Here is a 57,671-nt window from a genome sequence, read left to right as displayed (position 1 = left end):
ACGACGCCCTTACCGCCAGCCAGTCCATCGTCCTTGACGACATAAGTGGGGCCGAATTTGTCGAGGGTGGCGTCAATAAAAGAATCGCTAGACCCGACGGGGACGGCGACGGCCTCAGCCGTACGGACCTGCGCCTTGGCCATGATGTCTTTCGCGAAGGCCTTCGAGCCCTCAATCTTTGCCGCAGCAGCCGACGGGCCGAACGCTGCGAATCCCGCGGCGCGTAGCTCATCGGCTACACCGGCTACTAGGGGAATCTCAGGGCCGATCACCACAAGGTCTGCCTCGATCTCCCGAGCCAGCTCTACCGGATCACCCTCTGCATGCACAGTGGCTACTGCTGTCATGCCGGCGTTACCCGGGCTCACGTGTACCTGCTCGACGGATGGATCCTGGGACAGGGAATAAGCCAGCGCGTGCTCGCGGGCACCGCTGCCGATTACAAGAATGCGCATGGTTCCCAGTCTAGCGAAGCTGACCCCCACCACCAGAAAGGTTTAACGCGCTAACATCGGCAGCATGGCTACGGTATTCACGAAAATCCTGAACGGTGAGATCCCCGGTCGCATCGTTTACCGCGACGAAACAGCAGCAGCGTTTTTGACCATCGAGCCCGCGGCCTATGGCCACACGCTGGTCGTACCGGTTAAGGAGGTCGACCGATGGACCGATTTGGACGCGGCTACCTGGGCGCACTGTAACGAAATTGCCCAGCTGGTGGGCAAGGCCGTGGTGGATGGTTTTGACGCCCCGCGGGCCGGCTACCTCATTGCCGGTTTCGAGGTGCCACATGCCCATATCCACATTTTCCCGGCCTCTGACATGTCCGGCTATAGCCTGCAAAATGTGATGCGGATGGATGAGACTGATCCGGAAAAGATGGATGAGTCCGCCGACAAGATCCGCAAGGGGCTGCTTGCCCAGGGAGTAGACGAGGCGAAGGTTCCTTCCGCTTAGACCCAATCCAGCTCTAGCTATACATCAGCTACACGCCCCAGCACCCTCGACGATTTATCGCGGTGGATAACCAGTGGAAAACGACAGCAAAGCCGACGACGCTCACGACATCGCAACCCCGAAGGTTGGCTCGGAAGTTGACCCGGAACTCGACCTTGAGGAATTAGCCGAGGTTGATCCCCCAGCGGGCGCAGCCGTGGAAGCTGAAATGAAAGAAACTGCGGATGGTGGTTCCGCCGCCAGCCCCGGCAGTTTCGACAGTTACGACGGTTACAACAACGGTGACGGTGACGCCGACTATGATCCTGTCAACGCCGGTGATGTCATTGGTGAGGGGCCGGACAATCGCAGCTGGTTGAGCCGTCTCGGTAGCGGGATGGCCAGCGGTATCTCCAGTACCGGCCGCTTCCTCTGGGATATTCCCGGACGGATGAGCCGCCCTCAACTACCGCAGCTACGCGGCGCCATCCCCGATCCGCCGCTTGGCGCCCGCCAGGTCTCCCCCGGCTATGCCGACGACCTTTGGCAAGCACGCCCCACCATTGATCGCCCTTATCCTGTGATCCTTATCCACGGAACCATCAGTTCGAAAAATGTCTGGCAGAACCTGGTTCTGCGCCTACGTGAGGACGACTTCGTGGTGTTCAGTCCGGACTACGGTGTGCATGGCACCCAGGACATTCCCACTTCCGCCCAGGACATTGGCGCCTATATTGAACAGGTTTTGGCCGCCACGGGGGCGGAGGCTGTGGACATTGTGGGGCATTCCCAAGGCGGATTGCTGGCACGCTATTGGATCAATGAGCTCGGTGGTGAGGACTATGTCCACCACCTCATCACTCTCGGCGCCCCACACCAGGGCACCACACTCATGGGCATGCTCGGCAATATGTTCACAACCGACATGAGCCAGCGCGTGGCAGCCGCCACTATTCGGCGGATCTTCGGCGCAGCGGGTATGCAACAGGTCATTGGTTCGCCATTGATGGAGACGCTTGCCGCGTCCCCTGAGACCCGCAATCACATTCGATACACCTGCTACGCCACGCGGAACGACGCGACCGTCGTACCCCACGAAAACGCTTTCCTGGGTGACCGCCAGCCCACGGTCCCCAGCGACCATGAAGATTTTCACCTCGAAGACGGCCATTCGAACGATACAGGCGAGGCCATCATCACGAATTACTTCTTACAGGATCTCGGCGTATCCAAATGTAAGCATGAGGAATTACCAACTAATCCGGATGTGCAGGACATCGTCCACCTGGCATTACTCGACGGCCTAGAAGAACACGATACGGAGGCTTAGCCCCCGTACTCTCCCCGAACGCTATTCCGCCTCGGGAGCCTCAGGCAGTTCGATGCGGAACCGTGTGCCCTCGCCTACTGTGCTATCCACGGAGACTGTTCCACCATGTGCAGCCACCAGCCCCTTAACGATCGACAGCCCCAGACCCGAACCACCCGAAGCACGGGAGCGTGACACGTCCGGGCGGTAGAACCGTTCAAATAGGTGCGGCAGATCCTCCTCCGGGATGCCTTGCCCGTTATCCTCCACGTCTACGATCACACGGCCATCGCGTTGATCCAGACGCAGAGTCACTTCCGCATCCTCTCCGGCATGCCGCAGAGCATTGGTAACCAAATTGCCGAATACCTGGTGCAACCGGTTCACGTCGCCAATAACCAGGGGTACCTCTCCCGTTTCATTGACCACATGTACCATGCGGTTCGAGAAACCTGCACGCGCTGACTCTGCTGTTTCCAGCACTAGTTCCAGCATGTCCACCCGTGCTTTGTCCAATGGGCGCCCCTCGTCCATGCGGACCAGTGCCAGGAGATCCTCGACCAGTAGACTCATGCGGCCAGCCTCTTCGGAAATGCGGTCGATGACCATGGGGGCGTCATCAGTAGCACCGGATTGGTACAGCTCCGCGTAGCCTCGCACCGACGTCAGCGGGGTGCGCAGTTCATGCGAGGCGTCGCCGATGAAACGGCGCATCGATGCCTCAGATTTGCGCGCCTGCTTCTCCGAAGCGCCGATGGCCACGAATGCCGCTTGAATCTGTGCGAGCATTTTATTGAGAGCCTGCGCAAGCCGTCCGACCTCCGTGTTGGGTCGCCAGTTCGGGACGCGCTGCCCGAGGTCGCCGTTCGAAATTTTTGACGCCGTCAGTTCCACCTCGTTCAACGGGCGTAACGCGCGACGAACCAGATACATCGACGCCAGAATGACGAATGCGATCACCGTCAAGCCGATAAGTACCTGAAGTAGGACGAGGCGGGAAATAATGTGCTCTTCTTCCTCCAGCGGCAATGCAACGATAGTGATCGTCCCATCATCGTTTCGGAAGCTAGTGGCCCGCCAACTGATACGAGAACCGGAATCCTCGCGGGAACCGACGGTGACAGGCATGGTCGGTTTGCCCAGCCCGCGAATTTCGGGGCGAGCTGTCACGGGAGAGTTGAAGTATTCGTAGGAAATATTGTCGTCAACTACCAAGACATAAAAGTCGCTCGGCGGTCGGGTTACTCCGGTGACGGGATTCGGAAGCTGCTGGTTAAGCACGCCGAAGCCTTCGAGGCCGAGGGAGTGTCCGCTTGAGGAACCAGCGATCCCGTCGGATTCTAGTTCATTCTGAGTATCGCTATTGTTTTGTTCGCTCTGCGTACCGCTGTTTCCGTCGACCAGGCCCGATCTGTGAGCCCAACCATTCGTGGCCTGATCCAGCTGCTCGTCGACTCTTTGGATCAGGAAGCGCTGCAGGGTGGTGGTCACAGATACGCCAGAAACCGTTAAGCCCATCGCAACCAAGACGGCGATGACCACGACCAATGAGATTCGTAGCGGGTAATGGGAAAGGAAATGCCCCGGATGCCCCGAACGCACCGGGACGGCTGATGCAGGGGAAGCGGGGTTGACTGCAGAATTTGCAGAGGAATTTGCAGGTGACGACATAGAAATGCGCAGAATCTAAAAACTAAGACCGCGGCTTGCGAAGCACATACCCCACGCCACGCACTGTCTGGATCAGGTGGGGCTCTTCCTTATCAATTTTGCGACGCAGGTAGGAGACATAGGATTCGACAACATTGCCGTCCCCACCGAAGTCGTAATTCCACACGTGATCCAGGATCTTGGACTTGCTCAGCACAACCTCGGCGTTGATCATCAGGTAGCGCAAGAGTTTGAATTCAGTCGGGGAAAGATCGACGACCTCACCAGCTTTGGTGACCTCATGCATGTCGTCATTGAGGGTGATGTCCTCGTAGGTAATGAGACTGGATTCCCGCTCATCGTCCGGAGAGACTCGGCGCAGGATCACCCGCAGCCGGGTAATCACTTCTTCGAGGCTAAAAGGCTTGGTCACATAATCATCTGCACCGATTGTGAGGCCGTGGATACGATCTTCCACTCCATCCTTGGCTGTAAGGAAGAGCACCGGAGCTTCGTGACCGGCGTCGCGGAGCTTGTTTAGCAGAGTAAATCCATCCATGCTGGGCATCATCACGTCCAGGATGAATGCATCCGGCTTGTAAGTATTCGCCAGTGCCAGTGCGTCCTGGCCGTTGTCGGCCGTTTCAACGTCGAAACCTTGAAACTTCAGGCTCACTTTGAGGAGATCAGAAATATTGGCCTCGTCATCGACAACGAGTACCTTCACCGGCTGATTGTTTGGCATGGTCATGCACCTCATTGTGCTGCAGAGAATTAGCGTCTGTCTGCATGATAGCTGGATGTCAGCTGTGAACAATGTAGAGGTTTAGCTACCTCTTGCAGTCCATAATTCCTAAAGAAATCCTCATTCAGTACGCCTTTTAAGAGTTAGACCCATTAAGCTGTGCCTATGACGAAATCTACCTCTCACTCTCTCCGCCGCCGCATCGCTGCTGTCGGTGCTGCAACCATGATGGCAGCAACCCTGGGCACCGGCGCTGCGTCCGCTGCTCCCCTCGGTTCCTCCCAGCAAGACATCAACAACATCGTTCTAGGTGCACGCGACAACGTCCACAACGGAACCCGTGGACTGCCGGCACCTGTCCGTGGCCAGATCAATCGCGCAGCTGACGACGCTGCAAACTTCCTCGCCCCTGGCGCCCTGGCTGCTCGCGAGCGCGCCAACAAGCCAGCGCCACGTCCGGCTCCTGCCCCGAAGCACCGCCCCGCCCCGGCTCCGCGCAAGAGCCCGTGCCCGGCTAACGCCCGTGGCTGCGTAAGCCTGCGCGATCAAACTGCATGGCTGCAGCGTGGCGGCAAGACCAGCTACGGCCCGGTGAAGGTTTCCACCGGCAAGCGTGGCTACGAGACCCCGAAGGGCTGGCACGTTATCACCCGCAAGGTGAAGAACGAGGTTTCCCGCACCTACGGCAACGCCCCGATGCCATACTCCGTGTACTTCACTAACAACGGCCACGCCTTCCACCAGGGCTCCCCGAACGTGATGTCTCACGGCTGCATCCACCTGGCCGCCCCTCACGCTCAGAACTTCTTCAACGCTCTGAACGTCGGCGACCGGATCTACATTTACTAAGATCCCCTGCCGGCTCCTGGCCGTCGCCGGCGCATACTCCCACCCCCAGCGCGAGCACCACGCTTCGCCCTGGGGGTTTGTTTCGCTACGCTGAGATATATGACTTCTCACGCTGATTCCCCCATTGAGTTCACGTTTCGTCGAGCGGTCGAAGCCGACCGTCCATTCATCCACAAAATGAACGAGGAAACGGATACCTGGGGTGACCCGGAGCGGGGATTTTCGGAGACGTTCGACGAGGACACTGTCTTTTATGTGGATGGCTGGACTGAGGGACAAGGTGGCGTCATCGTCGAAGAAAACGGCGAGGCCATCGGCGCTGCGTGGTTGCTTGACTCTTCAAAAGAGCATCATGGTTACGGGTTTGTCTCCGAGGAATATCCAGAGGTAGCAATCGCCATGGCGCCTGGCAACACAGGCAAGGGGTTGGGTACAAAGCTAATGCAAGCTGTACTTGACCAAGCAAAGGCAGACGGCAAGCCGGGAGTAAGCCTTTGCGTGGTGTTTGGCAACGACCGGGCGAAGCACGTGTACGAGAAGATCGGTTATGTCGACAAGGGCGTGGACGAGGCCGAGCACGCGCACGTCATGCTGTACACCTTCGACTAGAAAAGGTGCCGGGGTAGACTCCGAGCCCGGGTTGCACCGGTGCTACTAGGATTCGCTTGGTGGCACAGCAAGGCTGGCTAGGTATTCCTCCGGGGTTTCAAAGAGATCGTCCCATCCTTCCTCTAGGATGCTGTGCGGCTGCCAGACCATTCGAACAGAAATAGGCCCCGTAGTGAGCCCCTTTGCAGTGCTATCCCATACGGGATGCAAACCGTTGCACTTCAGCGAATCGATAATGACTTGCGCCGCCTCTTCCACCTGCTCCGTCATCGACCGGACATAGAAATCGATGCTTACTTCCTGAAAATCAATCCCGTCTGCCATTTCGAAGGGGATCAGCGCTTCGCCGAGCTCATCGCCATCACTTTCGCTCGATCCCCAGTCATCAAAAACCAAGACTTCTACCCTTTTGGCTCGCATTTCCAGGATGGAACAGTACAGTCGGTCAAAATCGGTAGTCGCGAGAGCCCATGCTTCCATTTCAGCATTCAACTGCTGAGCTATATCAGCCAGGTATTCATTGGCGAAGTCATAAAGTGTCGTCTTTTCTTTCCCATGAACACCTTCTTCCCGGACTGGCAGTTGCTTTAATCGCTGCTCCCAATCGTCAGGAAAGTACAGTTCTACTTGGGGATTAACAAGATCGTTTGCAAGCCGGGCGAGACTTGATGTTCCAGATATAAGCTCATTGCGAAGCCAAAGGTTTAGCTTTTGAGCTTCCTCTACAGACAGTAAATCTGCGATTCTTTGTGGTGAGTGTTGATTGTTAGTCACACCAAAAGAGTACCCCTGAATTTGGAGCCGGCGACGAGAATCGAACTCGCACTCTCAGCTTGGGAAGCTGATGTTCTACCACTAAACTACGCCGGCGTTTCTGGCAACGGAGTGGCGCTTTAGGCCACACCGGATCCAGATGAGCTGGAGACGAGACTTGAACTCGCAACCTACGGTTTACAAGACCGTTGCGCTACCGATTGCGCCACTCCAGCAACAATCCATCTTCGAAGTCCGCAAGAAACAACGCCCCTTGCAGATGATGGACTTTCCCAGCCTAGCAAGCGATCCGCGAGAACATTAAAACGGTCCCGGCATTTCACCGTTGAGCTGGGCAAATGTGCGCCTGTGAAAACTCTTTCGCCCCCATGTACGGTATGAGGGTGTCTAGTTTCATGTCGAGGGCGTTAAAGAAGAGCTCTGACCTGCTTTTTTCTGGCAACAGAGCGACCATCGATGCTATCCGCCTAGCTCCGCCACCGTCACCACTGGCGCCGGTGGATCTTTCCGACCCGGTAAAGACTCATGCGGTAATGGATCTCGCCGCCCGAATCGGCGATCAACTCCTCACCGCAGGCAGCAGCAACTCAGATGCGAAGGCGCAGATCCGAAGCATCATGAGCGCCTACGGCCTGAACAACACCCACGTCGACATCACGTTGAACACGATCTACATCTACTCGCGTTTCAACGAGAACACTCCCCCGACAAACATGTTTCGCGTTGTGCGGCAGCTGTCTACAGATTTCTCCCGTATCACGGAGGTCGATCGCCTAATCCGCTCGATCGTTGCGGGAGCCACCCCGTTGGAAATGGCACAGAAGATTCTCTTCGACATTGAGACTTCCCTGCTGCCGTATAGGAACCGTTATGCACTGGCGAGCTGGGGCGGGTTCGCGGCTGCCGTCGCGTTGCTGCTCGGCGGTGGTTGGGCCGTGGCGATCGTCGCAGGTATCACAACGATCTTCACGATGTTTGCGAATGCCTGGTTGGCTTCGAAGTCCTTGCCGTTGTTCTTCCAAAACGTGCTGGGTGGTTTCGCCGCCGTAATTCCCGCAGCCGTCACCTACTCGATTGCGGATCGAATCGATTTTTACTTGCCACCTTCATTGATCATCGGTTCCTCGATCGTCGCGCTACTCGCAGGTTTGACGCTGGTTCAGGCGCTACAGGATGGAATCACTGGTGCCCCGGTCACGTCGGCCGCACGCTTCTACGAAACTTTGCTTCAAACCGGCGGCATCATCACCGGCATTGCAGCTGGTATTCAGATGATGGCCGTTATGGGCATTACCCTGCCGCCGCTGGACACGACGCATACATCGGGCGTGCTGGGGTCTGTGACAATTCAGATCATCTCCGGTGCTGTCGCCACGGGATTCTTCTGCAGTGCGTGCTTCTGTGAGCGCCGCGCCACGGTAGTTGCAAGTCTGACAGCGTTGATCGCTTCACTCGCCCTGTTCAGCGTGACGACTTTATTGGATTGGCCTGGCACCTTCGGCATTGCCTTGGCCGCGCTGGTTGTCGGCCTGGCCGGTGGTCTGCTCTCCCGTCGCTATATGATTCCTCCGCAGATCACCGCGGCCGCTGGCATCACGCCTTTCCTTCCCGGTTTGGCGTTGTACCGTGGAATGAGTTCGGTGCTCAACGACCAATTCGTAGTCGGTATGTCTAACCTCGGTTTCGCGCTGACTACCGCCACTGCACTGGCTGCTGGTGTGGTGCTCGGCGAGTGGATCGCCCGCCGTATTCGCCGCCCGCGGATCCTACATCGCTACCAGCAGTTCCGACGCCCCAACGTGGGTTCGCGCCGAGCACCCCAGCAGAAGCCACGGATGGGCACAGATGGACGCGTCCGCCAGCCGCTGCACTGGCGCCGGCGCCGAAGGAGCACGTCAAAGAGTATGTGGCAGTTGGATAGTGAAATGCGGGCGTCAGAAGGCGAACTCGAGAAACAACAAGACCACCCGACAGGAACGAGCGATCAGTAAATCGCGTAAAATATTTAAAGTTGAGACTTAAGTTCCGTACGTCGACTGTGTAGAAATGGGGTCAGGCTCGTGCCTCCGAAGGTCACCGACAACCGTTCCGCTAACAATGAATCCCTGCATGCGGTGGAAGCAGAAACGGCTCAGGCTGCGCAGCGCATCGTCGCGACCTACTCCGAGGACTTCCTCGATGCAGCGACCTTGATGTGCATGCTGGGCGTGGAGCCGGAGGGGCTAATCCACCGCCGCGTGGTGGCTGAACTGGAAGAAGCGGAGCAGGAGGCCAAGAAGTCCACCCGCAAGACCACCAAGAAGTCGGCGAAGAAGACCGCCAAGAAGTCCACCAAGAAAACGGCGAAGAAGGCAACCAAGGCCAGCGAGTAGGTCGCCGTTTGTTAACGCCCCCCTTGCTGATACGGAGTGACCGCCATGCAATCCGATTTTTTGGTTGTTGCTAATCGCCTTCCCGTCGATCGCAACGTCAACGACTCCACCGGTGAGGTCACATGGGTGCCCTCACCGGGCGGGCTGGTCACCGCTCTCAAGCCGGTTCTGGAATCCAACCGTGGGGCGTGGATCGGCTGGCCAGGAGCAACCGATGAGGTTCGCTTAGAGGACATGCCGTCGCCAGAGGAAGCTGGGATCCATATGATTCCCGTGAACCTCGACGCGGATGATTTTTCCCAGTTTTACGAGGGCTTTTCCAACGCCACCCTGTGGCCCCTTTATCACGACCTGATCGTGCACCCCACCTACGATAAAGACTGGTGGGAGCGCTATCAGCAGGTGAATCAAAGATTTTCCCAGGCTGCGGCGGATAAGGCCGCAAAGAATGCAACGGTGTGGGTGCAGGACTACCAACTGCACCTAGTTCCCGGCCAGCTGCGCGAGATGCGCGACGATGTCTGCATCGGCTTTTTCCTGCATATCCCCTTCCCCGCCCCAGAGTTGTTCCGCCAGCTGCCATGGCGCCGCCAGGTGCTAGAGGGCACCCTGGGCGCGGACGTGGTGGGGTTCCACACGCAGGATTCTGCCCGGAACTTTATGGTGGCGCTGCGGGCGATGAATTACTCGGTGCAGATCGTGGATGATTCTGAGTCTGCTAATTTCCTGCGCGGGGCTCGCTTACCCGAAGAGGCACAGGTGGTGGGCAGTGTGACTCTGGACACAGGGCGTGTGGTGAAGGTGGGAGTTTTCCCGATTTCCATCGACACCGCCAAGGTAAATGCCCAAGCCAACCAGCCTGATGTGTTGGCACAAGCCAGTGATCTACGTGCCCGCCTGGGTAACCCGAAGGTGCTGATCGCGGGCGTGGATCGATTGGACTACACCAAAGGCATCCAGCACCGACTGGAGGCCATAGAGTTCCTACTGGATTCTGGGCGTTTGGCGCCGGAGGATATAGCGATGGTGCAGGTCGCCACCCCGTCTCGCGAGCGACTAGACGATTATCAGCGCACTCGCCAGCAGGTCGAGGCCATTGTCTCCCGCATCAATGGCAACCACGGCAGCCTGGGGCGTTCCCTGATCCACTACATGCACTCCGGTTTGCCCTTCGAACAGATCGTCGCGTTGTACTCCGCCGCGGATGTCATGCTCATTACTCCGCTAAAGGATGGCATGAATCTGGTGGCCAAGGAATACGTAGCCTGCCACTCGGATGGTTCGGGGGCGCTGGTGCTCTCGGAGTTCGCAGGCGCGGCCACGCAGTTGGTGCAGGCCTACCTGTGTAATCCGCATGACGTTGAGTCCATCGCAGACGCACTACAACGGGCCATCGAGGATGAGCCGAAGGATAAAATCCGCCGGATGCGCGAAATGTGGTCTCACCTACAGGAGCACGATGTCAACCGCTGGGCCGATGCATTCCTGCAGCAACTGCGGGAGGTGGAGTGATGCGCAGGAGTCGCACCACCGCCCTCTTGGTTTTAGGGCTCAGCGCAACCGGACTGACCGGCCTTGCCGCCTGCTCCGATTCGGGGGCACCGCTGGGCAACTCCCAATGGCAGGTCTCGGCTATCTACGATACGGATGCGCGTGGGGGCCTGCTGCCGGATGCCCAGCAAGGCCGCAGCTTCCTGGTTTTCGGTGAGGATTCGCTGACCGGTGCGAGCGGCTGCGTGCACCTTTCCGGTCACGTGGAGTGGAAGGAAGGTGGCATGCGGATTAGCGAGTTCTCCTCTTCCCCCATCGACGGAGCCCAGTGTCTCCCCGGCGATGAGGATACGGCCGACCGTCTGAAGGCAGTCCTCAACGACCAGGATCTCACCTACACCCGCCCCTCCGAGAACTCCCTGAAACTCAAGCAGCCCGCCCCAGAGGACAAGCAGGATTGGGAGTCTATTCCTGCGGTCGAGTTCCTCAGCGGCCCGAAGGACGGCTAGTGCCATGGATGGATCGTTTCTACCTTTACTTTCTGACGCCGACATCTCCGAGCTCGCCGCCACCCCAGACCTACTGGTAGCGATGGATTTCGACGGCACCCTGGCTCACTTCTCGGACGAGCCCGAGGGAGTGCACGCTGTCCCCGGCGCGATGGAGGCACTAGTGGGGCTGGCACAGCTTCCGCATACCGAGGCAATGGTGATTTCTGGGCGCAATCTGGAGTTGCTGACGGCCGCAACGATGCTGCCAGTGGAAGGTCCGGTACACCTTGTGGGCAGCCATGGCGCGGAGCCTGCCGACGGCGGGGCTGCGCCTTTGAGCGCGGAGCAGGCGACTTGGCTGGGAGAGCTGCGCGACCACGCAGAAGCGATCGCGACCGAGCATGAGGGAGCCTGGGTTGAGGTCAAGCCTCTGGCAGTTGGATTGCATACCCGACTGGTGCCGGATAAGGAGCTGGCCGGGTGGCTCAACCAACGGCTGGCGGACTTCGCGGCCACCAGCGATCTTTCCCAGGTGACGTGGGGTAAAGACATTTTGGAAGTCGCGGTAGACAAGACCACCAAGGGCTCGTACATCGAGGGCTTCCGCGGCGCCTACGCGGCCCGGAATGGCCGCAACCTGCGGGTGCTTTTTGCCGGGGATGATACGACGGATGAGACTGTGCTTTCCACGTTGTACTACTCTCCCGCCACCGCTCAGCCCTCAGCACAGTCCGCCCCGCCTGCGGATGTGGGCATTCGCGTCGGCGGCGGTGAAACCTCCGCTACTCGCCGCCTGGACACCCCGGAGGACGTCCGGGATTTCCTCGAGGAACTATTGCGGCGGCGCCACGGACGTTCCGAGGATTAGCTCTGTTTCCAGCAGCACGGTCGGCGTTTCCACTCTGCGGCTGGCCTTGGCCGATGTGTTGTTCAGCCTCTTTTCGATGAGTCCGGCAAGCATATTTCCGCTCTCCAATCCCTTATCTTTACTGGGTTGGCGGACGGTGGTGATGTGGGCGTCAATAGCTTCAGGAATACCGTCAAACCCTGTCACGGAAAGCTGGCCGGGTACGTCGATGCGCTGCTTTTCTGCGTAGCGCAGCACTCCGAGGGCTTGTGAGTCCGTGGTGCACGCCACCGCAGTGAGCTCCGGGTTGGCTGCGAGCAGCTCCTCGGCAGCTTCGTAGGCAGTCTGAGGGTTGTTGATATGCCGCTCGACGATAGGTGGCTCGGAGATCCCCGCCTCGCGGAGCACGTCCAGAATGCCAAGCAGGCGAGAGCGCTGCACATGCATGTGCGCCCCCTCAATGCGTTCTGTGGGAACCGGCCCGTTGTTTGGCACGCGATCCAAACGGATACATAGCACGCCGATGCGGGTATGCCCGGCCTCCACAAGAGCGCGAATGGCGGGCTTGATGGCCTCGCGGTCGTCAATTCCCACGAAGGGGTCTCCCGCGCCGGCGGGCTGGTCACACACCACGGTCGGTAGTCCACGGTTTCGTACGGAGGCCAGATAAGGGTCGTCATCAGCCACGGAGTAGACAATGAAGCCATCCACGCTGGCCTGGTTTACCAGCTGTGCAGGCCGATCAGCGCTGGGGTTATCGTCCACACCCGCGGGGATCAACAACATGGAGGCATCCATTGCTCCGCAGCTCACCGATACACCGGAGACGAACTCTAGCGATGCCTGATCTTCGAAGGCATAGGGAAGTTCCTCGGTCAGCAGCACTCCGATCGCACCTGCGCGTCGCGTGCGTAACGAGCGCGCCATCGGGTCTGGCCCCGGGTAGCCAACCTTCGCCGCCACGTGCAGAATCTTGTCGCGGAGCTCGGGAGAGAGCTGATCCGGGCGGTTGTAGGCATTCGAGACGGTGGTGCGCGAAACGCCCAGTTCTGCCGCGATGGAGGCCAGGGTGCCGCGCCGTACTGCTCTGCTCATTCTTCTAAGGGTAGTCCCCGGGCCTTCTTGTTCGGGGGTTGACGCCCACTTCCCCGTGCCCGCTTTGGTGCCCTGCAAACAACCCATCTTTATGTTGACGAGCGTTTTCATCCCCATTAATCTCGGGAGAATGAAGAAAATGGTTGCCAATTTCGGAGCAGTGTTAAGTATCGCAACGTTGGCTTTGGGCGTAACTGCCTGTGCCGGCGGGTCTGAAGATTCCGCAGCTGATGGGGACAAAATCAAGCTGGTCGCCTCCACCTCTATCTGGGGCAGCATCGCGGAGGACATCACCGAAGGGCGCGATGACGTTGAGGTAACCACCATCCTCAGCAGCAAGGATGATGATCCACACGAGTACGAAGCGACTGCCCGCGACATCGCCAAGGTGAAAGACGCGGACATCGTTGTTGCCAATGGTGCAGGCTACGACAACTGGCTAACCGACAACGTGGAGGAAGACACTCCCCTTGTGACTGCACAGCCACTGGCTGCAGCGCATCACCACCACGGTGAAGACCACGGTGCAGATGAGCACGCCCACGAGCACGGCGAAGACGCTCATGACGAGCACGAGGGGCATGACCACGGCGATGAGCACGCCCACGAGCACAGCCACGATGAGACCAACCCGCATGTCTGGTTCGACCTGGATGTGGTCTCCGAGTGCGAGAAGAAGCTCTCCACCGAACTGCACAAATTGAACTCCGACATTCCGGAGTCCGACGAGGACATCACCAAGAAGACCGACGAGCTGAAGGCCCGTGTGGAGAAGCTCAGCGGAAAGAACGTGATCCTCACCGAGTCTGTGGCTGCCGAGCTAATTGATGATTCCGATCTGAAGGACGTCACCCCAGAAGGTTTCACCCACGCCGTGAACAGTGAGTCCGAGCCCTCTGCAGCTGATCTGGCCGCTACGCGCCAGCTCATCACTGACAAGAAGGCCGACATCCTCATCACTAACGAGCAGTCGGAAACCTCGGCCGCCTCGCAACTGACCGAGGCCGCCAAGGAGGCAGGCATCAAGGTCGTAAATGTCAACGAAACTCCCGATGAGGGTCAGGACTACTTTGAGTACGCAGACTCCCTCATCAAGCAGCTGGAGGACGCAACCAAGTAATGGTTCTTGCTCTCCGCAATGCGGCAGTTGAACCCCTCTGGCGTGACCTCGACCTCGAGGTTGAGCCAGGGGAGTTTTTGGCTATTTTGGGGCCGAACGGGGTGGGAAAATCCACTCTCCTGAACGCTGCCCTCGGCACCCGCAAACTCAGTCGAGGCAGTCTTAAAGTAACGGACAAGCTGGGCTATATCCCCCAACAAAGGATGTTTGACCCATCCATTCCGCTACGCGCGCGGGATCTCGTTGGGTTGGCTCTTGCAGCGGGCGTCATAAAAAATAGGCGCCCGAAGAAAGCCCAAATAGACGCGGCGCTAGAAGAGGTAGGCGCGACTGGCCTGGCCAAGCGCCGCGTAGGTGAACTTTCCGGTGGCCAGCAACAACTGATTCGCCAGGCGCAGGCGATGGCTCAGGATCCGGAGCTATTACTGTGCGATGAACCGCTGCTCTCGCTGGATCTGCGGGCGCAAAAACAGACCGTGGAGCTGCTCGACCGCAGGCGGCGCGAGCACAACACTGCGATCGTTTTCGTAACCCACGGCATCAACCCGATCCTTAATGTGACCGATCGCGTGCTTTACCTCGCCCCGCATGGGCACACCATCGGCACGGTAAAGGAAGTAATGAATAGCGAGACGCTCTCCCGGCTGTACCGAACCGATGTGCAGGTGTTGAATGTGGACGGAAAGCTGGTGGTCGTATGAGTAACCAATTCCAGACCGGCGACTGGTGGGATGACACCCTCGCGTTGCTCTCGGTGGACTTCGTACAACATGCACTATTGGCAGCGCTGCTTCTGGGTATCGTCTCCGGCGCGATTGCACCGCTGATCGTGATGCGGAAAATGAGCTTCGCCGCACACTCCACCGGTGAGTTGGCGCTGATGGGTGCAGCGGCCGCGCTGCTGTTCGGCTTTAGCGTGAGCTGGGGTGCGCTGATCGGCGCAGTATTAGCCGCTGTGGCGCTGACGGCGCTGGGGCAAAAGGAACAAGACGCCATCGTGGCGGTGGTCTTAAGCTTCGGCATGGGCCTTTCCGTGCTGTTTATTTATCTTTACCCCGGTAGGTCGTCCTCGGCGTTTAGCCTGTTGACAGGGCAGATCGTGGGCGTGAGCTCGGCTTCGCTAAACATCCTGGCGGTGCTGACTGTTCTAGTGGTAGTGACGATGGCGCTACTCTGGCGGCCGCTTTTGTTCGCCACGGTGGATCCGGTGCTGGCCGCTGCCTCGGGTGTGAAGGTGCGCGTGTTGGCGCTGGTGTTCGCCGCGCTGATCGGCGTGGTGGCCAGCCAGGGAGTGCAGATTGTCGGCGCGCTTCTGCTGATTGCGTTGCTGATTACCCCGGGTGCGGCGGCGGTGAAGGTGACCAGCAATCCGGTGCTGGCCGTGGTGCTGTCGGGTACGTTCTCCGTTGTCGCGGCGGTCGGAGGGCTGGTGGCATCGCTGGCGCCGGGGCTACCGGTTTCCGTGTTCGTAACCACCTTGAGCTTTGTGATTTACCTAGTATGCCGTGTTATTGCGTGGATGCGTTCCCGGCACGTACAGGCGGATGCAGTGCGAGCTCAGGAGTATTCGACTGCCGGCGAGTCAGTATCGAAACAGACCAGCAACGAGACCGCGGGCCACGTACACCACGCCTAGCTCGCGCGCTCCTCACCCCACCAATAGCGCTAAAAATATATTCATCTCCCCCGTAAGAGGGACGCCGCACGAGTAGCTCGTTAGAGTAGCACTTGTGATTAACGAGACGGCATCTAACTCACAACCCACCAACCCCTGGATCATCCGCACAACCACCGGCCTAATCAAAGGCCACGCGGAGAACGGCGTCACCGCCTTCCGTGGCATCCCTTACGCCGAAAAGCCTATCGGCGAACGCCGCTTCCGCCGCGCCGAGCCCATTACCCCATGGGAGGGCGTGTTTAACGCCGCAACTTCCGGAGACGCCTGCTCCCAATACCGCCCGGCGCGCAAGTCCGCAGGTAACTGGGAGGGCACCGAGGACTGCCTATGGCTCAATGTGGTGGTTCCGCGTCCCGCAAACTCCCCCACGCCTGCCATTGATCCGGAGGCCAACCGCCCGGTGGTGGTCTACTTCCATGGCGGATCGAATATTCACGGCTCGGCGAACAAGCCTCTGCTTTCCGGTGAGTATTTTGCCCAGGCCATCGATTGTGTGTACGTGGCCGTGAACTACCGCGTGGGCATCTTCGGCCAATTGGCGCTGGGCGAAGGCACGCACACGCCGGACACCATGGATAGCAACGCAGGCCACTCCGACCTGCTGACAGCACTGCGCTGGATCCACGACAATGCCCGCGCCTTCGGTGGTGATCCGGACCGTGTGACCATCATGGGTGAATCCAGTGGTGGATCCATGGTCACTGCCCTATTAGCCACCCCATCTGCCAAGGGCCTGTTCAGCGCGGCTATCGCGCAATCCCCCGCCCCGATGATCGTCCACACACGCGCTAATGCGAAATACTGGACGGATTTCGCAGCCCGCTGGCTGCACCGGATGCGAGCAGAGGAATCTATGCCACTGGATCAGCGCACCCCGGTTCGTCAGGCCCCTCCGGAGCTCAGCGATGAGGAACTGCAGGCCGCCACCGAAGATCTGCTAACCGCCGAGCACGCAATTTTGGGGCGCCTCTCGGATGAGATCGTTCGCTTCCACGCAGACAATCCCATTTCCAAGGCCGGCCCGTTTGCGCCGGTGATCGACGGCGACCTACTACCGGAGCACCCGCTAACTCCCGGCGCGATGATGGATGTGCCCCTGCTGATCGGTTCTAACCGCAACGAGTACGACATGATGCACCTGGAGCCGAAGCGTAACTCTATGCAGTACACGCGCACTCGCACCTTCGCACAGGCGATTTCTGGCTCTGCGGCGCACGCCACCAACATTCTGGAGCAGCATTACGGCGGCCCGAAGTCCCGCAAGCTGAAAGGTCGCTTCTTCGGCGATGCGTTGTTTACCGGTCCTTCCTGGTTCCTGGCCCAGAATCATCCGAGCGACCGCGCGTGGGTCTACCGCCTGGACACCACCACCCCGTTTTTGCGCTACACCGGTATGGGCGCGATGCACGCCCTAGATCTACCGATTCTTTTCCAACGCTATGACCAGGACAAGGGGCGCATAGCCGTGCTGTTCGGCGGTCGCGACGAGTTACGTGCCACAACCGTCGCCATGCAGTCGCGTTGGAGGCAGTTCGTGCACTCGCACGACCCAGGTTTCGATCCCTATTCTTTGGGCTTCGCCACCCAGGTTTTTGACGCCCACTTCCCTACCGGCGAGCAAACCATCTACGACCCGCAACCTGAGCTGCGGGAAGCGTGGGCGCAGGTCCAGTGGGATAAGCAGGAGGAAATGCTCGGCTAGAGCTGAGTTTGGGCGCTACTGGAGCCGAGGGGGCGTCACTTAGCAGCGCGACGCTGACGGGCGAACTCGCTGAGCACCACGCCCGCAGCGACCGACGCATTAAGGGACTCGACCCACTTGGCCATCGGGATCGACATGATCGTGTCGCAGGTGTCCGCCACCAGGCGGGACAGCCCCTTGCCCTCGGAGCCGACGACGATGACGGTCGGGGTGGTGCCGTCGTAGGTGTCGAGAGTGTGGTCGCCACCAGCATCCAGGCCCACGACCTGGTAACCAGCCTGCTGGAACTGCTTCAGAGAGCGCACCATGTTGGTAGCCTTCGCGACCGGCAGGCGGGCGGCCGTGCCCGCGGAGGTGCGCCAAGCGACGGCGGTAACGGAGGCGCTGCGGCGCTCCGGGATGATCACACCGTGACCCCCGAATGCAGCGACGGAGCGGATGACCGCACCGAGGTTACGCGGGTCAGTGATGTTATCCAGCGCGACGACTAGGCCGGGCTGTGGTGCGGAGGCGGTCCGCTCGATCAGGTCCTCGACCTGCGTGTACTGGAATGGCGGGATCTGCAGGCCGATGCCCTGGTGCATTCCGTTGCCGGTCATACGGTCCAGCTCGGCACGGGAAACCTCCAGCACGGAGATGCCACGGTCGGCGCAGGTGTGAACGGCCTCGGCCAGACGCTCGTCGTTCTTGGCGCCCTCCGCGACGTACAGTGCTGTGGCAGGAACCTTGGCGTGCAGGCACTCGATCACCGGGTTACGGCCGACCACCAACTCCACCTGGTTCTCGTCCTTGGCGAAGCGGTCATGCGCGCCGGAAGCCCGGCGCTTAGCGGCCTGCTTGCGCTTGTAGGCAGCATGGTAGACGCGATCCTCCGCCTTCGGCGTGGCCCCCTTGCCCCGCAGGCTGCGGCGCCCCTGACCGCCGGAGCCCTTGGTTGCGCCCTTCTTGTTCTTCTTGCGCACGCCTCCGCTGCGCTGGGTGTTGCCCGCCACTGTTAATGCCCCTCTTACCTGGTCGACTACGTGCGTTTGTGTATGTTACTTCCCCGGCACGGAAAACTGGAACCAGGCTCACGAGTATGTGGACACCAAAGCACCCCACCTGCTGTGATTTTGTTACTTCCACTGCCAATCCTGTCGGCAGCAGCTGGAACGACCAACAATTCTTCGCAGATGGGGTGGTGTGGTGCTTTACCTCTAGACGTTGATGCCGAAGTTCTTTAAAACTCCGCGCCAATCCACGTGTCCGGAGGCCAGTGCCCCTACCCCAATCACTGCCGCAATGGCGGCGATCACACCGGCCGCGATGCCAAGGGGCGAGCTTTTGGAACTGCCACTAGAAGAACCGGAGAACCCACTTGCGCTTCCCTGCAGTTCCTGCGGGGTTACATTTTCTACCTGCTTGCCATCGTCATAGTCCAGCAGCAGGTCCACGTCCGCGCCCTCCAGCTTTTCGCCCTCATTGTAGCGGAGTAGAGATCTCTGCAATCCGATACCGGCCGTTGTGGGACGGTTCTGGGCAACGAAATCCTTACCTGGATCAATCGGGGCTTCCAGGAGGAAGGTCACGATTACTTCATCGTCGCCGCGCTTGTCTAGCTGCGTAGGATCGTTCGCCGTGTTACCGGACAGGGAGTAGTCCCCGATAAGCGATACCGTTTGACCTGTGACATTCAATTTCAAGTCGAAATAAGAGACATCCAAAGCTGGTCCGCCGTTCTTACCAAGACCTTTGTATGCGGTCACATGTGCGCTGCCGTCCAGGGCAATCGTGCCATTACCCTGCGGGTCCAGCTTCGTTTCTTGGGTGTTGACCGGGAACACAAACTGGTTTCCCTTAAACTCCGCACCTCCATCACCGATGACAGTCCCCCTAGCGACCGGCCCCTGCACATGCTTAAGGAAAGAGGTTTTGATCGGCCAAGCAAAAGCACCGGCTTCTAACACTGGGGCGGACACTTCCTCTGCCTGTGCTACAGGAACCGCCATGCCGCTTAACGCGACGGAACTGGCCAGGGCGCTGGCAACGAAGTGGCGGGAAGTGGACTTGGACAAGAAAGGTGGATTCACGCGCAGACTCCGTAAAGATCTGTGAACAGTGCAAAATTCATACCAAAAGCATCGATGGCTTCCTCAATCAATGTGGAACGCTGCTGCGTTGTGAGTGGCAGGCTATCGAGGCGCTGACGGTAGTTGGTTCGGTACGGAGGGATCTTGCCAATAGCGGAGAAGTCATAGAACTTCAATGCCTCGGGATCGACATTGTAGAGGTCTGCTACACGCGCAGCGATAACCTGACCGCCGGAAATATCCCCGAGGTAGCGGACATAGTGGTGAGCGATCACTCGTACAACGTCTTGTTCCCCGAAAGAGTCGAGTCGATCTACATACCGCCGGGTGGCGGGCAGTAGTTCAAGTTGTTTGCGCCAATCGGAGCCGAGGCAATACGTCAGATCGTGGTCCAACGCAGCGCGACGTTGCAGGCGCGGATCTGCAATAACCGACCCGATGGGAGTGCCGGAGACTCTGTCTACAGCGTTCTCCAGAGCGCTGTAGACAAACCAGAGTTGTCCCGAAAGCGCATACACCGCTTGAGCGTCAAGCTCGCCTTTGAAAAGGGTGCTCATGAACTCAGAGCCTTCTGCGCGCCCGTGCGCCTCCGCAGTGGCATTGCGCAGTGCCTGAGAGATCGGCTCGGCTGTGTTAAAGCTTGTGTTTGAAAGTGTGGAGGTCGAAGCCATCACGTTATTCCTTTCGAAAGAGTTTCAAGATCCGCGTGGAATCTGGAATTTGTCGCTGAACGAGAAAAGGGAACTCGTTATTAGCGCAAGTTGTGGTGGCGTAGGAATTCATCAATCTTCTTGTGAATGCCATCGAGAGCGCCAGACACGTTGATCGCGTGGCCAATGATCGCCAGCATGCCTAGGATTCCGACCGTGCCAAGAATGTAGTTCCACACCTTTCCGAACTTGCCCAGCGAACCTTGGCCTTGCCCCTGGTCATCCGGGTTGTCTGGGTTGTCCGGGTTGTCCGGGTTGCTGGGGTTGTCCGGGTTGTCTGGGTTGCTCGGGTTGTCTGGGTTGCTCGGGTTGCTCGGGTTGTCCGGGTTGTCTGGGTTGCTCGGGTTGTCTGGGTTGCTCGGGTTGTCCGGGCCGGAACCACCTTCATCATCCGGATTCGGCTCCCCTGGCGTTGCACATTTCTTCTCGGTGGTCAGAGAAACATTGATGTCATCCAGCTCTGGCTTGTAGTCCGCCGAGTAAATGCCCATGAATAGGACGTCTACACCCTCCACAATGTTCTTGTCCCCATCCGTTCCTGGCTTAGGAACGTAGGTCATGCTGCTTGCATCAAGCGTGACAGTGTCCCCGTCAACCTTCCAGTTTCCGTGCCCCTTCGAGAACACGTCCCTGCCGGAAACCTTGTTCTCTTCGATACGGTCCTCAGGCGTATACTCAGTCATGTGCTTGCCAGGCACGTAGTATCCCTCGTAGCTGGCGCCGCCCTGAATACTAGCCCCCTCGGCCGTGATGTAAGGGGACTTGAAGTTCGAGTACAAAGCACCATGATGGCCTTCAAAAACGACATCGGACGGCTTGGTGCCGATCTCTGCCTTGGTTACGTTGCCCTCGGAATCGACCTCAATGCTAGATACACTTGGGTCTACCTGGAATTGGAATTGGAAGTCCTTGGACTTCTTGTTGGCAGGATCAGATTCCTTAACCTCACCCTTCGTTTCCCAGCTTCCCTGAGCGATTCTCCCCAGGATGTAGCTGCGGAAGCTCTCCTTCAATCCCCAGTTGAAGGTACCGCCAGTGATAACAGTTTTGCATTCAGGTTTAGCCTGAGATGCGCCCTCCTGTGCCGATGCAACGGGTACGGAAAGTGCAGCAGTGCCCAGGGCGAAGGACATCACAGTGCCGAGCATGGCATTTCGAGTTGACTTAATAGACATGAGAATTACTCCTGATGAATGGATCCTAGGGACTTAGCCCTAGTGAATGGGAGGGTGGATTGATATGCGGAAAGCAGTTGAGCTACTGCAGCAGGCGGATCCCTTCGCCGCGGACGGACAGAGATGTCATTATCCGCACTGCGGACAACTTCGATGGGCCAGTCATAAACGCTGGAGAGGATCTCGTCGGTATAGACCGAATCAACCGATCCATCGGCGGCAATTCGCCCATTGGATAGACAGACGATGTGATCGCAATACGCCGCAGCTGCATCGAGGTCATGCAACACAATCACCACCGCAGTTCCAACTCTGTGAGCGATCTGCTGCATCAAGCTCAAGACTTGTTCCTGATGACGGATATCCATCGCCGCGGTCGGCTCGTCTAACAACACCACCGGTGTTTGCTGGGCCAATACCCGGGACAATGCAACCCGAGCACGTTCGCCACCGGAAAGAGTGACGATGTCACGAACTGCCAACGTAGTGGAACCGGTGGCGTCCAGAGCAGCGTCAACAATGAGCTCATCCACACTGCTATCGACTGTCCCTCGCCACGGTCGCCGTCCCATCGCCACAACATCTCGAACAAGAAACTCAAACGCGACTTGGACATCCTGAAGCAACACCGCACGGCGCCGCGCCATCGTCCTTGCATCAGCCCGAGAGGGGTCTAATCCGGCGACGGAAACCACACCCTGAGTAGGTTTAATATCCCCAGACAGCGCGGCAAGCAGCGTCGACTTACCAGCACCATTCGGCCCAATGAGCCCTGTGACCTCGCCGGCACGAGCGACAAAACTAATGTCACTGAGCAACCGCTTGGCGCCAACGTCGACGGTAAGGCCAGATACCTCAATGGCCCTATCGCCGATAGCCATACTGTTTGTAGTCGCATCGCTACAGTGAGCACTCATGCATGAATCCCCTTTCGCATCATTCGGCGCAGCAGAACGAAGAAAGTCGGGCCGCCGACAAGGGCAGTGAAGATGCCAATAGGCAAATCTGCGAATTCAATCAATGTGCGGGCAGCCACATCGGCCAGACCAATCAAGACCGCCCCGCCAAGCGCAGAAGCAGGGATGAGGAGATAATTCTCCGGCCCCATGACCGTTCGCAACAGGTGCGGGATAATCAGCCCTACGAAGCCGATGAGCCCGGCAAAGGCAACTGCGCCTGCAGTGAGTACGGTCGCAGCGATGATCGCAATCACTCGCAATTGACTTACATTGATCCCTGTGTGACCAGCGGCTTTCTCACCCAAAGCAAGTACGTCTAGTGCCCCACCCATCCGTAGGGCTACGGCAATTCCAACCATCGTGATCGGCAAAACCACCCAAACGTGCTTCCACTGGGCACCATTTAGGGATCCCATCTGCCAAAAGATGATCTCTTCCCGACTGGCGGTCGGAGCCAAATAGACCATGAAGGAGATAATTGCTCCACACACGGCATTAACCGCGATACCTGTGAGAACCAGATTGATAACCACAACTCGGCCTTGGCTTCGAGCTAGCTGGTAAATCAGGCCAGCGGCAACCAATGCGGAAAGAAAGGCGAAGAATGGAACGGTGAACGTGCCGAAGAAAGCAAGGTTAAAGACGATTGCCAACGCCGCACCAACCCCGGCTCCCGAGGTCACGCCGATAATCGATGGCTCGGCCAGTGGGTTGGCAAACACCGCCTGCATCAATGTTCCAGCCACACCCAAGCATGCACCGACTAGGAACCCCAGCAGGATGCGCGGCAAGCGAATATCCCACACTACGCTGGAGGCCAGACCTGAATGATGGTCTTTCCCCAGCAAGATTGAACCTAAATCCTGCAGTGGCACGTAGTACTGTCCAAGCACGATCGATAGCACCGCAGCAACAAGCATTAGCACCACAAGTGCACCGAAAATCCCTACCCGTCGGCGCGTTCGCGCCCGGAGAAACTCGTTCGTGTTAACCGTGTGGGTCATATAACGCCTTCGCTGTCCGCAAAAGTGTTTGCCCAGTCATAGGACCGAACGCCAGCGATTGACCATCTGGAATCGTGATTACGCGCCGCTTCTGCCCTGCTGTGGTTTGGGCTATGCCGGGGCGTTTGAGCAGACCTTCGATCCCTCCGGTGGATTCCAACCCGCCGGTCATCATGATGAACGCATCTGGGTTTAACCTAGCTAGCGACTCCGCATTGGCTGGTTCGATGTAGGAAAGGTTGTTCTCCGTCCCCACGTCAACCGCACCAACGCCCTCGATCAGGTCTTTGGCTCCGGTCCCTTCGCCCATAATAAAGAACACTCCACCATTTCCACGAGCATAAAGGAATGCCACCCGCATCGGTGTAGAGGGCACCATCTTCTTGATGGTCTCTTTATCCAGATCTATTTCCTCGACTGTGCGATCTGCAAGCTTTTCCGCATCCTCCGGGAGCCCCACGACAGCACCGAGCGTGGTGATGTCCTCGGCCACCGAATCGATCGTGCGGGTCGGTTCCATGACCACGGTGGTCACGCCCGCCTGACGAATCTGATCGATAGCGTCCCGTGGACCGATGGAGTGGTCCACGATGACGATATCCGGCTCCAACGACAACACGGCTTCCACGTTGATGTTGTGCCCACCCTGAGTGACCACTGGCCTGTCGGCCAAGATGTTTTCAGTAGAAGAGACCGTGCGGCCTACAATCCGGTCGGCAAGCCCCAGGCCAGTAAGGGTTTTAGTGTAAGTGCCATACAGGTCTAGAGCCAGAATCCGATCTAGCTTATTAACTTTGACATCGTGGCCGTCTGCGTCGGTCAGCTCCACCGGCAGCTTCGGGGATGGATTCTTGGTCACAGGCTCCACATCCGTGAAGTCCTTGACCTCCGAAACTCCCTCAAAGCTACGGGGGTCCTGCAGATCAGCGGCATTCTTGATGTCGTTTCGCAGAGCAGCATCAGCTTCGGATTCATAGGCGCCCTTAACGCCACACGCAGCGAGGCTGGCCGTGCAGATAAACAACACACAGGTGCGGAACGCTAACCGCACAGTTCGATTAGGAACAATGGACATTAAAACGTGCTTTCTAACTGAACAGTGTTTTGCCACCTAGTAGGCGGATTAAGACGGATTACTTACAACCAGTCGACCGATGCTTCCACCTGCGACGATGACTCCTACGATCAATCCGAGAAGGTAAGAAGTCGGATTCTCATCCTGGCCCTCAGCCGCAACAGGCTTAACCTTGAATTTGCTCGATCCGTTTTCGTACCCAGCCGATGAAGAATCGCCGTCGACGCCATTGCCGAAACCGTCCTTATTGCCGGCGAGCTTCGCGGCGGCAGCATTGTGCGCGGCAGAAGAACCACCGCCCGATCCACCCGCATTCGATCCAGATGCTGAAGTACCGCCCACTGCGTCGCAGTCACCCTGGCCACCTAGCTGGGCGCTGAAAGATATCGGCGCTAGCTGGGTTCCCGGATCGTAGAATTCAGCGAAAGCTACGGAACCATCCTGGGTCAGCGATACACTCGCCTCTCCGCTTACTGAGTTTTCCGAGACATCAAGGGAACTAAAGCTCAGGTCTCCCAGCACTGTGCGCCCGAAGTCTCGTTTCTCGCCTTCCATGTTTGAAGAACGAACATCGGCAACAAGCCTTCCTGTTCCACCGTTGAACTGGATCTCCGGATTAGCAATGTTCAGGTCGAGAATTCCGTTGTGACCGGTGAATTGCATCGCGCCACCATAGGAAATCGTTCCCTGCTGCGAAGATGTATCGACGTTGCCACCGTTGCCGGTGAACTGATACTTGCCACCGCTGTATCCGACCCCGCTCAAATCCCACTTGCCCTTAGCGATAGAGCCGGTGATGTACGACTGGAAGGATTCTTTCAGAGCCCACGATGCCTTGGCGCTTTCGACTGCCTTGACCGACGCGCAGTGCAGATCTCCACCGCCACCAGCTGCTCCGCCTGCAGCGACACCGCCACGGGTTGTTCCGCCTCCGCTGGAGGCCGACCCGCCGCCTGTTCCGCCGTTTCGCGCACCACTGTTTCCGGATCCAAGCGATGCTCCACCAGAGGCCGATCCGCCACCAGAACCGGAGTTGGAGTTGGAGCTCGTTCCGGAGGTGGAGCTAGTTCCGGAGTCGCTTCCGCTAGAAGATCCGTTCTTACCGCGCCCGCGATTGACGAAAGATTCATACTCGTCCAAGAAGGCTTGGGAGTTACCCATGAAAGTGGTCAGGGCGTTCATCGTGTCGTTCGTCTCAGACAGAATTCCCATAGCTTCCTTGTTAAAGCCGGTGAAGTTGCCATCGATCGTGGTCAGCGTGCGCTTTTCGCCCGATCCCGAGCCACTGCCCGAATCTGATCCACAGCTGCCGTCCAAAGCAACTGAGCCACTGGTTGGATCCATCGAGGTTCCCGCCTTGTAAGCGAGAAACAGCCGACTGCCACCTTGAGTAAGCGTCGTAGAACCAGAAAGGTTTACGCTCCCTGAGCCGGGGTTCACCGGGGTAGACAGGTTCACCTTGGCGATGACTTCATCGTCGCCAGTGATTTTGGCTCCCCGTTTGCTCTTATCGACCATGTCCGACTCATAGGAGACATAGTCCACCAGGATCTCGGCGGTTTTTCCTTTTGCGCGTACCTTCCAATCGGAGAGCGTCATATCTAGCAGGTCATCGCCGCCATAGTTGTGACCGTTGAAACGGAGAACTCCGTTTAGCGGAACGGTCACCGTATCGCCGTTTACCTGGGGCTTTTGGGGACTGAACTGGAAGGTGCCATTCGGGCCGGTCTTATCGCCGGTAAAGCCGATACCGTCGCCACCCCATCCGCCTTTAGCGACAGGGCCTTGGATATAGGCACGGTAGCTCTGCTTGATACCCCAATTAAATTCACAGGTTCCCGCCGCTGAGGCAACGGGAGTAGCGACCGTGGTAAATGCTACGGGAGCGAAGGCAAGTACGGAGGTGGCGGCCACGGCCGTGGATGTACGACCGAACGACCGTCGCACCGAGCCTCGACGTGATCCAAACAGTGAAAGGTGCATGCTGATCCTACTCAGAACTGAAACATCAAAAGACTTACGCAGCCTTACCTTCTACCCAGGATTTACCACTAACTTAGGATAGTGTTACCTTAATTAGGTAAGGCTCAACTTAACTGAAAGTATCATGACGTCAGCCTAAGAGACAGAAGCATCTTGTGTTTAGCTTCGTCTCCCACCCCCACCTCTCACCCCCGAGAAAGGACACGAAGGATGACCGCATACACCCCGGCCCCTCTGGCCAACCTCTACCCTGAAGTAGACCCCCACCAGGCAATTCCGCTTTCCGCGACCGAACGCTTTGCCCTAACCGTATCGATCGGCGTGATGGCATACGGCGCAGTAGTCGGCGACTTTATTATCGCCGGAGTCGGGCTGGCACTAGTCGCCATCGCATGCGTCGTATGTTCTCAGAAAACGCAGCGCCGAATCCGCTCCCAAGCCCGCGGCCGCTTCCCCAGCGAGGACTGGGTCGAATACAGAACCGCAAACAGGTTGAATCTGAACCTCTTCCTCCCCCTATGTATCGGCTCCATCGGCGCCCTGATCGTGGCCGGTTTTTGGTACATCCCGCCGGAGCACGCAACACTGGGCGGCATCATCATTGCCATCGTTTCTGCCGCCACCATTTGGTTCTTGCCAGGCCTGAACCCAATGTGGTCGAAAGACGAAGAATACTTCGTACCCGAAGAAATATATGACGACGAGGTCGAGCTTCCAGGATCAGAGTTACAGCCCGACGAGTACGTCTATGGAACTACCCCTTCAGCGACCACTTCGCGCCATCGGCTGTATCCGTAACCTCAATGCCGGCCTCGGCCAGGCGGTCGCGTACCTCGTCGGCGGTGGCCCAGTCCTTGGCCGCGCGGGCTTCGGCGCGGCGCTCCAGCTCAGCCTTGACCAGCACATCCAGGGCACCCATCGCCACGTCGGATCCGCCCGCAGCGGCCTTGGTGGATTCCAACCACGTCTCGCTGAGCGGATCCACACCCAGCACGGCAGCCATCGCACGAACCTGTCCAGCGATCTGCTTAACCTGCTGCTTTGCCTCGTCCGTGGGCTTAGCCTCCAGTAGCTTGTTGCCCTCGCGGACCACGTCGTGGATCACGGCCAGCGACTGCGGCACGGCTAGGTCATCGTCCATCTTCTCCGCGAACCGAGCCGGCACCTCAGCGACCGGCAGCGCCTGTGGATCCACGGCGGTCTCGCCGGTGACGTACTCGATGGCGCGCACCAGGAATTTCTCGATGCGGCGGTAGCCCGCAGCGGCCTCGCCTAGCGCAGCCTCGGAGTACTCCAGCATCGAACGGTAGTGCGCGCTGCCCAGGTAGTAGCGCAGCTCAACCGGACGCACCAGCTTCAGCACATTCGGGATAGAAAGCACGTTGCCCAAAGACTTCGACATCTTCTCGCCAGACATCGTCACCCAGCCGTTATGCATCCAGTAGCGAGCAAAGCCATCGCCCGCTGCAGTCGCCTGTGCGGCCTCGTTCTCGTGGTGCGGGAACTGCAGGTCCAGGCCACCGCAGTGAATGTCGAACTCGCCGCCTAGGTACGTCGTGGCCATCGCAGAGCACTCGATGTGCCAGCCGGGGCGGCCACGCCCCCATGGGGTATCCCAAGCCGGTTCGCCCGGCTTCGCTGCCTTCCACATGGTGAAGTCGCGTGGGTCGCGCTTTCCTGTACCAGCGGATTCACCCTGATCCATCTCATCCAGCTTCTGGCCGGACAGGAAACCGTAGTTATCGATCGTCGCGGGTTGCGCGTACACGTTGCCGTCTGCGGCGTAGCCGTGGCCGTTGTCGATGATGCGCTGCATGTACTCGATCATCTGCGGCACGTGCCCTGTGGCGCGGGGCTCGATGGAAGGTGGGGTGACGCCCAACTGGTCATAAGCCCAGTTAAACGCGCGCTCGTGCGTGGCAGCCCACTCCCACCACGGGCGGTTGTTCTCCGCGGCCTTGGTCAGGATCTTGTCGTCAATGTCGGTGACGTTCCTTACGAAAGCGACGTCCAACCCCTTGGCCTCTAGCCAGTTGCGCAGAATGTCGAAAGCAACTCCGCTACGCACATGTCCGATGTGCGGAATCGACTGCACGGTCGCTCCGCACAGATAGATCGAGGCATGGCCTTCACGGATAGGCTCGAAGTCGCGGAGCTGGCGGGCGGCAGTGTCGTAAATTCGCAAAGTCACACCACACAGTATAGGCATGCGCATCCGGCCTCTTTCCCCTGCGTGTCAGTATCGTGGAAGGCATGCACACTCAAAGCACCACGAGATTCGCCACCATCCGCCTCAACGATCGGGGTGCATGGCGCCCAGTAGCAGTCACCTCTTTCTCCGAGGAAGGTGGCGAGGGCAAGCTCCTAGCCGAATTCCCCTACAAGGCGCAGGTCAGCAACACGGAGCTGGATTCCCTCCCCACCGTTACCTTCACCGCCGACCAGCTGGGGCCAGTCGTGCCGAACCCGGGGAAGATTTTTTGTGTCGGCCTTAACTATCGGGAACACATCGCAGAAATGGGACACCCGATCCCGGACCACCCCACCCTCTTCGTGAAGTACGCCTCCGCCCTGGCGGGTCCGTTCGACGAGGTAGTGGTTCCCCCGGAGCTCTCCGCGCAGGCAGACTACGAGGGCGAGCTCGCCGTCATTATGGGCGAGGCCGGCCAGATCGCGGGCTACGCCGTGATGAATGATTTCTCTCAGCGCGACTGGCAGTACCGCACCCAGCAGTGGCTGCAGGGCAAGAACCTGGACCGCTCCAGCGGATTCGGCCCATGGATGGTTCCCGCCGAACACTTCGATCCGATTGCGGAAGGGGCTGTCTTACGCACCTGGGTCAACGGCGAACTCCGCCAGGAACACAGCGTTGCCGACCTGGTGTTTAAGCCACAGGATCTGGTGGATTACATCAGCAATTTCGCCTCGTTGGCACCTGGTGACGTCATCGTGACGGGCACACCAGAGGGCGTCGGCCATGGCATGACCCCACCGCAGTACCTGGCCGATGGCGACGAGGTGCGCATCGCTATCGACGGCATCGGGGAAATCTGCAACCGCATTAACTGCTGAGCTGAGCCAACCGGGGCTCGGCCTTCTTGATAGCGCTCCGCACTGCCGCGAAAAGTAGCAGGCAGATGGGAAGCGCAATCACAATCACATCGATCCTGGGCGACCAGAACAATGGCAGGTATTTGCTTGGCAACACCGATATGAGCAGGCACTGGGCTGCGGTTAGCAGAAGCAGTCCATAGAAGCTCTTTCGCAGGTCTGCCACCAAGCATGCGCCGAAAATTACCGACAATGCAATAAGCGTGTACTGCAACATGCCTGGGTTGCCCAGGACCGCGACAACGCCGCATTCACCCAAGCAGATCCCAAGGAAAAGCCAGTCGCAGGCTGCCCACGTGCGGCCAATTAGTTCTTCCAGCTGGGAAAGCCGGTTATCCCAGAACATCACCGCAGAGCTAACGATAGCGATGGAGAACACGAAGTTAAACGGAACGACTCCGGACGAACTCCACGAAGCCCAGGGAATGGGAATCGTGGTCGTGCCGAACAGGACGGCGCCCACGAGGGCGAACACCTGAAGTATCGCCGCGTAGGTCGCGGAATGACCGCGCCAATAGATTTGTGCTCGATGCTGGGCAGACACTATCCCTCCCTACACTCGGAGTTCGCCCGATTCAGGATGAATTTCACGTCCACTCCCTCATTCGTGCCATGCACCCCGCGCCATTGTCCGGAAGGCGTCAGGGTCGCTCGTTCCAGTTCTTCTTCCGTCAGATCGGGAAGAGACTCCGCTACGGATACGGGTTCCTGCGGAGTTCCCCAACACGACGGTGCCCCCTTAAGTGCAGGTTCGTTGCTGAGGAGTTCGACCAGGAGCGCGCGCTTTACTTCCTGTAGCTGATTCGAATGGGCGAGCCAGATGTCGCCGTCCCGTTGCGGTTCGGCGTCGATCAGCCTGTAGGTAGTGACGCCCAACGATTCCCACACCTTGCGGTTTGCGTCTACCTGCTCAGGTGGGGTTTCGCGCCAGTAACACACCGCTCCCTCGCAGATCATATGCTCTTGGGGGCGGGGCACCGCGGAACCATAGTTTCCGTCTTGGGCGATTCCGTAGCCTAATCCACAGCTCACGCCGAGTAGAACAATGGCGGCCACGCGAAGTGGCCACGCGGACAGCCCCGGAAGCCAATTTCCATGAAAAGCCGCGGTCAACAGCAACGAGCAAACGCATATAGCCCCCAACACCAGCGCCGAAGCCTTCCACAGAATCGGGTCCACACTCTGTGAGACCTGGCAACAAGAGCCGAACGACTGTCCGAACATTTGTCGCCACGCCACGTTTGAGAGCGACACTGGGTAAGCGACCAGGATATAAGGAAGAAGCAAGCCGACAGCGATCGCCACAATTGCTGGTAGGTACAGCCCTAAAGTTGCCCCCAAGCTCAGCCATGCCACGCCGTGAAGAACAATAAAGACCAACCCCGTTGCAAGGGACTGTGCGGACTCTACGTAGCCGATATCCGCCAGCTGCACTGCGAGGTACGCCAACACCACTGCCACCGCGAGCAATAGCGGAAGCGCCAAGGATCTGAGCCAGACTTTAAAAACATCCTGCACAGAGCCGCGGGACTTAAAAAAGGAACGGAAGCGTGCCATCTCTTTAGCACCGATAAAGCCCAGGATTGGCCCCAGCGAATAGTAGATGGCCAAGCTGTTGGAGACTGCGTTGTCCTGCGTAGGCACCGGGTTGGCGTTGAGTGCAATGCTCAGCAAACCAAGCGCTGCAGCTGCGAGCACCAAAGCAACGTTGATCGCATTAATCCTCGACATGGCCACCGGTCCTGGAAAATGCCTCCGCAAGGTTTCTCACAGTGTCGGAATAGCGATGTGACTCCCCCGGCTCTAGCGAACCGCGCCCAACTCGCAGAAAATCGCTCATTGGCCCCTGGAACTCAACCTTTCCTTCATGCAACACGAGTACATGCTCGAACGGCTTCTCCACTTCCAAGGGCTGATGACTAGAAACCCAAAGGCCAACGCCCGCTTCCGCAATGGATCGATAGAGTCCTTGCAAATCCCGCTTCGCCAGTGGGTCGAGTGCGGCGCTGGGTTCGTCCAGCAGTATGTGCTCCGCGTTAGAGTTCAGGGCTGTTGCTATTTGCACGCGAGCTTGCTGCCCACCGGACAGCTTGCTGCATTGCTTATGTGCGTGTTCCTTCAAACCGACGAATTCAATCCAATAGGCCGCGGTCCTCTTGCTCTCCGCCCAACCGGCACCATTAAGCCAGGCAACGTAGGAAACATAGTCAACAACGCGCGCACCATTGATGTTTTCGAAATGCTGCGGGACGTACACAGCTCGACCCAATTTCGGCACAGCGCCTTTAGACGGTGTTAGCTGACCAGCAAGCAGCTTCATGAGCGTGGTCTTACCTGCACCGTTGACACCCAGTATGACTGTTGGGCTAGTGGGAACCTCAAGCGAGTGGACCTCGACCCCTTCATCAGAGCGCGGGTAGCTAAAAGAAAACGAGTAGCTATTCGACAAGAAAGTTCCAAACCTTTAATGCGCAGGGGTTCTGTTTGATGGAACAAACCTACGAGGGCGCGAAAGGATTGTCAATAACTAGTTCTGCGCCTGCCACACAACCGCCGTCGCCACAGCCGCCACACCCTCACCGCGGCCGGTGAAGCCCATGTGGTCGGTCGTGGTGGCGGAGACAGAGACAGGGGCGCCGATGAGCTCCCCCATCACCTTCTCGGCCTCCTCACGCCGGGTGCCCATTTTCGGGCGGTTCCCCACCATTTGCACCGCCGCGTTGCCGATCACGAAGCCTTTGGATTCCAACAGCTCGCGGCACTCGCGCAGTAGGCGTTCGCCGGAGACGTTGTCGTACTCTTTGCGCCCCACCCCGACGAAACTACCCAGGTCGCCGAGTCCTGCAGCGGAGAGCAGCGCATCCACTACCGCGTGCGCCACCACGTCGCCATCGGAGTGCCCCTCGCAGCCGTCCTGCCCCTCCCACAGCAGGCAAGCCATCCAGCAGTCCTTGCCTGGCTGCACCTGGTGAGCATCCGTCGCAATACCGACGCGGGGAATGATGTGTGGGGTGTTCAATTGCGGTCTGCCTCTCGCCTCTGGTTACGTTCTACTTGTCTGCTGCGGGCTTTCTAACTTTCGCTGCCGTTCAGGATCATCTGCGCCACGCGGTAGTCCTGGGGCGTGGTGATCTTCATAGCCAACGGGTCCGCATCCACCGCCACCACAGGGAAGCCAGCCATCTCCATCAGCGAGGCATCGTCCGTCACCAGCGGCAACGGCGAAGCACCCACCCGATCCACCGCGTGCGCGGAACTGATCTCCGTGGTGCGCAGGTACTGCTCGTTGGCCTCGATCAGCTTCTCCAAGTCGAATACCTGCGGAGTAGCAGCCGCCCGCAGGCTGGCACGGTCGGGGGTTTGCTCCACGACCGTCTGCCCTGCGCGCGGGCCGGAGGTGGGGGCGTCAATAACCTTAATAGTGTCTACCACCGGCAACACCGGGATCGCCCCATACCAGGAACCTTCTGCGACGCCACGGCGCGCGCGGTCGACAACCTCGGCGATCATGGCGGGTGGGGTAAGGCAGCGGGCGGCGTCGTGGACGGCAACGAAGCGCCCGGTGGTGGCCTCGCCCGCGGCGTTGAGCCGCCGTTGGATCGCCACAAGACCCGCGTACACGGAATCGAAACGTTCCCCTCCCCCGAGCTCCACGCTGACGGTCATGGGCGCCCATTCTGCGGCGTTGAGGGGATCGACGACGATGCGCTCGGCGCGGTCGCGCATGTTCTCGCTAACCAGCACGATGGCATGGTCGATGCTTTGGGACGCCGCGAGGCCGTCCAACGATCGTTCCAGCAACGACCGACCGTGGAGCTCTACGAAAGCTTTCGGGGTGTCAAACCCCAGGCGGGTGCCGCTACCGGCAGCGGCGACGAGTGCATAGACGTTCGCTGTCACGGCGTTAGCTCGGCTTAGTCTTCGCCGTCCAGCTCGTCGTCCAGATCGATGGAGCCACCGGACTTGGGATCCTCGTCCACGCCTGCCGCACGGGCAGCAGCGGCGGCCTCACGGTGGCGCTTAATAGCGGCCTGCATGTCAGCCAGCAGCGCATCAGTCTTCTTGTCGTCAACCCCCTCGGCTAGAGCGAGCTCGCCTACGAGGATCTGGCGGGCCTTGGCCAGCATGCGCTTCTCACCTGCAGACAGGCCGCGGTCCTGATCGCGGCGCCACAGGTCGCGCACAACCTCGGCCACCTTGTTCACATCGCCACTGGTCAGGCGCTCCTGGTTGGCCTTGTATCGGCGGGACCAGTTTCCAGCCTCTTCAACATCGGTCTCGCGCAGTACCGAGAAGACCTTGCGCAGGCCTTCCTCGCCCACCACGTCACGCACACCAACCTTTTCGGCGTTTGCCGCCGGCACGCGAACGGACAGGTCGCCTTGGTTAATACGCAGCACCAAGTAGTCGACGGTTTCCCCCTTGAACTCCCGCTGCTCGATGCCCTCGATAACGGCGGCGCCGTGGTGCGGGTAAACGACCGTATCTCCGACTGCGAACTCCATAAGTATTCCTCTAACGTCCTTCCGTAGGGCTATGGCGGGGGTGTGACGGGCACTGGGAAATAAGTGCGCAAATACCCGATAAATTCTACCGCAATTAGCCCCACTACCCGCATTCGGGGCGTACTCATCCGAGCAACTGTGCATTAAGGGGCATTAATTAGCCATTATTGGCTCCTTGGCTAGGTGTCTCGGGGGGCTACAGGCTAGGCTGGTTGCAGACGTTTTTATTCAACTGCTTTAAGACATGCCTCAGATGGAGGAACGCATCGTGAAGACCCTCAAGGCCCAGCCCCTGAAGACGACCTTTGCCCGTGGTGCGCTGGCGCTGGTCGCAGCAGGTTCCGCACTCGCACTGTCCGCGTGCGGCGCAGGTCAGATCACCCAGACTTCCAGCCAGGTGGCCGCCGTCAACGGTGCGCACGGCAACGCTGGCCACGCTGACGTGCAGGACGTTTCCGTGGTGGTTGGCCCGGACAACGCCCTGGCGCTGAAGTTCACCGTAACCAACGAGGATGAGAAGGGTCAGGCCGTCAAGATTGAGTCCGTGAAGGTCGACGGCAAGGAGGTCTCCGGAATCAATAACGCGGAGATCCCGGCTGGCGGCTCCCTGGTTGGCGATGGCAAGTTCGCTATGGAGGATCTGGAGACCAAGGGGCAGGCTCAGCTGAAGTACGCCACCACCTCTATCAAGGGTCTGCAGGACGTTTACGTCGGCGGACACAAGAAGGTCACTTTCAAGATGAATGTTGGCGAGGTAGAGCTGAACGCTCCGGTGAACGGATACGTTCCTGAGTCGGGCAAGCTGCACCGCGACGAGGACGGCAGCCTGACCGATAAGTAGGACGAGCAGAGCGATCAAATAGATCGCTGCATAATCGAACAAACGCCGCTACTGGACATTGGTTGTCCGGGGCGGCGTTTATTGTTGTGAACATGGCAAGTAAGTCGAGCAAAGCAAGCCGCGTTTTCGTATGTACATCCTGCGATCATCAGCTCTCAAAATGGATGGGACGCTGCCCACAGTGCGGGGAGTGGGGCTCGCTAGAGGAACGAGATTCGCGTGCCCTCGGGGCTATGGGGCTCGCCGGCATAGCAGCTGGGTCTGGTGGCAAGGGTGGCGCTGGACGCCGCGGCGGACTCGGGGTCGGGGGTTTGGTTCCAGGAGCAAGTGCCCAGCCGGTAACCAAGGTGGATCCGACGATCGCCAAGCACCGGCCAACGGGTATCGGGGAACTTGACCGTGTGCTGGGCGGTGGCATTGTTCCCGGCAGTGCAGTGCTCTTGGCAGGTGAACCCGGCGTGGGTAAATCCACCCTTTTGTTGGAGGTTGCCGCTGCCTGGGCCAAGAAGGGGCACACGGTACTGATCCTCACAGCGGAGGAATCCGTCGGACAAGTGCGTCACCGTGCAGAGCGCACTGGGGCTTTACACGACAATCTCTATCTTGCCAGTGAAAATGACCTGGAAAACGGACTTGCACAGATAGACGCACTCGCCCCGGAGCTCATCATCGTCGACTCCTTGCAGACAATGCAGGCCACTGGCGTAGAAGGCGTCGCCGGCGGCGTAGCGCAGACCCGTGCCGTCACGAGCACCCTGACCACATTGGCGAAAATGGCCGGTACCCCTGTGATTGCCGTAGGCCATGTAACGAAGGAAGGCACGGTTGCAGGTCCGCGCACCATTGAGCATCTGGTGGACGTCGTGTTGAATTTCGAGGGCGACAAGCACTCCTCCATGCGTTTCCTGCGGGGTATTAAGAACCGCTTCGGAGCTACGGACGAGGTCGGTTGTTTCGAACAGACTGCCCATGGCATCCAGGAGGTCTCCGACCCCAGCGGTTTATTCCTCCATCACCGCACCGAGTCCGTGACCGGTACTGCGGTAACAGTGGTTATGGACGGCCGCAGAGCCATGGTGGGTGAGCTGCAAACCTTGGCGCTCAACAGCGAGTTTAAGAATCCCAAGCGCTATGTCACAGGCATGGATGCCTCGCGAGTGTCGATGGTGCTGGCAGTGCTCTCCGAACGCTGCGGACTAGCTCTGGCGGATAAGGAGGTTTACGCCGCGACGGTTGGTGGCATGAAGATTCTGGAGCCGTCGGCGGATTTGGCTACGGGGCTGGCATTGGCCTCCACGGCAAAACGCACGCCACTACCGTTGGGGCTGGTGGCTCTAGGAGAGGTTGGCTTGGGCGGTGAGGTACGGCGTATTCCGCAGCTCACCCAAAGATTGGCCGAAGCCTATCGCCTTGGTTTCAGCACAGCCCTGGTGCCGAAGAACTGCCACTTCGAGGCACCGGAGGGGATGCAGGTAAAGGAGGTTTCTACCCTCTGCGAGGCAGTTAATTTCTGCCTCGTTGCCCCCGGCGGTTAACGGTCTACTGCAAGTTAAACGAGGCTGGCTCGGACGTGTTGTTGCCAACGTGCGCATACAGCAGATAGCTGCCTGGGCCTACCGGCTGGCGATCCTCACACTTGTTAGGCGCGGACGTAGTGCGAGACCATGCGGCCATCTCGTAGTTCAGAGACTCGCCCGCCTTGACCTTGGTCTCACCAACAACTTCCGGTGCGTTGCAATCGATATCGCCCCACACGCGCTGGTAGTTACCCATGGTGAAGACCTCAAACTTCAGCGGCGCATCATCAAAGTTGATGTCGCAATCAGCATTCGTCGGGTTCTCGATCTTGACGAAGAAATTCGGCTGCTGATCCGCGTTAAACGTCGGCGCGCCTGGACGAGCGGTGACCTTCAAATCAGCCAAAGAGCAAGAATCCTTTTTCTTCTCGTCCTTGTTCTCTTCGGTCGTAGACTCCTCGGTCTTACTTTCGGACGCCTTCGCGTCCTTGGACTCACTGGAATCCGCCCCCTTCGGCGGTTCCGGTGGGCTGGTCATGTCCTGCTGCTCGGACGTCGTGGCAGCCGATTCACTGGTAGCGGCATTTTCGGGTTCCTCACCCCCACTGAACAGGCTGATCAGACCCCAGATCACACCGATCACAACGACCAGAATCACCACCGCCGCAATACGGCGGCGGATATACACTTCGCGTGGCAATGGGCGCCTATTGTCTGCATCAGTCACAAAATCAATGCTAAATGCTAGCTGCCAAAAGGAGGCGGATAGACACAGTGCTCACGCAAATCAGTGCTCGTGCAAATCAGTGCTCATGCAAATCAGTGCACTCGCTGCGCGCCTTCGATGTCCAGCCCATAGCTGACAAGTGGCTCCGCCAGCCCATCCGAAAGCTGGTAGCGCAACCCCACCACAGCGCATCGTCCATCAGCCAAGCGTGCCTGAATTTCCGGAGAACGGTCCACAATGTGATCCGCAATCTCCGCCACATGGTTACGCTCGAAATCCTCACTGCTTTCCATGCCGCGCTTCTTCGCCGACAGCAACGAGGGGGTCACTTTTTCCACCAGCACGCGCTGGAAGCCTGCCGGCATATCGCCACCATGTAATGCCCGAGAGGCCGCGGCAACCGCACCGCATTTTTCGTGACCCAACACAACGACCAGTGGAACCTCCAGGGAATCCACTGCGAATTCCAGTGAAGCCAGCACCGACAGATCGGTGATCTCCCCGGCAGTACGGATCACGAAAACGTCACCGAGACCCTGGTCAAAAAGGATCTCCACCGGCGCTCGCGAATCGGAACACGCCAACACCACAGCCTGCGGCTTCTGTCCAGCCTGCAGCGTAATACGCCGGCTGAGATCCTGGTGCGGGTGGTCGGATTCGCCACGCATAAATCTTTGGTTGCCCTCCCGCAGACTGTCCCAAGCCTGCTGCGGGGTCTTGTGATGGCTCGAAGTCATGCCTCCATTGTGCATCGCGCTACAGTGATTCGTGCAATGAACTCCCCACATACCGACTCGTCTCAACGTTGCCTCCGGCACTCAGAAGGGCTACCCAGCAAACTCAATAACTGGTACGCCCGCCATGCCCGCGACTTGCCGTGGCGCCACCCAAACACAACCCCATGGGCGATCCTGCTCAGCGAAGTGATGAGTCAGCAAACGCCTGTCGCCCGTGTGATTCCTTTGTGGCAGGCCTGGTTGGAACGCTGGCCCACCCCGGCGAATCTAGCGGAGGTACCGAAGGCAGAGGTTCTGAAAATGTGGGCTAACCTGGGATATCCCCGGCGCGCCTTGCGCCTACGCGAGTGCGCTATCGCCTGTGTGGAGCGCCACGGTGGAGAGGTCCCCCGCCGCATCGCCGAGCTGGAGGCCCTGCCCGGCATCGGAAGTTACACCGCACGCGCTGTCGCCGCTTTCGCTTTCGGCCAGGCTGTGCCCGTGGTCGATACGAATGTTCGGCGCGTCTACCGTCGCCTCGTCGATGGACGTTTCTTGCAAGGTCCCGCGAGGGCGCGGGATCTGGCGGATGTGGCATCGTTGCTGCCGTATGTGGATCCGGATCCTCGTTTGGTTGGACGCCAACTCCCCCACTCGCCACACTCTCAGCCTTCCGCCACAGATTCTGTGACCGACGATGCAAACCTGATGTGTGCTGCCCTCATGGAACTAGGCGCCCTGGTCTGCACAGCGAAAAACCCAGCGTGCGACCGCTGCCCTGTCGTCGATGACTGTGCGTGGGTGATTGCGGGCAAGCCCCAGCCCACTGAGGCTGAAGCGACAGCGGCTGCCCGACGGGTGCAGAAGTTTGAGGGAACGGATCGCCAAGTGCGCGGAAAGATTATGGGGCTACTGCGGGAAGCAGGAGAAGGGGGCGTCACTAAACAAGAAATAGACCTCCTATGGCCTGAGCAGGAACAACGAGAACGAGCTTTGCAATCGCTACTCGTCGACGGGCTCATGGATTACAACGAGGGCAAATACCACCTGCCTCACTAGGTGGTGACGGACGGGGCTAGTGCGACTTAGCTTTTGTACACGAATGTGCATTAGAGTGATATACGTTACCCAAATCACATTTAGGAATGTTCTATGTCGACTTCAACAACCTCGACTTCGAAGCGTCCGAAAACGACGGGAACCGTCGTGGCCGTGGGCCTCATGTTGTTCTCCATGTTCTTCGGTGCCGGCAACCTCATCTTCCCTCCGATGCTTGGCGTGGAATCCGGTGAGCACTTCACGCCCGCCATGATTGGCTTCCTCCTCACCGGCGTCTTGATGCCAGTGCTGACGGTTATCGCTATCGCGATTTCCGGAACCGGTGTCCGCGACCTAGCCTCCCGCGCCGGCGCCGTGTTCGGCCTCATTTTCTCCATCGTGGCTTACCTGTCCATCGGCGCACTCTACGCCGTGCCGCGTGCAGCAGCGATCGGCTACGAGCTGGGCATCGAGTCCACCTTTGACCTCACGGGTGGCTGGTGGCGCTTGGCTGGCACATTCGCTTTCTTCCTGGTCTGTTACCTGTTGACGCTGTGGCCTGGCAAGGTTGTGGACACTCTGGGTAAGGCCCTCACCCCAGTACTGCTGATCCTGCTGGCAGTGCTGGCTGTAGTTGGCCTACAGAAGCTGCATGACCCGAGCATTCCTGCGACCGAGGCATATTCCTCTAATCCCCTAGTCAACGGTATTTCTCAGGGCTACTTCACGATGGATTCCATCGGTGCCCTTGCGTTTGCGCTGATCGTTGTGAGCTCTTTTAGCCAAAAGGGCGAAACCGATCACAAGCGAATCGTCAAGCTCTCCGGTATTGCCGCTTTCACCGCAGGATTCTTCCTGATGATGGTCTACCTAGGTCTCGGACTGGTCGGTGCCCGCATGCCCGACAAAGAAACCTACAGCGACGGCGCGGCTATCCTGAGCTCCGCTGCACACCTGACTATGGGCGAAACCGGCGAGATTGTGTTCTCCCTGATCGTGCTGCTGGCCTGCATCACCACCGTCGTTGGTCTGACCGCGGCAACTTCCACATTCTTCCACGAACTGGTTCCGGCGATCAGCTACCGCTGGTGGGCAACGATCCTCACACTTGTTGGTCTGGCGATTGCAAACCTTGGTCTGGAAAAGATTCTGAGCGTCTCCGGCCCTGTGATCGGCCTAATCTACCCGCCGGCGATCGTGCTCATCACCCTGTCCTATGTGCACCTGCTATGCCGTCAGCACAAGCTGGTGTTCTCCTACCGCATTGGTGTGGCCGTGGCTTTCGTGTTCTCTTTCATCGATTTCCTGGCAGCGCTAAACGTGCCGGTCGAGCCGTTGCAAAATGCACTGAGCTGGGTTCCATTGATGGATGCTGGCATGGGTTGGCTGCTACCCACCATCGTCTTCACTGCCATTGGCTTGGCTATCGACTTGAGCCGCAAGGTACCCAACGACGAGGATCAAGAGGTCGACCTTGAGGCACTGGATCCTTTCACCGCCAATGTGGATAACGCGGATGACGAGCAAGTAGACGACGCTACCGAAACCACTAAAAGCACCACTTAACCCCGTTTGGAACATCTAACTAGCGCAACCTAACACTTAGGGCCGTTGAAGCGTTTAGGATTTTTCTATGACGTTTTCTCGCCCCGGTTCCAACCGTTTTCTTAGCTCCCTAAGTTCCCGTTTTCTCTCCGTAACCTGTGCAGCTCTCCTGCCTGTCGCCGGAGTTTCCGCTGCTGCAGCCCCAGCGGTCGCCGCCCCTGCGCCGGGCGGCTTTTATGGTTCTGTCGACGGCTCGCTCTCCAAAGCTGCGGCAACAGGCAGTGGCAAGTCCGCCGTCGGTTCCCTGCCGAACTACGATCCAGACAGCTTCTACTCCTCCCTGCCGCTCCAGGTAAAAGGCAAGCCGGGAGAAATCCTGAAAACTGCCCCGAGCAATTTCGCCTTGGGCATCCCCTTTGTCGACTGGACGAATAGCGAAGCCCAGCGCGTGGCTTATGTTTCCACCAACTCCCGGGGCGAGACGGTTCCTGTGACTGGCACAGTTTTGGTCCCCCGCGCGCCCTACACCGGCGGTGGTGAGCGCCCGTTACTGGTAGTCGCGCCAGGCACCCAGGGCAGCGGTGATGCGTGTGCCCCAGGCAAGCTACTGTCGATGGGTTTGGAATACGAAGCCGCTCCCGTTGCAGCAGCCCTCTCCCGCGGTTGGGCTGTGGCTCTCACTGACTTAAATGGCCTGGGTACACCTGCCCAGCACACATATATGAACCGTGTGGATCAGGGAAATGCCACCCTAGATATGGCTCGCGCGGCGAAGAACCTGCAGCGAGTTCCACAGTCCGCACCGGTTGCCCTGTGGGGCTATTCCCAGGGTGGCGGCTCGTCTGCTGCAGCACTGGAGCTGGCTCCCACCTATGCCCCGGAGATTAACCTGAAGGCCGGCTATGCAGGCGGTGTGCCTGCGGATCTGCATACCACGTCGGTAGCCATCGATAATGGCCCGCTGGCCGCCGCACTCGGATACACCCTCAACGGATTTTTGATCTCCAACCCAGAGATCCGCGGCACCGTCGAAGAGCATATGAATGATAAGGGCAAGGAGTTTGTGCGCCAGACCGCGAGCGAATGCCTTCCCGAATCACTTTTGCGTCACGCGTACACGGACACCCGCACCCTGACGAAGTCCGGCGAGTCACTGACGGAGCTATTGCAGGAGCAGCCATTTAAGAAGCTTGTTGACGCCCAACGCATCGGTAACCGCCCGCCTCAGGTTCCTGTGTACGTCGGCCATGGCACAAACGACGACACGATCCCGGTAGAGCAGAGCCGACGCATGGCACGCCAGTGGGCAAAGGGCGGCACGAAGGTGAACTACGTGGAGCACACCCTCCCCCACACCGTGCCGCTGGGCGATCACATGCTGCCAATGCTAACGAACCTGGTGCCGGCTCTGGACTGGTTGGATAACGTGATCCACGGTCGGCCAGTTCCATTTAACAAGGCCTAGGCCGCTTTTTATGAGGCCTAGGCTGGCTTTTCGTTAGCCTTTCTGATCCCAATCGTCGCCGGATTCGGCGGCGTCAAAATCCTTATCCTCCGGCACACTGCCCTCAGCGGCGACAGACACAGCTTCCTGTGCCTCGTCGGCAACTTCATCCTCGCCAACCTCTGGCAGAGGCTTGGGCTTGGTGCCGAACACGAACTTCGCATCGTCGCCCTTGGATTCGCCGTCCCAGTTCTCGACATCTACGGTGACGATCTCGCCTGCTCCGATCTCGCCGAACAGGATCTTCTCGGACAACTGATCCTCGATCTCACGCTGAATGGTGCGACGCAGCGGACGGGCACCCAGAACCGGGTCGAAGCCGCGCTTGGCCAGCAGGGACTTCGCCTGCTCGGTGAGCTCCAGATCCATATCCTTCTGCTGCAGCGCAGTGCGTACGCGCCCCAGCAGTAGGTCGACCATCTGCACGATCTGCTCGCGGGTCAGCTGGTGGAAGACCACAATGTCATCGATACGGTTCAGGAACTCTGGGCGGAAGTGCTTCTTCAGCTCGTCGTCGACCTTCTGCTTCATCCGCTCGTATTGAGTGTCCTCGTCGGCCTCACCGGAGGAGCTAAAGCCCATGCCCACAGCCTTCGAGATGTCCCTGGTACCCAGGTTGGAGGTGAAGATCAGAACGGTGTTCTTGAAGTCCACCATGCGCCCCTGGCCATCTGTCAGGCGACCATCTTCCAGCACCTGCAGCAGGGTGTTGTAGATCTCGGTGTGTGCCTTTTCAATCTCATCGAAGAGCACCACGGAGAACGGCTTGCGGCGAACCTTCTCGGTCAGCTGGCCACCCTCGTCGTAGCCGACATATCCCGGAGGGGCACCGAACAGGCGGGAGGCCGTGAACTTGTCATGGAACTCGCCCATGTCGATCTGGATCAGTGCGTCGTCGTCACCGAATAGGAACTCGGCCAGAGCCTTCGACAGCTCGGTCTTACCCACACCGGACGGGCCGGCGAAGATGAACGAACCAGACGGACGCTTCGGATCCTTTAGCCCGGCGCGGGTACGGCGGATCGCACGAGAGACAGCCTTGACGGCATCGTCCTGGCCGATGATGCGCTTGTGCAGCTCGTCTTCCATATGCAGCAGACGGGTGGATTCCTCCTCCGTCAGCTTGAAGACAGGGATGCCGGTCCAGGTGCCCATGACCTCGGCGATTTGCTCTTCGCCGACTTCGGCAACCTCGTCCAGTTCGCCTGCACGCCATGCCTTTTCCTTCTCGGCGCGCTCTTCGCCCAGCTTGCGCTCATCATCACGCAAAGCTGCTGCCTTCTCGAAGTCCTGCTCGTCGATAGCCGCTTCCTTCTTACGGCGTACCTCGGCAATCTTGTCGTCGACCTCCTGGATCGACTTCGGGGCAGTCATGCGCTTGATGCGCATACGTGCACCCGCCTCGTCGATCAAGTCCACGGCCTTATCCGGCAGGAACCGGTCGTTGATGTAGCGATCTGCCAGCTGAGCTGCGGCGGTCAGTGCGCCATCGGTGATCGATACACGGTGGTGTGCCTCGTAGCGGTCGCGCAGGCCCTTCAGGATCTTTACGGTCAGCTCGACGGAAGGCTCTGGTACCTGTACCGGCTGGAAGCGGCGCTCCAGGGCAGCGTCCTTCTCGATGTGCTTGCGGTATTCATCCAGGGTGGTCGCGCCGATGGTCTGCAGCTCGCCACGGGCCAGCTTCGGCTTCAGAATGCTGGCTGCGTCGATCGCACCCTCGGCAGCACCCGCGCCGACGAGGGTGTGGATCTCGTCGATAAACAGGATGATGTCGCCGCGCTGGTTGATCTCCTTGAGCACCTTCTTCAGGCGTTCCTCGAAGTCACCGCGGTAGCGGGAACCCGCCACCAGGGAACCCAGATCCAGGGAGTACAGCTGCTTATCCTTCAGCGTCTCCGGCACCTTGCCGTTGACGATGTCCAGCGCCAAGCCTTCAACCACAGCGGTCTTACCCACACCGGGCTCACCGATCAGCACCGGGTTGTTCTTGGTGCGGCGGGACAGAACCTGCATCACGCGCTCGATCTCGTTTTCACGACCAACGACCGGGTCGAGCTTGCCATCCTTGGCTGCCTGGGTGAGGTTGCGGCCAAACTGATCCAGTACGAGGGAGTTGGACTTCTGGCCAGGTCGGCTCGGTGCGCCATCAGCACTGCTGCCAACTCCGGCGGTGGCAGGCTCGCCACCACCGTTGTCCTCGTCGTTCCCCTCGTAACCGCTGAGCAGCTGGATGACCTGCTGGCGCACGCGGGAGAGATCAGCGCCGAGCTTCACCAGCACCTGGGCAGCCACGCCCTCACCCTCGCGGATTAGGCCGAGCAGAATGTGCTCGGTACCGATGTACTTGTGGCCCAGCTGCAGCGCTTCGCGCAGTGCAAGTTCCAGCACCTTCTTGGCGCGCGGAGTGAAAGGAATGTAGCCGCTCGGCGGGTGACCACCGGTGCCGATGATGTCCTTTACTTCGGTGCGCACAGCATCCAGGGAGATCCCCATGGATTCCAAAGCCTTGGCCGCTACACCCTCGCCTTCCTGGATCAGGCCGAGCAGGATGTGCTCAGTGCCGATGTAGTTGTGGTTAAGCGCGCGTGCTTCCTCCTGCGCCAACACAACGACGCGGCGCGCGCGATCCGTGAACCTCTCGAACATGGTGTGCTCCCTTTTTCAAAAGATGTAGCTTGCGTATTCGCCAATGTTGCCCACCTTAGCCGTGAGTGCGGACAACTCATATCGCCTTCCGTACAACTCTGCGCCGTTCCTCCTTTATTCCGACGCCACCCCCACCCCAGATACCCAAGTATCAGCAGGTCAACAGACAATTCTAGCCACACATTTTAGGCTGTACGCCGTCAGCGAACGCACGTCTCGATAAGCGCTTGCGCGGCAGCAACTCAGCCTAATTTGCACCTACCACCCCGCTTCAACACCCGCTTTCTACACGCGCCCCCACATATGTTGTTCTCATAGTTATTTTTTCAAAGTGAGACATTTTCGTATCTAGAACATTACAGTGATGTAGACCACTGAAGCTCGCCAAGCCTAGCTCACCAAGCCTGAGGAAGACCCCTAAGGAGAGTCACCCAAAAATGAACGCAGCAGCCGCCGCTCAGTTGCCGAAACCCACCCTCACCGATCACATCGGGACTGCTGGCACACTCCTTAAAGGCACCCTGCCCCTGTTCAAATCCGGAGTGCTGGGCTCCATGAGCCCCGTCGCCGCTTCCAAGGCTCTCAAGGGAGTCTTCCAATGGGCATTCCTTCCTGCCGGCCTACTTGCCATCGGTGCTGCTCGCGACCCCTACCACACGGCCATTATCGATGACGCGGGCTCGATGACGTACCAAGAACTCCACGAACAATCCACAGCCTTGGCGCAAGCCCTGTTCCGCACCGGCGTCCGCGAACGCGATCGCATCGGCGTTCTGTGCCGCAACCACCGCGGGTTCATCCTCACTCTGTGTGCACATGGCCGACTGGGTACGGACATTGTCCTCTTCAATACGGGGGCGTCGGCAAAACAGACCCAGGCCGTGATCCAGGAGCAAAAGATCGACATCCTCTTTATCGACGAGGAATTCCTGCCGCTGCTGCCGAAGGATTTCGATGCTTGCCCGGTGATCATCGCCTGGGAAAACGGCGATACGCTGGGGCTTTCCCGCGAGGCCGAGGAAGCGCTGAAGAAGCCTTCCAATATTCGCGACGCAATCGCAAGCGGAGACTACGCCACCCGTAGCGAAGACTGGGCGTCCCTCAACGAGGTTCTGCGCACCACACCGGAGAACCTCTCTATTCCCAATCGTCCGCGCCAGGGCCGCACCATCATCCTCACCTCAGGAACCACCGGCACCCCCAAGGGCGCGCGGCGACCGGAGCCGAAGACATACATGCCGGCGTCGTCCATCATGAGCCGCATTCCGATGCGCCACCACCGTCCGTCGTTCCTTTCTGCCCCCATGTTCCACACGTGGGGTTTCGCGCAGATCCAGCTGGCTCTGGCGCTGCGCAACACGATGATCATGCAGCGCCGCTTCTCCCCCGAAGGTGCCGTCCAGCTGATTGAGAAGAACCGGCCGTACACGATTGCCATGGTGCCGACGATGTTGCGCCGTATGTTGGAGGTTGTGCCGGAGGGATTTAACCCGGGCACGAAGATCATCGCCACTTCGGGCGAGGCTCTGCCGCCGAATGTTGTGCGCGAGACTCAAAAAAAGTTCGGCGATGTGCTGTACAACCTATACGGCTCCACCGAGGTCAGCTGGGCTTCTATTGCAACACCGGAGGACCTGCGCAAGCACATCAACACCGCCGGTAAACCGCCCATGGCTACAACTCTGAAGATCCTGGACGACAACGGCACTGAACTGCCGGAAGGCGAGATCGGTCGCATCTTCGTCAAGAACGACATGCTGTTCGAGGGCTATACCCGCCCCGGCTCCGATAAGGAGATCATCGATGGCATGGTCGCCACTGGTGACCTCGGCTACTACCAGGATGGACTGCTGTTTATTTCCGGTCGCAGTGACGACATGATCGTTTCCGGCGGAGAGAATGTCTTCCCCCAGGAGACGGAAGATGTGGTCAACTCCATGGACTTCGTCGCAGAGTCGGCCGTGCGTGGTGTGGCGGATCCGGAATTCGGACAGGCCCTGTGCGCGTGGGTTGTACCGGATGGCAAGACTGCCGCCGAACTGACTGACGCAGAAAAGGCGGAGTTTGAGGAGCAAGCAAAGGCAGAGGTCAAGGCGCATCTAGCTCGCCACAGCGTGCCGCGCTACTTCATCTACCTGGACAAGCTTCCCCGCAATGCGGTGGGCAAGGTGGTTCCGCGCGAACTGCCGCAACCCTAAACGAAAACCAATCTAAGCGAAAACCAATCGGGCTGGGCTCCAAACACCGCCCCACACAGGTGCGCGCCTGGGTGCGCAATAATGAGGGGTATGAACCAGCAACAATCTCAGCCCCTCCGCCCGCGCGTTCTATCCATCGCCGGTACCGACCCGACGGGTGGAGCCGGCGCGCAGGCCGATCTCAAATCCATCATGGCGGCAGGCGGCTATGGCATGTCCGTCATCACCGCACTCGTTGCACAGAACACGCAGGGCGTGCGCGAAATCCACACTCCCCCGCTGGATTTTCTGCGCGCGCAGCTCGATTGCGTTTTCGAAGACGTCGCCGTTGATGCCGTAAAGATCGGAATGCTTGGCGATACAGCAACCATTCAGGCTGTGCGCGATTACCTGCAGAAACACCATGTCACTACGGTGTTGGATCCCGTGGCTGTAGCCTCCTCCGGTGATCGGCTGCTCACTGCCGATGCCGAGGACGCACTGCGGGACTTTGCTGCTGCTTCTTCTGTGGTGACGCCGAATCTCCCCGAGCTGGCACTCCTTACCAACACCGACCTCGCCAGCAGCGAGCAGGAAGCAGTTGAAATCGCGACGCAGTGGGCGGCAAAAACCGACACCACCGTGATCGTGAAACTGGGTCATCTCGCCGGGTCGGAGGCCGGAAATATTGCCGTGGCCCCATCCGGGACAACCCACAAAGTCAGTTCGCCACGGGTGGAAACCAAAAACACCCACGGCACGGGGTGTTCATTGTCCTCTGCCCTGGCCACGCGGCTGGGGGCAGGCGATTCCTTAGAGCAAGCACTGGAATGGTCCACTAAATGGCTCAACGAGGCCATCGCCAATGCCGACAAATTGCTAGTCGGTAAAGGCCATGGCCCCGTTGATCACTCGGTGCGCCTGTTTTAACAGGCTGGGCGCCTTAAGCGCTGGCTCTTACTTGAGCTCCTTGGAGGAAAGACCCAGCTCGCGTCGTGCAACAACCAGCTGCTGAATCTGCTGGGTGCCCTCGAAGATGTCCAGGATCTTGGAGTCGCGAGCCCACTTCTCCAGCAGGTCACGCTCGGAGTAGCCATAAGCTCCGGCCATCTCCACCGCGCGCAGGGTCAGGTCGGTAGCCATGCGACCGGCCTTTGCCTTGCACTCGGAGGCTTCCTTGCTGTTCGGCTGCTTGTTGTCGGCCATCCAGCCGGCGCGCAGCGTCATCAGGTATGCGGCTTCCCAGTCGCTCTCCAGGCGAATGTACTCGCTGGCAGCTGCAGGCTGGTTCCACGCCGGGGCGTCGTAGTTGATCTCCACACCAGCATCGGTAAGGATCTCGCGCAGCTTTTCCAGCGCGGCGCGAGCAACACCAACGGCCATGGCGGCAACCATGGGGCGAGTGTTGTCGAAGGTGGCCATCACGCCACCGAAGCCCTTCTTGGTGTCCACCTCCGGGGAACCGAGCAGGTTCTCCTTCGGGATGCGGACGTTGTCCAGGATGAAGTGCGCAGTGTCGGAGGAGCGGATGCCCAGCTTGTGCTCCAAGCGAACCAGCTCGAAGCCCGGGGTGTCGCGCGGGACGACGAAGGACTTAATAGCTGCGCGGCCTGCGGACTTGTCCACAGAGGCCCAAACGACAACGTGGGTGCAACGCTCGCCGGCGGTGACGAAGATCTTCTCACCGTTCAGGACGTACTCGTCACCATCTAGCTTGGCGGTGGCGGCAACGGCTGCGGAGTCGGAGCCGAACTGCGGCTCCGTGATGGCCATAGCGGCCCAGATCTTGCCGAAGCGCTCGAGCTGCTCATCGTCGGCCACTGCGGCGACGGCTGCGTTACCCAGGCCCTGGTAAGGAATGGAGAGGGTCAGTCCGACGTCGCCCCAGCAGGTCTCAATGACGTTGAGGATGGAGGCCATGTTGCCGCCATTCTTGACGCCCTCAGTCTTCTTCTTGTCATCGCCGCGGCCACCGGAGGCACCGGCCATGGTCTGGCCGGCATCTGCCATGCCTTCGACCAGGCTGGCCATGGTGTCCAGCTCGACGGGGCGCTCGTGCTCCGCGAGATCATACTTGCGGGAGATGGGGCGGAAGATTTCGGCGGCGGCCTGGTGCGCTTGGTTCTGGCCCGCCTTCAAACGCTTGGGGAGTTCCAGATTAATCATGATGTGGTTCCTTGAAGTTCCTAGTGCTTATTCGATATCGATTCGAATGTGTGGCGGGAGTTAGACGACGACTACGCCTTCGGCGATGCCAATGGCGCGCATGTCGCGGTACCAGCGCTCGACCGGGTGCTCCTTGGTGAAGCCGTGGCCACCCAGCAGCTGCACGCCGTCGAGGCCCATGACCATGCCCTTGTCGGAGGCGTAACGGCGAGCCAGACCGGCCTCACGGTTGAAGGAGAGGCCCTGGTCCAGGCGGGAAACACCGCGCAGCAGGATCAGGCGCAGGCCGTCGAGCTCGATGCGCAGGTTGGCGACCATGAAGGCTACGGCCTGACGGTGCGAGATCGGCTCGCCGAAGGCTTCGCGCTCGTTGACGTACTTCTTGGTGTACTCCAGGATGGCTTCGCCGGTGCCGGCTGCCAGTGCGGCCCAGCCCAGGCGGGAGCGACGGATGATCTCCGCGTAGTTTTCCTTGCGCTCTTCAGCGGATAGGTCCTTGCCACCCAGCAGCTGGCTGGCGGGAACGCGGACGTCCTTCAGCAGAACGCGCCCCAGGGCAGCGCCGCGCAGACCCATGGACGGGTCAGCCTCGACAACGAGCCCCTCGGTATCGGACTCGACGATGACGAAGGTGTTTTCACCGTCCAGGTTGACGGCGATGATGAACAGCTCAGCCTTGCCTGCGTTCGGAACCATGGTCTTGACGCCGTTGATAACGATGTCATCGCCCTCGCGGACGGCGGTGGTCTGCAAGGTGAAGGGGTCGAACAGCGGGCGGGACTCAGAGACGACCACAGCGGAGGCCGGGACGGATTCGCCAGCGAACTCCGGCAGGTAGGTCTTCTGCTGGGAGTCGTCACCGTAGTTGGTGATGACATTCGCCACACCAGCCGGCGCCAGGATGGCAACAGCCTGGCCCATGTCGCCGAATGCCAGAGCCTCGGCGATCAGGGCGTTGGTGGTAGCGCCAGACGCAGAGGCGATGCCTTCATACTCCTCCGGCAGGTTGATCAGGGCAACGCCCAGCTCGGCGGCTGCTTCGAGCAGACCCTCGGCAGGCTCGGATGCCTCATTCTGGTCGTGGCCGGTCGGACGCAGGCGCTCTTCTGCGAACTCGCGTACTGCGGCGACGATCATCTCCTGATCCTCGGTGGGGGTCAGGTCAAACAGTGCCTTACCCGGTGCCGGCGCCTCAGTCGGGACGGGCTGGTTGTTCTCGTCGGTGGTCTGGTTTGCCAGACGAACCGGCTTGCCAGAGCCCTTGATCTTCTTGAACTGGCGGTTCACGGCACCGAGGGTGCGCATACCGGTCTTAGTGGACTGATAGGCAACGCGGTCGACCTTCTTGCCGAGGCCGTACTTCTCTGCCAGGTCGGAGCCTGTGAACTTCGTCAGGACTCCCATAACCGTGCCGATTGCATCTCGCTTGATGTTGTTCAGGCCAGGAGTTGAATCGGCACGCTTGCTTCGGTCGCTCATTTCGTGCGGCCACCTTTCACTGGTTGTCAGCGCAAATCAAATATCTGCATGTGCGGATAATTATGTATGTAGCGTAAACCACTCTAATGGCGCGCGTCACACTTTGGGGCAATTGGCGTCCTGAATTACACCCGAATACGAAAAAAGGTGCACGATTGTGCACCTTTTGCGCTGAACGGCAACGCTAGTCGGGTGGTCGCCACGGGTACCACCCGAGGGGATCCCTAGCGTCTGTATTAGTTACTAGGTATGCCGCTCGACTAGTTGTCGCGCTCTGGCTTCACGATCGGGAAGAGTACGGTTTCGCGAATACCCAGGCCGGTCAGGGCCATGAGCAGGCGGTCAATACCCATGCCGGTACCTGCCGTCGGCGGCATACCCTGCTCCATGGCGGCCAGGAAATCTTCGTCCAGACGCATTGCCTCGTCGTCACCATTGGCGGCCAGGCGTGCCTGATCCTCGAAACGCTCGCGCTGAATAACCGGATCCACCAGCTCGGAGTAGCCGGTAGCCAGCTCGAAGCCGCGGACGTACAGGTCCCACTTCTCCGTCACACCTGGCTTGCTGCGGTGCTGGCGGGTCAGCGGGGAGGTCTCGACCGGGAAGTTACGCACGAAGATGGGGCCTTCCAGCTGGTCCTCGCACAGGATCTCCCAGATTTCCTCCACCAGCTTGCCGTGACCCCAGCCGCCCTTGGCGGGAACGTCAAGGCCGATAACCTTGGCGATCTCCTTCAGTTCCTCAACGGTGGAGTCGATCGTCACCTCCGGCTGGCCGGGGTACTTGCGCGCAAGTGCCTCGTTCAGCGAGGGGTACATCTCGATTTCCTTCCACTCCCCGCCGAAGTCGAACTCGGTGCCATCGGCCAGGCGTACCTTGCCGGTACCCTCCAGGTCGGTGCCCTTGGTGAGCTGGTCCACGATGTACTGAATGGACTCACGAGTCGTGCGGGCGCAATCGTCATAGTCACCCCATGCGGCGTAGGTCTCCAGCATCGCAAACTCCGGGGAGTGCGACTTATCCACACCCTCGTTGCGGAAGTTGCGGTTGATCTCAAAGACCCGGTCGATGCCACCCACCACGGCGCGCTTAAGGAAGAGCTCCGGCGCGATACGCAGGTAAAGGTCAATGTCGAGCGCGTTGGAGTGTGTCACGAACGGACGGGCCGCCGCGCCACCGTGCAGGGTCTGCAGCATCGGGGTCTCGATCTCTACGAAGCCCTCGCCCTCCATGTAGTCACGCAGGGCGCGGATGACCTTCACGCGGGTCATCGCGTTCTTGCGGGCTTCCTCGCGCACGATCAGGTCGTTGTAGCGCTGGCGCACGCGGGTCTCTTCATTCATCTCGGCGAACGCCACGGGCAGCGGACGCAGGGCCTTGGCAGCCATGACCCACTCGCTGGCCATGACGGACAGCTCGCCGCGGCGGGAGGCGATCACGCGACCAGTCACACCAATGAAGTCGCCGAGATCCACGTCAGCCTTCCAGGCCGCGAGTGCGTCCTCGCCAACCTCCGCCAGAGAAAGCATGGCCTGCAGCTGCGTCCCGTCGCCATCCTGCAGGGTGGCGAAGCACAGCTTGCCTGTGTTGCGCATGAAGATCAGACGCCCGGTCACGCTCACTACATCCTGGGTTTCGTCGCCTGCGGCGAGGTAGGTGACGCCCTCTGCCTCCACCGGCTGCTCTTCAGCTTCACCGTCAGTCTTCTTCACTGCCCACTTTGCGCGCACCTCGGCCAGGGAGTGGGTGCGTGGCACCTCTACCGGGTAAGCGTCCTTGCCGGATTCGAGGATGCGCTGCCGCTTTTCACGGCGGATGCGTAGCTGTTCAGGGACGTCAGAAGCTGGGGTTTTCGATGCGTCAGTCACAGGACATAAGTTTAGCGCACCTTAAATCAACCAGTCATTGGGGCTAAACAGCTCGAAGTGAATCTCCTTCGGCGATAGCGCATCCGAGTGCTCAGCAAGCTGATCGCGCAGGTTCTGCAGGAATTTACTGCCACCACATAGGTACCAGTGAGCTCCTTGTGGGATTAGCCCTTCTTCTGCCATCTTGGCAAGCTCTACGGTTTCACCGTTATCTCGGTATCGGACGATATGGCGAGCTTCACCGTTTTCCGCGAGTGCGGAGACTTGGGACTCCGTGATGTCTCGCTGAGCATAAGTCTCTGGGGCGGCATCAGCGTGAATAGCGGTAACACTCGGTACCCCACCCGTTGCCGAGCGAGCAACTAGAGCAGCCAACATACCGGCCATCGGAGTAGAGCCGATTCCCTGTGAAACCAAAATCACCGGGGCATCATCGTCTTGCAGAACCAGGTCGCCGGCCGGCAGGGTGGCTTCCACTTGACTGCCGGTTTCCAACTCATCCATGAGGAAAGAACTGACCTCGCCATCACGCTGCACGGCGACGGTGAAGGTCTCCTCCGTAGTGCCGACGATGGAATACTGGCGAAGCTGACGAGCACCGTCGGAGAGTTCAACTCCAATGGAAACATACTGGCCAGGCAAGGCGTCACTGAAGTTCACGCCATTAAAGGTAAACTCCACGACGTTGTGGGAAAGCTGCTTCTTCTCCTGCAAAGTAACAGTTCGGAACACATCCCCGTCGGCCACATCAGCTGACCGGTAAAGGTTGCGCTCGAAATCGATCAATACTTTGGCCATCAACCAGTAGACCTCGTCCCATGCGGCAGCAACCTCGGGGGTTACCACGTCTTCGCCCAACACCTCTACGATGGCGGCGAAAAGATTGTCATGCACGATCTGGTACTGGTCCTCTGTGATGCCGAGGGACACATGTTTGTGACCAATGCGGGAGAGCATTTCGCGTGGGTCAGGGGCATCGGGGTTGACCAGCATAGAAGCGAAAGTAGCGATGGAAGCGGCTAAAGCCTTTTGTTGCTCACCTGAACGTTGATTACCACGGTTGAATAGGTCAGAGAGCAGCTCAGGATGCTTCTTGAACATGGTGCGGTAGAACACTGGAGTGATGTCTTCAATTGCCCCGCCGACAATAGGCAAAGTTGCCTTGATGATTTCCTCATTTTCGGGGGCCAGGGAAATATCAGTAGTTTGAGGTTGAGTTGAGATATACAAAGCGTCAAGCTCCTTACTTTTTTGCGCCAGGCCTCTGTGGAGTATGTGGTAACCCAAGGCTCTGATAAGTGCGGCTTTTTCCAGAAGGTGCGGGTGCGGTATTCGCTATGAGGTCGCCGATAGTGTCTCCATCCAACTCCGCGAAGAATGCTTCGCGTGCTGCGGCGAGGCGTCTACGGAGAGCACAGTCGCGGGCGGCAAGAGGGCAACGTTGGCCACCTTCGCAATCCACGACTTCGCCGGGACCTTCCAATTGGCGCAATATCTTGCCCACACTTGCCTGACGGGTCCCATCCGCCAGATACACTCCACCACTCCTACCTCGTACGGCAGTCACCCATCCCAAATCGACGAGCCGGGCATTTACTTTTGCCACATGGTTAGTCGATCCGTTGATACGCGTCGCGAGGTCAGCGAGAGTCACTCTCTCACCTTCCCGCAGATCCCCGAGAACCATGAGTATCCTCAGGCCGAGATCTGCAAACGTGGTCAAGTGCATATTTCCACCCTATGCCCCCATCAATAAAAGTTCTATATGAGATGCATCTTTTATTGTGGTCTGTGAGAAAAGTAACACTAAAGAACATGTCGATTGACACCGCTGACAAATAGGCAAGTGGGAGGCCTAGCCAATCAACAGTTGCTAAGCCTCCGGGTGGCGCGGGTTCTTGAGCCCCGAGCCGTCCGGCACGTGGGCCGGGTCTCCGCCGAGCTCCACCTGCTTGTTGTTCTCGTCCACGAAAACCACGCGGGAGGCGTAGCCCTTCAGGTCTTCCTCGCTGTACTGGGCGTACCCGATAATTATGACGAGATCACCGGGACTGATTAGGCGCGCGGCGGCACCGTTGATACCGATCACTCCGCTGCCTCGGTCGCCGGTGATGGCGTAGGTCGTCAGGCGGTTGCCGTTATCGATGTCGACGATGTCGATCTGCTCGCCTTCAAGGATGTCGGCAGCTTCCATCAGATCAGCGTCGATGGTGCACGAGCCGACGTAGTGCAAGTCGGCCTGCGTAACTGTCGCACGGTGGATCTTTGATTTCAGCATTGTTCGCAACACGGGTGAACACCTTACTCGCGGCACAGCAATTAATCTATTTAGCTGGGATTTAGGCGTTCCGGTGCGCGCCGTCGCTCGGCAAAGCCACCACAAACTCGGGTTCATTAAAGCCCTTTTTCGCGAATGCCTCCGCCACAGCCTGCGCCGTTGCTTCCACCCGATCCTCGCGCAGCAGTGCAATGGCGGAGCCGCCGAATCCACCACCGGTCATGCGGGCGCCCAATGCTCCCTGTTCCATTGCCATATCCACCGCGGTATCTAGCTCCGGCACAGTGACCTCGTAGTCATCGCGCAGGGAGGCGTGACTGCCCTGCATCGATCGGCCGAAGGCCTCCACGTCTCCACCACTGATCTGTTGGATCGCTTCCGCGGTGCGGGCAATCTCGCTAACCACATGGCGTACGCGTGCCGCCACCTGCTGTGGGTCTTGGCCATTCGCCTGTGCCCACCGGGCGGAGTCCGCCTCTGCGTCCTTCGCATAGCGTAGGCTGCTCACGCCCAGGTCGGCAGTCACCCCATCGATCACGGCACGGCGCGCGGCGTATTGCCCATCGTTCAGGCGGTGCGGGGCATTCGTGTTCATGATGAGGATGGCAAGCCCGCGCGCCGCGATGTCGAAAGGAACTAACGTGGCGCTGTCTTCGGCGAAGTCGATGGCGAGCGCGTGGCCAGCCTGCCCGAATAGGGAAATGCGCTGGTCGAGGCCGCCCGTGGAGGCGCCGACTACCTCATTTTCTGCTCTTATTGACGCCCTCATGAGTCCGCTGCGCACCGCATCATCAAGGGGTGCGCTGCCGTTTAGGTCGAAGGCTGCAAGAACCGCCGAGCATTCCAACGCTGCGGAGCTGGAAAGCCCTGCGCCGACTGGCACGTCGGACTCAATGGCGAGGTTCAATCCACCGGCAGGCATCAGCCCGGCCTCGGTGGCCGCCCAGATGGCTCCGACTGCGTAGCCGGCCCAGTTGGCTGGATTATTGGGGCCAACCTCGGAAACAGGAATCTCGACGTGGACGATTTCGGCTGGGTCACCGTAGCGAGAAGCTACGCGGTACACACCGTCATTGTTCTTGGCGGCGGCCACGTAGGTGCGCTGCGAGAGCGCGAAGGGCAGGCTGATGCCGTCGGCATAGTCCACGTGCTCACCGATCAGGTTGACGCGTCCCGGCGCGGACCACACACCCGCAGATTGATAGCCGTAGACCTGCTGGAATAGGGATTGTACGTCGGCGGTGCCCTGCTCCTCGGTGCGGGTCTGCAGCCAGCGGGGGCTTACGTTAGTTGGCATTGTCGGCTACCTCCCGGAAGCGCTCGGCGATTCTTTCTGGTGTGGTGTCGGAAATCCAGGCTTCCTGGCCGGACTCACTTCCCGCCAGGAACTTCATGCGCCCAGCAGAGCGCATCATCGAATACAGCTGCAAGTACAGGCGACCGTTTTCGCGATCCTCCCCCACCGGCGCCTGGTTCCAGGCAGCGATATAGGGAGTACGTTCAATGCCCTCGAAGAAGCGATCCATACGGCCCAGCAGGTCTAGGTAGAAGCGGGTGAGTTCATCCTTTTCCTCGTCTGTGAGTGCCGCGAAATCCGGGACTGCCCGGTTGGCCATGAGGATGACCTCGACCGGCCACTTTGCTGCCGCCGGAACATAAGCGGTGAAGTGCTCTCCAGCGAGAAGTACACGGGTGCCGGATTCCTTTTCAGCGGACAAGACGGCGTCAAAAAGATCCTGGCCGGTGTCTTCCCGGAAAGCGCGAGCGCGCGTGGCTACCTCGGCGGCGCGCGGCGGAACGAAGGGATAGGAGTAGATCTGGCCGTGCGGGTGTTGCAGCGTCACGCCGATTTCCTTGCCGCGGTTTTCAAAGGGGAACACGTAGCGGATGCCCTCGATAGCGGAGAGCTCAGCGGTGCGGTGGGCCCAGGCTTCGACGACGGTACGGGCACGCTCGTAGGGCAGATCCTTAAACGAGGAGTTCACATCCGGGGTAAAGCAGACGACCTCGCAGCGGCCAATGGCGGGCTTACGGGGGAAAAACTCCTGGCCGTCGACCTGTGTGGCGAAGTCGTCCGGCACCTCCATGTGCATGGACAGGGAGGGGAAGCGATTTTCAAAAACCACGACGTCGTAATCATCGGCGGGCACCTCAGTGGGCAGTTCGCCAGGTTTGGTCGGGGCCAACGGATTCTCGTTCGCCGGGGGCATGAACGTGCGGTTCATACGGTGGGCGGCGTAGACATACCACTGGCCGGTCAAAGGATCCTGCCGCATCTCGGATTCCGTGGTGGCCTGTGGCAGATCACGGGAATCGTGCAGCTCCCGTTGTTTCTCCCCTGCCACGTATGCCGGTTCATCGTCGAAGTACAGCAGCTCGCGGCCATCCGCAAGTGTCGTTCGAGTTACCTTGAAATCATGCTGCACGGCGTGGATCACTCCCTTTAGTTAATGCGCATAGAAGCGCACGAAGAAAAAGCCCGCCTCTTCAGTGGGGCGGGCAATGCGTTATTTAGTTTGCGGTTCCTGTGGTTCGGCGGATTCATCAATCTTGATTGGATCCAACTTGGTCCACAGTACGAAGATCGCTGCCACGGCGATCATGGCCAACCCGCACACCAGGTTATATGTTTCGTTCTTCGGCTCGCCGGTGGATACATCCATACCCGGGTCAAGCAGGAAGTAGCTCAGCAAGAGCACAAGTCCGTACAGGCCCATGAGGGAACCGATGACATTGCGGATATCGAAGGCACCCGCCATGTGGGAGCCCTTCTTAGCAGTGTTCTTAGCCATTGTGTCCATTCACTCCTTTCTGAAAAACTTGCGCCCTTGTTAAGCGAACACGATGTTGAGGACGAGCACCATGGCCAGGCATAGGATGCCCAGCGGTACGGTGCGGCGGTACCAC

General features: G+C 59.2%; 55 protein-coding genes and 2 tRNA genes (2 of these 57 cut by a window edge). 22 read left to right on the top strand and 35 right to left on the bottom strand.

Annotated elements, in window-relative coordinates:
• A protein-coding gene (gene purD / locus AC06DS_RS04685) for a phosphoribosylamine--glycine ligase (RefSeq protein ID WP_477101133.1) crosses the window boundary here: on the bottom strand, positions 1–455 show its 5' portion. It extends 802 nt beyond the left edge of the window; 455 of the gene's 1,257 nt are visible here — the first part of the coding sequence; it begins with the start codon at positions 453–455; the stop codon falls past the left edge of the window.
• A gap of 64 nt (positions 456–519) precedes the next feature.
• Between purD and AC06DS_RS04680 the strand changes: the two genes are divergently transcribed.
• Both AC06DS_RS04680 and AC06DS_RS04675 read left to right on the top strand, forming a co-directional pair.
• On the top strand, positions 520–957 hold the full coding sequence (locus AC06DS_RS04680; RefSeq protein ID WP_473963491.1) for an HIT family protein: 438 nt from the start codon (positions 520–522) through the stop codon (positions 955–957).
• Between the two features lie 73 nt (positions 958–1,030).
• A complete protein-coding gene (locus AC06DS_RS04675) occupies positions 1,031–2,266 on the top strand; it encodes an esterase/lipase family protein (RefSeq protein WP_473963492.1) in 1,236 nt (411 codons plus the stop codon).
• A 21-nt stretch (positions 2,267–2,287) separates the two neighbouring features.
• Here AC06DS_RS04675 and AC06DS_RS04670 read toward each other — a convergent pair whose 3' ends face one another.
• Together AC06DS_RS04670 and AC06DS_RS04665 are read right to left on the bottom strand one after the other, a co-directional pair.
• Positions 2,288–3,916, bottom strand: a complete 1,629-nt coding sequence (locus tag AC06DS_RS04670; protein WP_473963493.1) for a sensor histidine kinase — start codon at positions 3,914–3,916, stop codon at positions 2,288–2,290.
• A 22-nt stretch (positions 3,917–3,938) separates the two neighbouring features.
• Positions 3,939–4,646, bottom strand: coding sequence for a response regulator transcription factor (locus AC06DS_RS04665; RefSeq protein WP_293791104.1), 708 nt, complete (start codon positions 4,644–4,646; stop codon positions 3,939–3,941).
• Between the two features lie 159 nt (positions 4,647–4,805).
• Between AC06DS_RS04665 and AC06DS_RS04660 the strand changes: the two genes are divergently transcribed.
• Both AC06DS_RS04660 and AC06DS_RS04655 read left to right on the top strand, forming a co-directional pair.
• Positions 4,806–5,489 (top strand): L,D-transpeptidase, encoded by a 684-nt coding sequence (locus AC06DS_RS04660; RefSeq protein WP_293791103.1) that lies wholly within the window; start codon positions 4,806–4,808, stop codon positions 5,487–5,489.
• Between the two features lie 99 nt (positions 5,490–5,588).
• Positions 5,589–6,098: a GNAT family N-acetyltransferase gene (locus AC06DS_RS04655; RefSeq protein ID WP_293791102.1), complete on the top strand. Its 510-nt coding sequence runs from the start codon at positions 5,589–5,591 to the stop codon at positions 6,096–6,098.
• Positions 6,099–6,143: 45 nt separating this feature from the next.
• Here AC06DS_RS04655 and AC06DS_RS04650 read toward each other — a convergent pair whose 3' ends face one another.
• From AC06DS_RS04650 to AC06DS_RS04640, 3 genes are all read right to left on the bottom strand, one after another.
• On the bottom strand, positions 6,144–6,872 hold the full coding sequence (locus AC06DS_RS04650) for a hypothetical protein (protein WP_473963494.1): 729 nt from the start codon (positions 6,870–6,872) through the stop codon (positions 6,144–6,146).
• A 22-nt stretch (positions 6,873–6,894) separates the two neighbouring features.
• A tRNA-Gly gene (locus AC06DS_RS04645) sits at positions 6,895–6,968 on the bottom strand.
• A gap of 46 nt (positions 6,969–7,014) precedes the next feature.
• A tRNA-Thr gene (locus AC06DS_RS04640) sits at positions 7,015–7,087 on the bottom strand.
• Between the two features lie 180 nt (positions 7,088–7,267).
• On the opposite strand from AC06DS_RS04640, the gene thrE reads away from it, so the two are divergent.
• From thrE to otsB, 5 genes are all read left to right on the top strand, one after another.
• Entirely contained in the window at positions 7,268–8,863 is a 1,596-nt protein-coding gene (gene thrE, locus AC06DS_RS04635) for a threonine/serine exporter ThrE (protein WP_477101132.1), read from the top strand.
• Between the two features lie 69 nt (positions 8,864–8,932).
• Positions 8,933–9,244, top strand: a complete 312-nt coding sequence (locus AC06DS_RS04630) for a hypothetical protein (RefSeq protein WP_477101131.1) — start codon at positions 8,933–8,935, stop codon at positions 9,242–9,244.
• 45 nt (positions 9,245–9,289) lie between these two features.
• On the top strand, positions 9,290–10,756 hold the full coding sequence (locus AC06DS_RS04625) for an alpha,alpha-trehalose-phosphate synthase (UDP-forming) (RefSeq protein WP_477101130.1): 1,467 nt from the start codon (positions 9,290–9,292) through the stop codon (positions 10,754–10,756).
• The gene (locus tag AC06DS_RS04620; RefSeq protein WP_293791097.1) at positions 10,756–11,244 is read left to right on the top strand and encodes an META domain-containing protein; all 489 of its coding nucleotides are present in this window, start codon (positions 10,756–10,758) and stop codon (positions 11,242–11,244) included. The genes AC06DS_RS04625 and AC06DS_RS04620 overlap by 1 nt, the downstream gene beginning before the upstream one ends.
• A gap of 4 nt (positions 11,245–11,248) precedes the next feature.
• The gene (otsB, locus tag AC06DS_RS04615) at positions 11,249–12,094 is read left to right on the top strand and encodes a trehalose-phosphatase (protein ID WP_293791096.1); all 846 of its coding nucleotides are present in this window, start codon (positions 11,249–11,251) and stop codon (positions 12,092–12,094) included.
• Here otsB and AC06DS_RS04610 read toward each other — a convergent pair.
• The gene (locus AC06DS_RS04610) at positions 12,059–13,168 is read right to left on the bottom strand and encodes a LacI family DNA-binding transcriptional regulator (RefSeq protein WP_477101129.1); all 1,110 of its coding nucleotides are present in this window, start codon (positions 13,166–13,168) and stop codon (positions 12,059–12,061) included. The genes otsB and AC06DS_RS04610 overlap by 36 nt on opposite strands.
• A gap of 139 nt (positions 13,169–13,307) precedes the next feature.
• On the opposite strand from AC06DS_RS04610, the gene AC06DS_RS04605 reads away from it, so the two are divergent.
• From AC06DS_RS04605 to AC06DS_RS04590, 4 genes are all read left to right on the top strand, one after another.
• Complete coding sequence (locus AC06DS_RS04605) at positions 13,308–14,288, top strand: metal ABC transporter solute-binding protein, Zn/Mn family (protein WP_477101128.1); 981 nt, start codon at positions 13,308–13,310, stop codon at positions 14,286–14,288.
• The gene (locus tag AC06DS_RS04600; RefSeq protein ID WP_293791094.1) at positions 14,288–14,989 is read left to right on the top strand and encodes a metal ABC transporter ATP-binding protein; all 702 of its coding nucleotides are present in this window, start codon (positions 14,288–14,290) and stop codon (positions 14,987–14,989) included. Before AC06DS_RS04605 ends, AC06DS_RS04600 begins: the two co-directional genes overlap by 1 nt.
• Entirely contained in the window at positions 14,986–15,924 is a 939-nt protein-coding gene (locus AC06DS_RS04595) for a metal ABC transporter permease (protein WP_293791093.1), read from the top strand. The genes AC06DS_RS04600 and AC06DS_RS04595 overlap by 4 nt, the downstream gene beginning before the upstream one ends.
• Positions 15,925–16,018: 94 nt before the next feature.
• The gene (locus AC06DS_RS04590) at positions 16,019–17,668 is read left to right on the top strand and encodes a carboxylesterase/lipase family protein (protein ID WP_477101127.1); all 1,650 of its coding nucleotides are present in this window, start codon (positions 16,019–16,021) and stop codon (positions 17,666–17,668) included.
• A 35-nt stretch (positions 17,669–17,703) separates the two neighbouring features.
• On the opposite strand, the gene rlmB is transcribed toward AC06DS_RS04590, so the two are convergent.
• The 8 genes from rlmB to AC06DS_RS04550 form a co-directional block, all read right to left on the bottom strand.
• The gene (gene rlmB, locus AC06DS_RS04585; RefSeq protein ID WP_293791091.1) at positions 17,704–18,660 is read right to left on the bottom strand and encodes a 23S rRNA (guanosine(2251)-2'-O)-methyltransferase RlmB; all 957 of its coding nucleotides are present in this window, start codon (positions 18,658–18,660) and stop codon (positions 17,704–17,706) included.
• Between the two features lie 204 nt (positions 18,661–18,864).
• Positions 18,865–19,737 carry an HtaA domain-containing protein gene (locus AC06DS_RS04580; RefSeq protein WP_239388477.1) on the bottom strand — a complete coding sequence of 291 codons (873 nt, stop codon included), beginning with the start codon at positions 19,735–19,737 and terminating at the stop codon, positions 18,865–18,867.
• Positions 19,734–20,408 (bottom strand): biliverdin-producing heme oxygenase, encoded by a 675-nt coding sequence (locus AC06DS_RS04575; RefSeq protein WP_293791090.1) that lies wholly within the window; start codon positions 20,406–20,408, stop codon positions 19,734–19,736. Before AC06DS_RS04575 ends, AC06DS_RS04580 begins: the two co-directional genes overlap by 4 nt.
• 80 nt (positions 20,409–20,488) lie before the next feature.
• Positions 20,489–21,622: an HtaA domain-containing protein gene (locus tag AC06DS_RS04570; RefSeq protein ID WP_476727850.1), complete on the bottom strand. Its 1,134-nt coding sequence runs from the start codon at positions 21,620–21,622 to the stop codon at positions 20,489–20,491.
• Positions 21,623–21,627: 5 nt separating this feature from the next.
• Positions 21,628–22,539: a heme ABC transporter ATP-binding protein gene (locus tag AC06DS_RS04565; protein ID WP_434820791.1), complete on the bottom strand. Its 912-nt coding sequence runs from the start codon at positions 22,537–22,539 to the stop codon at positions 21,628–21,630.
• Positions 22,536–23,585, bottom strand: coding sequence for a FecCD family ABC transporter permease (locus AC06DS_RS04560; RefSeq protein WP_034974928.1), 1,050 nt, complete (start codon positions 23,583–23,585; stop codon positions 22,536–22,538). The genes AC06DS_RS04565 and AC06DS_RS04560 overlap by 4 nt, the downstream gene beginning before the upstream one ends.
• The gene (locus AC06DS_RS04555; RefSeq protein ID WP_035007512.1) at positions 23,569–24,660 is read right to left on the bottom strand and encodes a heme/hemin ABC transporter substrate-binding protein; all 1,092 of its coding nucleotides are present in this window, start codon (positions 24,658–24,660) and stop codon (positions 23,569–23,571) included. The genes AC06DS_RS04560 and AC06DS_RS04555 overlap by 17 nt, the downstream gene beginning before the upstream one ends.
• 48 nt (positions 24,661–24,708) lie before the next feature.
• The gene (locus AC06DS_RS04550) at positions 24,709–26,643 is read right to left on the bottom strand and encodes an HtaA domain-containing protein (RefSeq protein WP_080716680.1); all 1,935 of its coding nucleotides are present in this window, start codon (positions 26,641–26,643) and stop codon (positions 24,709–24,711) included.
• Between the two features lie 210 nt (positions 26,644–26,853).
• Between AC06DS_RS04550 and AC06DS_RS04545 the strand changes: the two genes are divergently transcribed.
• On the top strand, positions 26,854–27,441 hold the full coding sequence (locus AC06DS_RS04545; RefSeq protein ID WP_034969824.1) for a hypothetical protein: 588 nt from the start codon (positions 26,854–26,856) through the stop codon (positions 27,439–27,441).
• On the opposite strand, the gene cysS is transcribed toward AC06DS_RS04545, so the two are convergent.
• Positions 27,398–28,834: a cysteine--tRNA ligase gene (gene cysS, locus AC06DS_RS04540; protein ID WP_477101126.1), complete on the bottom strand. Its 1,437-nt coding sequence runs from the start codon at positions 28,832–28,834 to the stop codon at positions 27,398–27,400. The genes AC06DS_RS04545 and cysS overlap by 44 nt on opposite strands.
• 62 nt (positions 28,835–28,896) lie before the next feature.
• Between cysS and AC06DS_RS04535 the strand changes: the two genes are divergently transcribed.
• A complete protein-coding gene (locus tag AC06DS_RS04535; protein WP_051873846.1) occupies positions 28,897–29,715 on the top strand; it encodes a fumarylacetoacetate hydrolase family protein in 819 nt (272 codons plus the stop codon).
• Here the strand turns inward: AC06DS_RS04535 and AC06DS_RS04530 are convergent.
• The 6 genes from AC06DS_RS04530 to AC06DS_RS04505 form a co-directional block, all read right to left on the bottom strand.
• Positions 29,705–30,298 (bottom strand): hypothetical protein, encoded by a 594-nt coding sequence (locus AC06DS_RS04530; protein ID WP_293791085.1) that lies wholly within the window; start codon positions 30,296–30,298, stop codon positions 29,705–29,707. The two genes, AC06DS_RS04535 and AC06DS_RS04530, sit on opposite strands and share 11 nt — an antisense overlap.
• Complete coding sequence (locus AC06DS_RS04525) at positions 30,298–31,485, bottom strand: ABC transporter permease (protein WP_477101125.1); 1,188 nt, start codon at positions 31,483–31,485, stop codon at positions 30,298–30,300. The genes AC06DS_RS04530 and AC06DS_RS04525 overlap by 1 nt, the downstream gene beginning before the upstream one ends.
• Positions 31,472–32,074, bottom strand: a complete 603-nt coding sequence (locus AC06DS_RS04520) for an ATP-binding cassette domain-containing protein (protein WP_477101124.1) — start codon at positions 32,072–32,074, stop codon at positions 31,472–31,474. The genes AC06DS_RS04525 and AC06DS_RS04520 overlap by 14 nt, the downstream gene beginning before the upstream one ends.
• A gap of 207 nt (positions 32,075–32,281) precedes the next feature.
• Positions 32,282–32,773 carry a 2-C-methyl-D-erythritol 2,4-cyclodiphosphate synthase gene (gene ispF, locus AC06DS_RS04515; RefSeq protein WP_034965389.1) on the bottom strand — a complete coding sequence of 164 codons (492 nt, stop codon included), beginning with the start codon at positions 32,771–32,773 and terminating at the stop codon, positions 32,282–32,284.
• A 53-nt stretch (positions 32,774–32,826) separates the two neighbouring features.
• The gene (locus AC06DS_RS04510; protein WP_476727848.1) at positions 32,827–33,654 is read right to left on the bottom strand and encodes an IspD/TarI family cytidylyltransferase; all 828 of its coding nucleotides are present in this window, start codon (positions 33,652–33,654) and stop codon (positions 32,827–32,829) included.
• A gap of 14 nt (positions 33,655–33,668) precedes the next feature.
• A complete protein-coding gene (locus tag AC06DS_RS04505) occupies positions 33,669–34,259 on the bottom strand; it encodes a CarD family transcriptional regulator (protein WP_293791081.1) in 591 nt (196 codons plus the stop codon).
• Positions 34,260–34,527: 268 nt separating this feature from the next.
• On the opposite strand from AC06DS_RS04505, the gene AC06DS_RS04500 reads away from it, so the two are divergent.
• Both AC06DS_RS04500 and radA read left to right on the top strand, forming a co-directional pair.
• On the top strand, positions 34,528–35,100 hold the full coding sequence (locus AC06DS_RS04500) for a hypothetical protein (protein WP_477101123.1): 573 nt from the start codon (positions 34,528–34,530) through the stop codon (positions 35,098–35,100).
• A 92-nt stretch (positions 35,101–35,192) separates the two neighbouring features.
• Positions 35,193–36,635 (top strand): DNA repair protein RadA, encoded by a 1,443-nt coding sequence (gene radA / locus AC06DS_RS04495; protein WP_476727846.1) that lies wholly within the window; start codon positions 35,193–35,195, stop codon positions 36,633–36,635.
• A 4-nt stretch (positions 36,636–36,639) separates the two neighbouring features.
• Here radA and AC06DS_RS04490 read toward each other — a convergent pair whose 3' ends face one another.
• Together AC06DS_RS04490 and AC06DS_RS04485 are read right to left on the bottom strand one after the other, a co-directional pair.
• Positions 36,640–37,344: a hypothetical protein gene (locus AC06DS_RS04490; RefSeq protein WP_293791077.1), complete on the bottom strand. Its 705-nt coding sequence runs from the start codon at positions 37,342–37,344 to the stop codon at positions 36,640–36,642.
• Positions 37,345–37,436: 92 nt separating this feature from the next.
• Entirely contained in the window at positions 37,437–38,081 is a 645-nt protein-coding gene (locus tag AC06DS_RS04485; protein ID WP_476727845.1) for a carbonic anhydrase, read from the bottom strand.
• Positions 38,082–38,117: 36 nt separating this feature from the next.
• On the opposite strand from AC06DS_RS04485, the gene AC06DS_RS04480 reads away from it, so the two are divergent.
• The 3 genes from AC06DS_RS04480 (at position 38,118) to AC06DS_RS04470 (ending at position 42,108) form a co-directional block, all read left to right on the top strand.
• On the top strand, positions 38,118–39,119 hold the full coding sequence (locus tag AC06DS_RS04480) for an HhH-GPD family protein (RefSeq protein ID WP_477101122.1): 1,002 nt from the start codon (positions 38,118–38,120) through the stop codon (positions 39,117–39,119).
• A gap of 93 nt (positions 39,120–39,212) precedes the next feature.
• Positions 39,213–40,664 carry a branched-chain amino acid transport system II carrier protein gene (gene brnQ, locus AC06DS_RS04475; protein ID WP_293791074.1) on the top strand — a complete coding sequence of 484 codons (1,452 nt, stop codon included), beginning with the start codon at positions 39,213–39,215 and terminating at the stop codon, positions 40,662–40,664.
• Between the two features lie 67 nt (positions 40,665–40,731).
• Positions 40,732–42,108, top strand: coding sequence for a lipase family protein (locus AC06DS_RS04470; protein WP_476727843.1), 1,377 nt, complete (start codon positions 40,732–40,734; stop codon positions 42,106–42,108).
• Positions 42,109–42,141: 33 nt separating this feature from the next.
• Here AC06DS_RS04470 and AC06DS_RS04465 read toward each other — a convergent pair whose 3' ends face one another.
• Positions 42,142–44,796: an ATP-dependent Clp protease ATP-binding subunit gene (locus AC06DS_RS04465; RefSeq protein ID WP_477101121.1), complete on the bottom strand. Its 2,655-nt coding sequence runs from the start codon at positions 44,794–44,796 to the stop codon at positions 42,142–42,144.
• 437 nt (positions 44,797–45,233) lie between these two features.
• Between AC06DS_RS04465 and AC06DS_RS04460 the strand changes: the two genes are divergently transcribed.
• Entirely contained in the window at positions 45,234–46,994 is a 1,761-nt protein-coding gene (locus tag AC06DS_RS04460; protein ID WP_293791071.1) for an AMP-binding protein, read from the top strand.
• Positions 46,995–47,084: 90 nt separating this feature from the next.
• Positions 47,085–47,903, top strand: coding sequence for a bifunctional hydroxymethylpyrimidine kinase/phosphomethylpyrimidine kinase (gene thiD / locus AC06DS_RS04455; RefSeq protein ID WP_477101120.1), 819 nt, complete (start codon positions 47,085–47,087; stop codon positions 47,901–47,903).
• 27 nt (positions 47,904–47,930) lie between these two features.
• Here thiD and AC06DS_RS04450 read toward each other — a convergent pair whose 3' ends face one another.
• From AC06DS_RS04450 to AC06DS_RS04405, 10 genes are all read right to left on the bottom strand, one after another.
• Entirely contained in the window at positions 47,931–49,139 is a 1,209-nt protein-coding gene (locus AC06DS_RS04450) for an acyl-CoA dehydrogenase family protein (protein ID WP_293791069.1), read from the bottom strand.
• 60 nt (positions 49,140–49,199) lie between these two features.
• Positions 49,200–50,618, bottom strand: coding sequence for an acyl-CoA dehydrogenase family protein (locus AC06DS_RS04445; protein WP_293791068.1), 1,419 nt, complete (start codon positions 50,616–50,618; stop codon positions 49,200–49,202).
• 260 nt (positions 50,619–50,878) lie between these two features.
• Positions 50,879–52,486 carry a lysine--tRNA ligase gene (gene lysS / locus AC06DS_RS04440; RefSeq protein ID WP_477101119.1) on the bottom strand — a complete coding sequence of 536 codons (1,608 nt, stop codon included), beginning with the start codon at positions 52,484–52,486 and terminating at the stop codon, positions 50,879–50,881.
• A 21-nt stretch (positions 52,487–52,507) separates the two neighbouring features.
• Entirely contained in the window at positions 52,508–53,716 is a 1,209-nt protein-coding gene (locus AC06DS_RS04435) for a globin domain-containing protein (protein WP_293791066.1), read from the bottom strand.
• A gap of 13 nt (positions 53,717–53,729) precedes the next feature.
• The gene (locus AC06DS_RS04430) at positions 53,730–54,173 is read right to left on the bottom strand and encodes an RrF2 family transcriptional regulator (RefSeq protein WP_477101178.1); all 444 of its coding nucleotides are present in this window, start codon (positions 54,171–54,173) and stop codon (positions 53,730–53,732) included.
• 186 nt (positions 54,174–54,359) lie between these two features.
• Positions 54,360–54,776 (bottom strand): aspartate 1-decarboxylase, encoded by a 417-nt coding sequence (gene panD, locus AC06DS_RS04425; protein ID WP_477101118.1) that lies wholly within the window; start codon positions 54,774–54,776, stop codon positions 54,360–54,362.
• Between the two features lie 49 nt (positions 54,777–54,825).
• The gene (gene galK, locus AC06DS_RS04420; protein ID WP_477101117.1) at positions 54,826–56,061 is read right to left on the bottom strand and encodes a galactokinase; all 1,236 of its coding nucleotides are present in this window, start codon (positions 56,059–56,061) and stop codon (positions 54,826–54,828) included.
• Complete coding sequence (gene galT / locus AC06DS_RS04415; protein ID WP_477101116.1) at positions 56,051–57,202, bottom strand: galactose-1-phosphate uridylyltransferase; 1,152 nt, start codon at positions 57,200–57,202, stop codon at positions 56,051–56,053. Before galT ends, galK begins: the two co-directional genes overlap by 11 nt.
• A 69-nt stretch (positions 57,203–57,271) precedes the next feature.
• Positions 57,272–57,556: a hypothetical protein gene (locus AC06DS_RS04410; RefSeq protein ID WP_293791061.1), complete on the bottom strand. Its 285-nt coding sequence runs from the start codon at positions 57,554–57,556 to the stop codon at positions 57,272–57,274.
• Positions 57,557–57,595: 39 nt separating this feature from the next.
• Positions 57,596–57,671 carry the final stretch of a sodium:solute symporter family protein gene (locus AC06DS_RS04405; RefSeq protein WP_293791060.1) on the bottom strand. It continues 1,580 nt past the right edge of the window, so only the last 76 of its 1,656 coding nucleotides appear in the window; its start codon lies beyond the right edge, outside the window — the gene reads right to left on this strand; the stop codon is at positions 57,596–57,598.

This window comes from Corynebacterium sp. TUM25015, assembly GCF_056393505.1.
Note: the sequence above shows the minus strand (reverse complement) of the source record. Positions and strands in the feature narration are given on the sequence as shown.

Coding starts and splice junctions, on each gene's coding strand:
- AC06DS_RS04680 (WP_473963491.1), top strand. CDS start 520: ATGGCTACGGTATTCACGAAAATCCTGAACGGTGAGATCCCCGGTCGC.
- AC06DS_RS04670 (WP_473963493.1), bottom strand. CDS start 3,916: ATGTCGTCACCTGCAAATTCCTCTGCAAATTCTGCAGTCAACCCCGCT.
- AC06DS_RS04665 (WP_293791104.1), bottom strand. CDS start 4,646: ATGACCATGCCAAACAATCAGCCGGTGAAGGTACTCGTTGTCGATGAC.
- AC06DS_RS04660 (WP_293791103.1), top strand. CDS start 4,806: ATGACGAAATCTACCTCTCACTCTCTCCGCCGCCGCATCGCTGCTGTC.
- AC06DS_RS04655 (WP_293791102.1), top strand. CDS start 5,589: ATGACTTCTCACGCTGATTCCCCCATTGAGTTCACGTTTCGTCGAGCG.
- thrE (WP_477101132.1), top strand. CDS start 7,268: ATGTCGAGGGCGTTAAAGAAGAGCTCTGACCTGCTTTTTTCTGGCAAC.
- AC06DS_RS04625 (WP_477101130.1), top strand. CDS start 9,290: ATGCAATCCGATTTTTTGGTTGTTGCTAATCGCCTTCCCGTCGATCGC.
- AC06DS_RS04620 (WP_293791097.1), top strand. CDS start 10,756: ATGCGCAGGAGTCGCACCACCGCCCTCTTGGTTTTAGGGCTCAGCGCA.
- otsB (WP_293791096.1), top strand. CDS start 11,249: ATGGATGGATCGTTTCTACCTTTACTTTCTGACGCCGACATCTCCGAG.
- AC06DS_RS04610 (WP_477101129.1), bottom strand. CDS start 13,168: ATGAGCAGAGCAGTACGGCGCGGCACCCTGGCCTCCATCGCGGCAGAA.
- AC06DS_RS04605 (WP_477101128.1), top strand. CDS start 13,308: ATGGTTGCCAATTTCGGAGCAGTGTTAAGTATCGCAACGTTGGCTTTG.
- AC06DS_RS04600 (WP_293791094.1), top strand. CDS start 14,288: ATGGTTCTTGCTCTCCGCAATGCGGCAGTTGAACCCCTCTGGCGTGAC.
- AC06DS_RS04595 (WP_293791093.1), top strand. CDS start 14,986: ATGAGTAACCAATTCCAGACCGGCGACTGGTGGGATGACACCCTCGCG.
- AC06DS_RS04575 (WP_293791090.1), bottom strand. CDS start 20,408: ATGGCTTCGACCTCCACACTTTCAAACACAAGCTTTAACACAGCCGAG.
- AC06DS_RS04570 (WP_476727850.1), bottom strand. CDS start 21,622: ATGTCTATTAAGTCAACTCGAAATGCCATGCTCGGCACTGTGATGTCC.
- AC06DS_RS04565 (WP_434820791.1), bottom strand. CDS start 22,539: ATGAGTGCTCACTGTAGCGATGCGACTACAAACAGTATGGCTATCGGC.
- AC06DS_RS04560 (WP_034974928.1), bottom strand. CDS start 23,585: ATGACCCACACGGTTAACACGAACGAGTTTCTCCGGGCGCGAACGCGC.
- AC06DS_RS04555 (WP_035007512.1), bottom strand. CDS start 24,660: ATGTCCATTGTTCCTAATCGAACTGTGCGGTTAGCGTTCCGCACCTGT.
- AC06DS_RS04550 (WP_080716680.1), bottom strand. CDS start 26,643: ATGCACCTTTCACTGTTTGGATCACGTCGAGGCTCGGTGCGACGGTCG.
- AC06DS_RS04545 (WP_034969824.1), top strand. CDS start 26,854: ATGACCGCATACACCCCGGCCCCTCTGGCCAACCTCTACCCTGAAGTA.
- AC06DS_RS04535 (WP_051873846.1), top strand. CDS start 28,897: ATGCACACTCAAAGCACCACGAGATTCGCCACCATCCGCCTCAACGAT.
- AC06DS_RS04525 (WP_477101125.1), bottom strand. CDS start 31,485: ATGTCGAGGATTAATGCGATCAACGTTGCTTTGGTGCTCGCAGCTGCA.
- AC06DS_RS04520 (WP_477101124.1), bottom strand. CDS start 32,074: ATGAAGCTGCTTGCTGGTCAGCTAACACCGTCTAAAGGCGCTGTGCCG.
- AC06DS_RS04505 (WP_293791081.1), bottom strand. CDS start 34,259: ATGGAGTTCGCAGTCGGAGATACGGTCGTTTACCCGCACCACGGCGCC.
- radA (WP_476727846.1), top strand. CDS start 35,193: ATGGCAAGTAAGTCGAGCAAAGCAAGCCGCGTTTTCGTATGTACATCC.
- AC06DS_RS04485 (WP_476727845.1), bottom strand. CDS start 38,081: ATGACTTCGAGCCATCACAAGACCCCGCAGCAGGCTTGGGACAGTCTG.
- AC06DS_RS04480 (WP_477101122.1), top strand. CDS start 38,118: ATGAACTCCCCACATACCGACTCGTCTCAACGTTGCCTCCGGCACTCA.
- brnQ (WP_293791074.1), top strand. CDS start 39,213: ATGTCGACTTCAACAACCTCGACTTCGAAGCGTCCGAAAACGACGGGA.
- AC06DS_RS04470 (WP_476727843.1), top strand. CDS start 40,732: ATGACGTTTTCTCGCCCCGGTTCCAACCGTTTTCTTAGCTCCCTAAGT.
- AC06DS_RS04465 (WP_477101121.1), bottom strand. CDS start 44,796: ATGTTCGAGAGGTTCACGGATCGCGCGCGCCGCGTCGTTGTGTTGGCG.
- AC06DS_RS04460 (WP_293791071.1), top strand. CDS start 45,234: ATGAACGCAGCAGCCGCCGCTCAGTTGCCGAAACCCACCCTCACCGAT.
- thiD (WP_477101120.1), top strand. CDS start 47,085: ATGAACCAGCAACAATCTCAGCCCCTCCGCCCGCGCGTTCTATCCATC.
- AC06DS_RS04450 (WP_293791069.1), bottom strand. CDS start 49,139: ATGATTAATCTGGAACTCCCCAAGCGTTTGAAGGCGGGCCAGAACCAA.
- AC06DS_RS04445 (WP_293791068.1), bottom strand. CDS start 50,618: ATGAGCGACCGAAGCAAGCGTGCCGATTCAACTCCTGGCCTGAACAAC.
- AC06DS_RS04430 (WP_477101178.1), bottom strand. CDS start 54,173: ATGGTTCTCGGGGATCTGCGGGAAGGTGAGAGAGTGACTCTCGCTGAC.
- galK (WP_477101117.1), bottom strand. CDS start 56,061: ATGCCAACTAACGTAAGCCCCCGCTGGCTGCAGACCCGCACCGAGGAG.
- AC06DS_RS04410 (WP_293791061.1), bottom strand. CDS start 57,556: ATGGCTAAGAACACTGCTAAGAAGGGCTCCCACATGGCGGGTGCCTTC.